Here is a 57671-nt window from a genome sequence, read left to right on the forward strand (position 1 = left end):
CGCCGTCGATCATCACGCGCGCGCCGGCGGCATGGGCCAGCGCGATAGCCGGCGCCAGATCCGGGCAGCCGCCGGTGACGTTGGACATTTGCCCCAGCGCCAACAGGCGGGTTTTGTCATTGAGCAGGGCGGGCAGCTGCGTCAAATCCGGCAACCGATCGGCGCCGATCGGCAGTTTCACCACCCGCGCGCCGGTTTGCTCCGCCACCATCAGCCAGGGGATCAGGTTGGCGTGGTGTTCCGCTTCGCTCACCAGAATTTCATCATCTGGCTGCAGACGCGGGCGCAGGTAGCTCTGCGCCACCAGGTTGATCGCCTCGGTGGTGCCGCGCGTCCAGACGATGTCGTCGGCCGACGGCGCATTGAGCAACCGTGCGACCTGGCCGCGCGCCTGCTCGAAACGGGCGGTCAGATCCTGTGCCGCCCGATGCTGGCTGCGGTGCACGGTGGCGGCGTCGTCGCGATAAAACTGCTGCGTGGCGTCGATCACCGCCTGCGGTTTCAACGCGGTGGCAGCGCTGTCCAGATAGATGCCGTCCTGCGCGAGCGCGGGAAATTGTTGGCGAAAAAGGCTGGGGTTAAAAGGCGTCATACCCTGATTGTCACTGGCTTGAGTCGATGGGTGATCCTGTCCTATTTTGCCGCCGGAGACAAGCGATCCTGCCTATTAGGACTTATCGCCTGGCAAAACTGAGAAAGTTTGTTATGCTATTAAACGTGCGCTTATTAATCGCATATATACACATAAAAGGTATTTATCAGCATTTAAAACTACAAAGGAGTCCTCAATGAAGAAAACAGCCGCAGTTCTCTCTGCCCTGATGCTTACGTTCACCCTGGCCGCCTGTTCCAGCAACTACGTGATGCATACCAATGACGGACGCACCATTGTCGCTGACGGCAAGCCTAAAGTGGACAACGACACCGGCATGATCAGCTATAAAGACGCCAACGGCGTCGAGCAACAGATCAACCGCGCCGATGTGAAAGAGATGGTTGAAAGCGACCAATAAGCGTCAGGCAAAAAAAAAGCACCGCAAGTTTTGCGGTGCTGCATAAAATCACTATGGACAGACAGGGTAAATGTACAGGAAGTGAAAAAACAGTAGCCTAGCTACCATGTCCGGAATCGCCGGACAATTTGCAAACACAACATCACAACCACAAGCCAAAAGTTCATCGGCGTCCTCGACACCCACTCCCTTTTCGTTCCGGCCCGGGAAGTGCCGCCACTATAGGTATTTGCTGGCGCATCCTCAACGGACAAATTATAATGGCTCGGATAAAAAAAACTAATGGCAATACGCCGTTAGCGTTTACCGATGGCTTGCCACGCAAAGCCGCCCGATTTTCGGCGCCGAATCATTCGGATTAATGTTACACAAAAGTAGCTAATTTAATGTCTAAACGCTTACCTCCCCTCAATGCGCTGCGCGTGTTCGATGCGGCCGCTCGCCACCTGAGTTTCACCAAGGCGGCGGAAGAGCTGTTCGTGACCCAGGCCGCGGTGAGCCACCAGATCAAGTCGCTGGAGGACTTCCTCGGGCTGAAGCTGTTTCGTCGGCGCAACCGCTCGCTGCTGCTGACCGAAGAGGGGCAAAGTTACTACCTCGATATCAAGGAGATCTTCTCTTCGATCAACGAGGCGACGCGCAAGCTGCAGGCGCGCAGCGCCAAGGGGGCATTGACCGTCAGTCTGCCGCCGAGCTTCGCCATTCAGTGGCTGGTGCCGCGCCTTTCCGGCTTTAACTCAGCTTATCCGGGGATCGATGTGCGCATCCAGGCGGTGGACCGCGAAGAAGACAAGCTGGCGGACGACGTCGATGTGGCGATTTTCTACGGCCGCGGCAATTGGCCGGGGCTGCGCGCCGAGCGCCTGTATGCGGAATATCTGCTGCCGGTTTGTTCGCCGAGCCTGCTGACCGGCGATCATCCGCTGAAAACCGCAGACGATCTGGCTTATCATACGTTGCTGCATGACGTTTCACGCCGTGACTGGCTGGCCTATACGCGCCAGCTGGGGTTGCAACACATCAATGTGCAGCAGGGGCCGATCTTCAGCCACAGCGCCATGGTTGTGCAGGCGGCGGTGCACGGCCAGGGCGTGGCGCTGGTGAATAACGTGATGGCGCAAACCGAGATCGAAGCCGGTCGCCTGGTGTGCCCGTTCAACGATGTGTTGGTCAGTAAAAACGCTTTTTATCTGGTATGTCATGACAGCCAGGCAGAACTGGGTAAAATAGCCGCCTTCCGGCAGTGGATCCTGGCGCGCGCCGCCAGCGAACAAGAGAAGTTCCGCTTCCGCTACGAACAATAAGGCCGGCCGCCGCCTTGCCGCGGCCGGTGATTTTTAATGGGATAGATCACGATGAGCAGCCGTTCCATGCTGGTTTTCGCCGCTATCAGCGGCTTTGTGTTTGTCGCGTTGGGCGCATTCGGCGCGCATGTGTTAAGCGGCACGCTGGGCGCCAACGAAATGGCCTGGATCCGCACCGGGCTGGAATATCAGGGGTTCCATACCCTGGCCATCCTGGCGTTGGCGGTCGCGATGCAGCGCCGCGTGAGCCTGTGGTTTTACTGGAGCGGAGCGCTGTTGGCGTTCGGCACCGTGTTGTTCAGCGGCAGCCTCTATTGCCTGGCGCTGTCGCACCTGAAGGTCTGGGTATATATCACGCCGGTTGGCGGCGTGTGCTTCTTGATCGGCTGGATATTGATGTTGATTGGCGCTTTGCGTCTGAGGAAAAAGGCCGAGCGCCATGAATAAGATTGCGTTGTACTGCCGCCCCGGCTTCGAAAAAGAGTGTGCGGCGGAGATCACCGATAAAGCCGCCCAGCTGGAGATTTACGGCTTTGCGCGGGTAAAAGAGCACAGCGGTTACGTGTTGTTCGAATGCTATCAGCCGGACGATGCCGACCGTCTGGCGCGGGAAATTCCGTTCCGCGAACTGATTTTCGCCCGCCAGATGATCGTGGTGGGGGAGCTGCTGCGCGATCTGCCGCCGGAAGATCGGGTATCGCCGATCGTCGGCATGCTGATCGGCGTGGTCGATCGCGGCGGCGAGCTGCGGGTGGAAGTGCCGGACACCAACGAAAGCAAAGAGCTGATGAAGTTCTGCCGCAAGCTGACGGTGCCGCTGCGCGCCGCGATGCGCGAGCAGAAGGTGCTGATGGCGCGCGAGAACCCGACTCGCCCGGTGGTGCATGTATTTTTCATCGCGCCGGGCTGCTGTTACGTCGGTTACTCCTACAGCAACAACAACTCACCGTTCTATATGGGCATTCCGCGTCTGCGTTTCCCGGCTGATGCGCCGAGCCGTTCGACGCTGAAGCTGGAAGAAGCGTTCCATGTGTTCATCCCCGCCGACGAGTGGGACGAGCGCCTGGCCAGCGGCATGCACGCGGTCGATCTGGGGGCTTGCCCGGGCGGCTGGACCTATCAGCTGGTGAAACGCAGCATGATGGTGCATTCGGTGGATAACGGCCCGATGGCACCGAGCCTGATGGAAACCGGCCAGGTGACGCACCACCGCGCCGACGGCTTCAAGTTCGAGCCGAACAGCAGCAAGATCTACTGGCTGGTGTGCGATATGGTGGAGAAACCGGCGAAGGTGACCAGCCTGATGATTCAGTGGCTGGTGAAAGGCTGGTGCCGTGAAGCGATCTTTAACCTCAAGCTGCCGATGAAAAAGCGCTACGAGGAAGTGTCGCAAAACCTGATGAGCATCCGCGAAGCGCTGGGCGCCGCCGGCATCAGCGCTGAAGTGCACGCCAAGCAGCTGTATCACGATCGCGAAGAGATCACCGTACACGTGCGCCGCATGTGGTCGGCGGTGCCGGGCCGCCGCGACGAGCGCGATTAACCGCGTGAAGCGTTGATGAAGGGCGCTGCTTGCAGCGCCCTTATTGTATCGGCAGGCGCAGCTGCTGCAGGTTGCCGTCCAGCGACAGATCGGTGCGCAGCGTGGCGACCCGTTTGCTGACGTAGGCCAGCTCGCGGTGCTGCTCCAGCTTACCGCGCCATTTTTCCGGCACCTGCTCCAGGTGCTGATAAAGCCCGTCCAGACTGCCCGACTGCTGCAGCAGCAGCACGGCGGTTTTCGGTCCGATGCCGGCCACGCCGGGGATCTTGCTGCTGCCGATCCCCGCCAACCCCCAGTAGTCCGGCAGCAGCTGCGGCTGCACGCCAAACTCCTGTTGCACGAAAGGCATATCCAGCCAGCGTTTCTGGAAGTAATCGCGAATTTGTACGTTCGGCGCCAGCAGTTGGCAATAGCCTTTGTCGGTGGAGACGATGGTCACCTGGTGGCCGCCGCCGGCGACCTTCGCCGCCAGCGTGGCCGCCAGATCGTCCGCCTCATTGCCGGGCGAATGCCAGCTGGCGACGCCCAGTTCGGCAAAGGCTTCGCGCAGCTGCGGCATCTCCTGCTGCAGGTTTTCCGGCATCGGCGAGCGCCCGGCCTTGTAGTCCGGCAGAATTTGGTGGCGCCAGCTGTCGCTGCGGTCGTCCTCGTCGAATACCGCCACCGCGTGGGTCGGGCGGCTGTGCTGGAGCAACTGCTGCAGCGCGTGGCGGCAGGCGTTGACGCAAGGGGAGCCCTGCACGGCGTGAATGCGGCGGATGAGGTTCAGGGCGTCGACAATCAGTAGGTGTATCATCATGGGCGGTAAGGTCAGAAAAAACAGGGCGGCCGTAACGCCGCCCGGGATTGAGGGTCAGGCGACGATTTCGTAGCAGGGCACATAGGCGCTGCCCGGCAGCTTCATACGGTGCTGGGCAACAAAGCCCTGCAGCAGGCTGTCCATCTGCTTCATCATTTGCGGTTCGCCGTGCAGCTTGTACGGGCCGAACTGCTCAATGGCGTGGATGCCGTTTTCCTTCACGTTGCCGGCCACGATGCCGGAGAAGGCGCGGCGCAGCGCGGCGGCCAATTGCTCCGGCGGCTGGTTCGGATACAGGTTGAGGTTCGCCATGTTCTCGTGGGTCGGCTCGAACGGCAGCTGCAGATCCGGCGCGATGCGGATCGACCAGTTGAAGCTGTAGGCGTCGCCGGTGTTGCGGCGGTTTTCCTTCACCAGCGGCATGGCTTTTTTCATCTGCCGTGCTACTTCCGCCGGATCGTCGATGATGATGGTGTAGTGACGGCGCGCGGCGTCGCCCAGCGTGTTCATGATGAACTCGTCCAGCACGCGGAAGTAGTCGGCGCTCTCTTTTGGCCCGGTCAGGATCAGCGGCAGCACCTGTTCGCTGTTCTCCGGGTTCATCAGGATACCCAGCAGGTACAGCAGCTCTTCGGCGGTGCCGACGCCGCCCGGGAAGATGATGATGCCGTGCGCGATGCGCACGAAGGCTTCCAGGCGTTTTTCGATGTCCGGCATGATCACCAGCTCGTTCACCAGCGGGTTAGGCGGCTCGGCGGCGATGATTGACGGCTCGGTCATGCCGATGAAGCGGCTGTTGCGGTAACGCTGCTGCGCGTGACCGACCGCCGCGCCTTTCATCGGCGCTTCCATGGCGCCCGGCCCGCAGCCGGTGCAGATGTTGAGCTCGCGCAGGCCCAGCTGGCTGCCGACCTTGCGCGCGTACAGATATTCGTTCTCGTTGATCGAGTGCCCGCCCCAGCACACCACCATGTTGGGATCTTCATCCAGATGCAGCGTGCGCGCATTGCGCAGGATCGAGAACACCAGGTTGGTGATGTGGGCCGAGTTTTCCAGGTTCAGGTGTTGGAAACGGCCGGCGCTGGCGATTTGGCCGTGCACGAACAGGATGTCGCGCAGCACGGCGAACAGGTTGGCCTGCAGCGAACGGATGATGCGGCCGTCGACGAACGCCTCTTCCGGCGGGTTGACCAGCTCCAGCTTCACCCCGCGCTCGCGGCGCAGCACGTTGATGTCGAAGGTTTCATAGCGCGACAGCAGCTGTTTGCTGTTGTCGGTTTGGCTGCCGGAGTTCAACACGGCCAGCGAACAGTTGCGGAACAGGCGGTACAGGTCGCTGCTGGCGGTGCGCTTCAGCATGTCTACTTCCAGCTGCGACAATAAATCCATAGAGCCAAGCGGGCTGATGTGTGTAATCAAGGTAACTCCTTTGCACCCGGTGCGGGGCGGTAGTAATCCATACGCAGCAAAACAGCATCTCGTTATGGTTGGCGTGCTGCGGCGCAGCGGGCGCTCTGCCCGGCCGCAGCCTCGTTTTAACCTTACCGCCGTCCCTGGGCTTTTACCAACATAAACCGCTCGTTAGCTCATTTGTTGAGCAATGTTTCGCACTTATTGGCGCGCCAGGCGGCCGTGTGCGGGAGCGAATACGACGTTGCTGCGCCACGGGTTGATGTCCAGCCCGCCGCGGCGGGTGTAGCGGGCGTAAACCGTCAGGCTTTGCGGCCGGCAGTAGCGCATCAGATCGTTGAAGATGCGCTCGACGCACTGCTCGTGGAATTCGTTGTGGTGGCGGAAGGAGACCAGGTAGCGCAGCAGCGCTTCGCGATCGATCTTGCCGCCGCGGTAGCTTATCTGCACCGAGCCCCAGTCCGGTTGATGGGTGATCAGGCAGTTGGACTTCAGCAGGTGGCTGACCAATTGCTCGTCCACCACCTCTTCACCGGCGGCGTTCAGCAGGTAGTCGGCGTTGAACTCATAATTGTCGATGCGGATATCCTGCTGGTCGATGCAGTCGCCGGCCAGACGGGCGATCGGCGTGCCTTCCAGCTGCTCGACGCTGAACAGGGTGACGCTTACCTCGCCCTGGGCACTGGCAGACAGATCGCGCTGCAGGGTGCTGCGCACCGTTTCCCAATCGGCGAACGGGGTTTGGTTGAAGCTGTTGAGATACAGTTTGAAGCTTTTCGATTCGATCAGGTTCAGGCTGTCGGCGTTGAGGCTGATCTCGCCGACCGCCACCTGCGGCAGCCCGTTGGCGTTCAGCCAGGAGAGTTCGTACAGCGTCCAGATGTCCGCGCCGTGGAAGGGCAGGTTGTCGGGATACAGCCCCAGCGGCTCGCGGTTCATGCTGCGCGGCACCGCCTGCAGCAACGTGGCGTCGTAGCGATCGCGGTAGGCGGTGGGTTTGCCCAGCGTCAGCCCTGACAGGGCCTGGTGGTCTTGATAGGAGGACATCTGCTGTCACCTCGCTCAGAGATAGGTACAATGGCCGTCAGTTTAACGTATGCGAGAAAGAATATGGACCATGATGTATCGCACGCTCTGCGTGAATTCACTCAACGCTATGTCGAGTTGTGGCAGCAAGCGCGCGGCCACGCGCCGGCCAGCCAGGCATTGTACGGCGTGCCGTCGCCCTGCATCGTGGAGAATCGCGAGGACGAGGTGCTGTGGTTGCCGCAGCCTTTCGAGCCGGAGGCGACGCTGGAGAAGGTAGAAGCCGCGCTGGAGCTGCGTTTGCAGCCGGATGCGCACCGTTTTTACACGCAGCAATACGCGGGCGACATGAGCGCGCAATTTGGGGAGCATCGCCTGAGCCTGCTGCAGGTCTGGAGCGAGGAGGATTTTATCCGCCTGCAGGAGAACCTGATCGGTCATCTGGTGACGCAAAAACGTCTCAAGCTGTCGCCAACGCTGTTCCTGGCGACCACCGAATCCGAGATGACGATGGTGTCGCTGTGCAACGTTAGCGGCAACGTGGTGCTGGAACAATTCGGCAGCGATAAGCGCACCTTGTTGGCGGCGACGCTGGGGAATTTCCTCGATGCGCTGCGCCCGGTGCTGGACTGAAGTGCGGCGGATTCGCCGTCGCCCGTGTGAGAGATCTCTCACACGGGCTGTGAGAGATCGCTCTTAATTTTTCCCACCTTTTTCCAGACTATGAGATTATTGTTATCCAGATCAATTGGTTAGAATTTCTTTAGGATAACTCTTAGGCTTAATTTAGTGTGAGACGCCTCCCAAACCCTTGTGATTCCGGGGAATTTAAGCGATCTTATCGTTACCGGAACGGAACCGGCGGAGCAGGAAAGCATCAGGATGATGCAGCTTCAGGACGAAGAAAGGGATGCGCTCAGGCAAGAGCGAAGGATGGCGTCAGGAGATGCCCAGGATGTTTCAGGATAGAAACCAGGGACACCTCCAGGACGGAGATTGAGAGCCGGCACAGGACTGTCGGCGGGTCAGGAAGGCTGAGGAACCGCGTCAGGACGATGCTGCAGGATGATGCAAGGACCACTTGGTCAGGATGGCCGCAGGAAAAGTTTTCAAGGATTGAGCAGGGAGCACACTGTGTAGCGGGATGGCTATAAAACGAACCGGGGGCACTGTTAGCGCAGTGCCCCCAACTTTTTGTTCTATCCCGCCGTGTGTGCTTCTCTGCTTAATCCATCGCCAGCGTTAACCAATCGCGCCCAGCGTATCGCCTGCGCCCTGTTTTTTCGGCAGCAGGAACAGCGTGGCGTAGATATCCAGCAGGTAAATCGCCGCCAGCAGGCTGATAGCGGCGGTGAACGACACCTGCGTCACCAGCGCGCCGATCACCAATGGCCCCAGGCCGCCGACGCCGCGCCCGAGATTGAACAGGATGTTTTGCGCGGTGGCGCGCGCCTGTACCGGGTAAGTATCGGAAATCAACGCGCCGTAGCCGCCTATCATGCCGTTAACGAACATGCCCATCACGGCGCCGGCGAACAACATCAGCATCGGGTCGCTCAACTGGGCGTAGCCGATCACCATCACCACCGCGCCGACCTGATACAGCACGAAAATCTTCCAGCGGGCGAAGCGGTCGGCCAGCACGCCAAACAGCCAGATGCCGAACGTCATGCCCACGACCGTCACCGCTGTCCACAGGCCGGACTTGGTGAGCGAGAAACCAAAGTTTTTCGCCAGGTAAGTCGGCATCCAGATCATCAGCCCGTAGTAACCGAAGTTCTGCACCGAACAGAGAATGAAGATGCCGATGCTGGCCTTGCCGGTGGCGCGATCCTTAAACAGCAGGCGCAAACGCTGCAGGAAGGAAAGCGGCTGCCCGGCGTCTTTCTGCCGCACGAATTCCTCCGGTTCGCCCAGCGTGCGGCGGATCAGGAATGACGCCAGCGCCGGCAGCAGGCCGACCAGGAACATGCCGCGCCAGCCGATGTGTTCCAGCAGCAGCGGCGTCAGGAAAGCGGCCGCCAGCACCCCCAACTGCCAGCCCATGCCGACGTAAGCCGAAGCGCGGTTGCGCTTCTCCGCCGGCCAGGCTTCGGCGATCAGCGCCATGCCGATGCCGAACTCGCCGCCCAGCCCGATGCCCGCCAGGGTGCGATAGGCCAGCAGATCCCAATAGCCTTGCGCCACGGCGCACAGGCCGGTAAACAGGGAAAACATCAGGATGGTGATCGTGAGTACCCGGATACGGCCGAAACGATCGCTGAGGTGGCCAAAGATCACGCCGCCCAGCACCGCGCCGATCAGCGTCCAGGTGACCAGCGAACCGGCGGCCGATGAGGATAATCCCAATTCGATGCTGATGGCCGGCAGCATAAAGCCTAGGATCAGCAGGTCAAACCCGTCCATGGCATAACCGGTGACCGAGGCCAACATGGCCTTACCGGGCGTCGCGTGGTTTTTTTTCTCTGTTATTAAGGACATGAATCTTTATCTGTGTGGTGAATTCGGTGGGCCTATTGTGCCGCGCGACGGCGAACGTCACCAGATAAAAACGGCGAGCTGTCTCAGGCGCGCCGAATTTGGGCTATAAAAATGCTATGCTTTGCCGCCTTTCAGCCAGAGCGCTGAATACCATGATGAAAAGAGATCGGGAATGCAGATGAGTATACATAACCAGGTGCGCCGCAGTTTGCAGGCGATTGAACAATCCATGCGCGATCTGGCGCTGTGGCAGGCCGCGCCCCCTGAGCATGAGGCTTTCTCCAGCACCGAGCCGTTCTGCATCGACAGCATGTCGGCCGAAGCCTGGCTGCAGTGGGTGTTCTTGCCGCGCATGTATGCATTGTTGGACGCCGAGGCGCCGTTGCCGACGCGCTTCGCCATCACGCCTTATTTCGAAGAGGCGTTGAAAGATCGTGAACCGAGCAGTCTGCCGCTGTTGGTGCTGCTGCAGCAGCTGGATTTGATGTTGAATAAAGAGCCGTAATGCGCCGGCGGCGCGCAGATTTTTGCCGCCCGGCAGTGTAGAGTACTCGCGCGGATGCCGGGCAGGAGAGCCGACGGCGTCTTTCGGCTCGGTTTAACCGCGGCGGTTGACCGGGAGCTGCATTAGGATGATGAGGTGCTGCAATAATGGATTTATTAAGGTTTATCCTGCGTTTGCCTTTTACCCTGGTTAAGGGCGTTTGTCTCCTGCTGGGCGGGGCGTTGTCGCTGTTGGGGCGGTTGCTGAGACCGCTGGTCGGCAACCTCAGCTGGCGTGCGCCGGCCTGGTGGGCTGCACTGCCGCGCGGTTTTTTGCGGCTGGAAAGCGGCGTGGATAAACACCCGAAAGCGGTCGGTCTGAGCCTGCTGCTGCTGGCAGGCGTTGCGGGCGGCGCATTTTACGGTTGGCACTGGTGGCAAAACCGGCCCCAACCGATTGAACCGGCGCCGATGGTGGTTCAGGAGATCAACGCCGAGTTGTCCAACCCTGAGCCGATAGACTACGCCGCCGCCCGGCAGGCGCCGCAAACGGTGAGCCTGACCTTCAGCGGCTCGGCTGCGCCGATAACCGCGGCGGGCAAAACCGTGAGCACCGGCATCACTCTGAAACCGTCGGCGGAAGGGCAGTGGGCATGGAGCAATGAGTCGACACTGGTGTTCACGGCGAAAAAGCCGCTGCCGATGGGCGCGAAATATGAGGTGACCCTTGAGCCCGCCACGTTGCTGGCGCCGCAGGTCAAGCTCGCCAAAACCCGTTATGCCTTCACCGTGCCCGCGTTCGATTATCGCCTGGGGCAGGCCGAGTATTACCGCGATCCGCAAAATGCGCAAAAACGCAGCGCGATCTTCAATTTGCAGTTCAACGCGCCGGTTGACGTCGGCAGCTTTGAAAAACAGATTTCACTGGGATTGAAAGAAGGCAGCGCCACCTCCGAGAAGAAGCTGAATTTCTCTCTGGTCTATGACGAGAAAAAACTGAACGCCTGGGTGCATTCCGAGCCGCTGCAGGCGCTGGATCAGGGCGGCGCGGTGCATCTAACCGTCGGCAAGGGCGTTAAATCGACGGCGGCCGGCAATGCGGTCGAAGAGGCGAAAAGCAACTGGGTCAAAGTACCGACGCTGTACAGCCTGGCGCTGAGCGACGCCAGCGTCCAGGTAGTGGACACCGACGGCGGCCAAGGGCAGCGTGCCCTGGTGGTCGGTTTCAGCGATGCGGTGAAGGATAAAGCGCTGGCGCGGGCCGCGAGAGCCTGGCTGCTGCCGCAGCACGATCCGAGCGATGCCGAGGCCGCCAACGATGCCGACGATTTCTATCAATGGACGGTCGACAGCGTTGGTAAAAACGTGCTGGCGCAGGCGACGTCGCTGCCGTTGACGCTTAACGAGGCGGAAGAGGCCTACCAACCGCAGTTCAGCTTCCGTTTCGACGCCCCGGCGCACCGCTTTGTGCTGCTCGAGATCGATAACCAGCTGGTTTCCGCCGGCGGTTACAAAATGCCGAAGAAGGTTTACCGCGTGGTCGAAGTGCCGGAGTTCCCGAAATCGCTGCAGTTCATGTCGCAGGGCTCGCTGCTGTCGGTCAACGGCGACAAGCAGATCAGCGTGGCGGCGCGCAACGTGGCGGGCCTGCGGCTGGACATCAAGCGGGTGATCCCGAGCCAGCTGCAGCACATCGTCTCCTTCAAAAGCCGGGAATACTCCTCCACGGAATTCAACCGGCTCAACGACGAATATTTCACCGAGCATTTCAAATACCAGACGGCGCTCAACAACGAGCGGCCGGGGGAAGTGAACTATCAGGGCATCGATCTTTCCCGCTATCTCTCCACCAACGCCAGTTCCCATCGCGGGGTGTTCCTGCTGACGCTGTCTGAATGGCAGCCGAACCGAAAGCCGGCGGCCGAAGAGGCGGGCGCCGAGCAGGATCAGGAACAGGATGAGAGCGAAGGGGAAGAGCAGCCCGACGTCGGCGATTCGCGCTTTGTGGTGGTGACCGATCTGGGCATCGTCGCCAAGAGCTCGCAGGACAAGACGCGCGACGTCTTTGTGCAGTCGATCCAAAGCGGCGCGCCGGTCAGCGGCGCCACCGTGTCGGTGGTGGCCAAAAACGGCGTGACGTTGCTCAGCCAAACCACCGGCGCCGATGGCCACGTGCGTTTCCCGGCGCTGGATGTCTACACCAACGAGCGCCAGCCGGTGATGTTCCTGGTGGAGAAAGAAGGGGATGTCTCCTTCCTGCCAACCGGCAGCTATAACGATCGCGGGCTGGATTTCTCGCGCTTCGACGTTGCCGGTGAACAAACGCCGACCGATCCGCGCACGCTCAGCAGCTACCTGTTCTCCGATCGCGGCGTTTATCGGCCGGGGGATACCTTTAACATCGGCCTGATCACCCGCGCCGCCGACTGGGGCGTTGGCCTGGCCGGCGTGCCGGTGCGCGCCGAAATCCGCGATCCGCGCGACAAGCTGATGTCCACCGTGCCGCTGACGCTGGGCGCCAGCGGTTTCAACGAGCTGAGCTATACCACCGATGAAAATTCGCCTACCGGCGAGTGGAACGTCTATCTGTATCTGATCGGCAAAAATAACGACACCTCCACGCTGCTCGGCCATACCGCAGTCAATGTGAAGGAGTTCGAACCGGATCAGCTGAAAGTGAAGCTGGCGTTGACGCCTGACCGCCAGCAAGGCTGGGTAAAACCGTCCGAGCTGAAGGCCAGCATCGATGTGCAGAACCTGTTCGGCACCCCGGCGCAGGATCGCCGCGTGACCACCAGGCTGACGCTGCGGCCGATGTATCCGAGCTTCGATCGCTTCCCGGATTATGCGTTCTATGAAAACCGACAAAACAGCGACGGGTTCGAGACCGAGCTGGAAGATCGCACCACCGATGAGCACGGCGCGGCCGATATTCCGCTCGATCTGAAATCCTACGCCGACGCCACCTATCAGCTGCAATTGCTGTCGGAGGCGTTCGTCGCCGGCGGCGGGCGCTCGGTGGCGGCTACCGCCCGCACGCTGGTTTCCCCTTACGATTACCTGATCGGCGTGAAGGCGGACGGCGATCTGGGCTACATCAACCGCGACGCGGAGCGGCATCTGAACGTGATCGCCATCGATCCGGCTCTGAAACAGATCGCCATGCCGAACCTGAAGCAGGTGTTAATCGAGCAGAAATACATTTCGGTGCTGACCAAACAGGATTCGGGCGTTTACAAATACCAGTCGAAGATGAAGGAAGTGCAGCTGTCGGAACAGCCGCTGGCGCTGAGCGAGCAGGGCGCGGATCTGAGGCTGGCGACCGATAAGCCGGGCGACTTCGTGCTGGTGATTGAAGATGCGCAGGGCAAGACGCTCAATCGCGTCGCCTACAGCGTGGCCGGCAACGCCAACCTGAGCCGTTCGCTGGATCGCAATGCCGAACTGAAGCTGAAACTCAACCAGGCGGAATACCAGCCGGGCGAGGAGATCGAGGTGGCGATCAACGCGCCTTATACCGGCAGCGGTTTGATCACCATTGAAAAGGACAAGGTTTACGCCTGGCAGTGGTTCCACACTGACACCACCAGCTCGGTGCAGACGATCCGAGTGCCGGCCGGCATGGAGGGCAACGGCTACATCAACGTGCAGTTCGTGCGCGACATCAACTCCAGCGAGATCTTCATGAGCCCGCTGAGCTACGGCGTGATGCCGTTCAAGATCAGCACCAAGGCGCGCCAAAACAGCCTCGAGGTGACGGCGCCGGAGGTCATCAAGCCGGGTGAAAACCTGACGATGACGGTCAAGACCGATGCGCCGCAGCAGGTGGCGCTGTTCGCCGTCGATGAGGGCATTCTGCAGGTGGCGCGTTACCGCCTGAAGGATCCGCTGGAGTTCTTCTTCAGCAAGCGCGAACTCAACGTGAGCAGCTCGCAGATCCTCGATCTGATCCTGCCGGAATTCAGCAAGCTGATGGCGCTGACCGCGGCGCCGGGCGGCGATGCGGGCGAAGGGCTGGATCTCAACCTCAACCCGTTCAAACGCAAGCGCGACAAGCCGGTGGCCTATTGGTCCGGCATTACCGAAGTCAGCGGCGAGAAGCAGTTCGTCTACCCGGTGCCGGATTATTTCAACGGCAAGATCCGCGTTATGGCGATTTCGGTGACGCCGGAGAAAATCGGCAAGGCGCAAACCGCCGCCACGGTGCGCGACAGCTTTATCATGACGCCGAACGTGCCGGCGATGGTGGCGCCGGGCGACGAGTTCGACGTCAGCCTGGGCGTCAGCAACAACCTCGAAGGGCTGAACGGCCGGTCGGTGGCCATCAACGTCCTGCTGACGCCGCCGCCGCAGTTGGAGGTGGTGGGCAACGCGACGCAAAGCCTGACGCTGGCGGAAAAACGCGAAGGCGTTATCACCTTCCGCCTGCGCGCCAAAGCCGTGCTGGGCGATGCGCCGCTGGTGTTCGACGCCCGTTACGGCGACCAGGCCAGCCGCCGCACCGTCAGCACCTCGGTGCGGCCGGCGGCGCCGTACCGCACCCAGTCGGTGATGGGGCGCATGAGCGGCGGCAGCCAGAACGTCGACGGCCTGCGCCAGATGTTCGACGCTTTCGCGCAGCGCCGGGCGGCGGTGTCGAATTCGCCGCTGGTGCTGACCAGCGGGCTGGCGCAATACCTGGCGGATTACCCGTATTACTGTTCCGAGCAGATCGTCAGCCGCTCCATTCCGCTGATGCTGCAGAGCCGTCATCCGGAGATGAAAAGCAGCCTGAGCCAGGCGGAAGTCAGCAAGCAGCTGCGCAATCTGCTGGGCGTGCTGCGCGCCCGTCAGAACGACAGCGGGGCGATCGGCGCCTGGCGTTCGTCGCCGGATGCCGATCCTTTCGTCACGCCTTATGTGGTGCAGTATCTGCTCGAAGCCAAAGCGGCGGGCTACGCCCTGCCGGAAGGCATGCTGGACGAGGCCAACGGCGCGTTGCGCGAGCTGGCGGCCAGCGGATTCGACGATCTGTATCTGCTGCGCCTGCGCAGCTGGGCGGTTTACCTGCTGACGCTGCAGGGCGAAGTGACCACCAACTCGCTGGCGGCGGTGCAGGATACGCTGCAAAAACGCTATGGCGAAGGGTGGAAAACCGATCTGAGCGCGCTGTATCTGGCTTCTTCCTACCGTCTGTTGAAGATGGACGATGAAGCCGCCGCGCTGTTGCAACCGAGCTGGCAGCAACTGAGCAAGGCGTATGACAGCGCCTGGTGGACGCAGAACTATTTCGATCCGCTGGTGCAGGATGCGACGCGGCTGTATTTGATTACCCGTCACTTCCCTGAGAAGGTGGCGTCGATTCCGCCGCAGGTGCTGGAGAATATGGTCAAAGCACTGAAAGAAGAGCGTTACACCACCTACTCCTCTGCAATGAGCATCCTGGCGCTGGAAAGCTATTCGGCCCAGGTGGCGGCGCAATCCGCCAATGCGGACGCGTTAGGCATCGTGCAGGTGGGCAAAAGCGGCGGCGACCCGCAGCGCATCAGTGAGCTGCAGGGGCTGTTCGTTCAGGGGCAATTTAACGCCGACGCTACCGCCGTGCGTTTCACCAACGGCGGCAGCGCGCCGGCCTGGTATGTGGTGACGCAGGCCGGTTACGATCTGAATGCGCCGCAAAAAGCGCTGTCGCGCGGGATTGAGATCGTCCGCGATTACACCGATGAACAGGGCAAGCCGGTGACGCAGGTGACGCTGGGGCAGAAGATCAACGTCCATCTGAAGGTGCGCGCCAACTCGAAAGAGGGGCAGAGCAACCTGGCGATCGTCGATCTGCTGCCGGGCGGGTTCGAAGTGGTGCAGCAGACGCCGCCGGAGCCGGCCGACGCCGGTGAAGAGAGCGACGATCGCGGCGGCTGGCAGTCGCCGCTGGCCGCATCTGGCTCCACCTGGGCGCCGGACTACAGCGATATCCGCGAAGATCGGGTGATTATCTACGGCAGCGCCGGCACTGAGGTGCAGGAGTTCGTTTATCAAATCAAAGCCACCAATACCGGCAGCTTTATTGTTCCACCGGCCTACGGCGAAGCCATGTACGACCGTGAAGTGCAGGCCATGTCGGCCGGCGGCGGCAAGCTGGTGGTGGTGCCGGCGGGCAACGACTAGGCCATATCCGGCGCCAGGCCAGCGTCTGGCGCCGGAATGCTGAGAACGTATGAAGATCCTGACCGGGCGCGTGCTGCAAAACGGCTTGATGGCGGTGTTTTTACTGGCGCTGCTGTTGGCCGCAATTCGGCTGTGGCCGCATCCGCCCCTGTGGCAGGGGCTGCCGCAGTCTTCCGTTTATTACGACAGGCACGGCGCGCTGCTGCGCATTACGCTGGCCAACGACGATCGCTACCGGCTGTGGATCCCGCTGGAGCAAGTGTCGCCGCTGGCGGTGCGCGGGCTGCTGCTGCACGAAGATCGCTGGTTCTACTATAACCCCGGCTTTAACCCCGTCAGCCTGATGCGCGGCTTCTGGCGCAGCTATGTCGCCGGCGGAAAAATGCAGGGCGGTTCGACCATTAGCATGCAGCTGGCGCGTATGCGCTGGCATCTCAATACCCGCACGCCGGGCGGTAAGCTGCTGCAGGTGCTGCGTGCGGTGCAGCTGGAACTGAGCTACTCCAAGCGCGATATCCTGGAAGCCTATCTGAATTACGCGCCCTACGGCCGCAACATTGAAAGCATCGGCGCCGCCAGCCTGATCTATTTCGCCAAGTCGCCGAAGGATTTGACCCTGCCGGAGGCGCTGACGCTGGCGGTGTTGCCGCAGTCGCCCAGCTACCGTCTGGAGCCGAAAACCGGCGTGCTCGGCGCCGCATTAACGCAGGCGCGCAACCGTCTGTTCCTGCGCTGGCAACAGGTTTACCCCACCGACGCCAGCCAGCAAACGCTGTTCCGCCTGCCGTTGGCGCTGCGGCAGCCTGAACAAGTGCCTTATATCGCACCGCACTTTATCGAACAGCTGCGCCTGCAGACGCAGCAACTGGTGCAGCGCGATACCCGCGTCGACACCACGCTGGACGCCGGGCTGCAGCGGCTGGTCGAACGACAGGTCAACGCCTTTATCGCCCGCAACCGCAGTCGCGGCATCCAAAACGCCGCGGTGCTGCTGGTGGACAGCCGTGATATGGGGGTGCGCGCGCTGGTGGGCTCGGCGGACTATTACAATCGTCCGATTCAGGGGCAGGTGAACGGCACCAACGCCAAGCGTTCGCCGGGATCGACGCTGAAGCCGTTCATCTACGCGCTGGGCATGGAGCAGGGCGTGCTGCATCCGATGACCATTCTGAAAGACGTGCCTTCGTCGTTCGGTGCCTATGCGCCGGAAAACTTCGATCGGCGCTTTCTCGGCCCGGTGACCGCCACCGACGCGCTAAATTTCAGCCGCAATATTCCGGCGGTCTATGTCGCCTCGCAGCTGCGTCAGCCAACCTTTTATCAGTTCTTGCGCCTGACCGGCGTCGCCAATATGGCCAACGAGAGCCACTACGGGCTGTCGCTGGTGTTGGGCGGCGGCGAGGTAACGGCGCAGGAATTGGCGAAGCTGTATGCGCTGCTGGCGAATCGCGGCGAGCTGCGGCCGCTTCGCATGCAGCTGAACCAGGCCGAATCGACGCCGGTACGGCTGCTGAGCGAGGAGGCCAGTTTCATCACGCTGGATATGCTGCGCCAGCACCGGCGGCCGGGCGATACGCTGGCGCAGCGTTCTTCGTCGCTGCCGGTGTACTGGAAGACCGGCACCTCATGGGGCTTTCGCGACGCCTGGAGCGTCGGGATTTTCGGTCCTTACGTGCTGGTGGTGTGGGAAGGCAACTTCGACGGGCGCGGCAACAATGCGTTGGTCGGCGCCGAGGCGGCCGCGCCGCTGTTCTTCAACATCATCGACAGCGTCAATGCCAGTTACCCCGGCCTGCGGGAACCGAAGCATCCGTTCCCCAAACGTCTGCGGCGGGTGGACATTTGTCTCGCCAGCGGCGATCTGCCGACGCCGTGGTGCCAGCAAAAGGGCAAGACCTGGTTCATTCCCGGCAAGTCGCCGATCAAGGTCGACAGCGTTTACCGGCCGGTGGTGCTGGATATTCACAGCGGTGAGGTCGTTTGCCCGCCGTATGATGCGGCGCAGACCCGCACCGAAATCTTTGAGTTCTGGCCTTCCGATCTGGCCAACGTGTTCGCCCAGGCCGGGCTGCCGAAGCGGGCGCCGCCGATCAACCGCTGCAAGGACAACGGCGTCGCCGTCGGCGGCAACGCGCCGCGCATCACTTCGCCGCTGAAAAACACCACCTATACCCTGCGCCAGTCGCAGCAGGGGCGGAATAAAATCGCCTTCAACGCGGTGACGGACGCCGACAGCAAAACGGTGTACTGGTTCGTCGACGATATCTATCTCGGTAGCAGCGCCAGCAAAAAGCCGATCGACTGGCGGCCGATCGACAACGGGCGCTACCGCATTCGGGCGGTGGACGATCGCGGCCGCGCCGATACGCGCCTGGTGACCATCGAATGGGTGAACTAGCGCTGAGCCGCACGCCTGTTATACTCGCGCCCGAAACGGTTATTGACCTGGGAAAGCGATGTGATTGAGATTTTGTATCAGGATGAACACCTGGTGGCGGTGAACAAGCCGTCGGGCTGGTTGGTGCACCGCAGTTGGCTGGATCGTCATGAAACCCGCTTTATGATGCAGACGGTGCGCGATCAGCTCGGGCAGCACGTTTTTACCGTGCACCGTCTCGATCGCCCGACCTCCGGCGTGCTGCTGATGGCGCTGTCCAGCGAGGTGGCGCGCCTGCTGTCGCAGCAGTTCGAACAACATCAGGTTCAGAAAACCTACCATGCGGTGGTGCGGGGTTACGTGCAGGAGGGGGCGACTCTCGATTATCCGCTGACGGCGGAGCTGGACAAAATCGCCGATAAACATGCCGATGCCGATAAGGGGCCGCAGCCGGCGGTGACGCACTACCGGCCGTTGGCGCAGGTGGAGATGCCGGTGGCCGTCGGCCGCTACGACAGCGCGCGTTACAGTCTGGTGGAACTGCAGCCGGAAACCGGCCGCAAACATCAGCTGCGGCGCCATATGGCGCATCTTCGCCATCCGATCATCGGCGACAGCAAACACGGCGATCTGCGGCAGAACCGCGGGATGGCGCAGCATTTCGGTTGCCCGCGCCTGATGTTGCACGCCAGCCATCTGCAGCTGACGCACCCGGTGACCGGCGAGCCGCTGCAGGTAACGGCGCGCTGGGACGAAGCCTGGCAAGGGGTGATGGCGCAGTTCGGCTGGGCAGGGCTATTCCCTGAACTTGCCGGGGTTGAGTTTAGCGCGGCTAACGGTCAGGATAGCTGACAATTTTTAAAGGTAATGAAGGGAGTAGGAGCCATGGCTCAGGTTGGTATCTTCGTGGGAACGGTCTACGGCAATTCGCTGCTGGTGGCGGAAGAGGCGCAAAACATCCTCAGCGAGCAGGGCCATGAGGTCAAACTGTTCGAAGAGGGCACGCTGGAGGCCTGGCAGTATTATCGTCAGCACTACGCGCTGGTGATCACCTCCACCACCGGGCAGGGCGATCTGCCGGACAGCATCGCGCCACTGTTCCACGCTATCCGCGATCAGGTTGGCTATCAGCCGGAGCTGCGCTATGGGCTGATCGCCCTCGGCGACAGCAGCTATGACAACTTCTGCGGCGCCGGGCGCGCGTTCGACGCGCTGCTGCAGGAGCAGGGCGCCACCCGCGTTGGCGAAGTGCTGGAGATCGATGCGATGGAACAGCCGGAACCGGAAGTGGCCGCCTGCCCGTGGGTCGAGCAGTGGGGCACGCTGCTGCAATCGTAAAGTAAAAAGGCGCCGCAAAAGGGCGCCTTGGCGATGATGCGGGTCAACCGATCCGCATTATTTGCCGCGGGTGAGTTTTTCCAGATCGGCTTCGATCTCGGCAATCTTGTGCGACACCACGCCTTCGAGATGGCGCAGGTCGTCGAGGATTTTACGCTTCAGATCCACTTCCACCTGATCGCGCTGGCACAGCTGATCCAGCTCGTCGATCACGTAACGCAGGTTCGGGTTGATCTCGTGAATTTCCTTGTAGCCCTGGCCGGCGTTGTCCGCCACCACGGTTTTACGCTGGCGCGGATACTTGAACTTCACGCTCTTGGCGAAGAACTCGCCCTTGTCCTTGCGGAAATAGATCTTGAGGATGTCGTTGTTCGCCTCTTGACGCAGGCTATAGCGATCGACGTCTTCCGGTTGATTGATGCCCAAACTCTTCAAGTTATCGTACATACTGCGCCCTCTTTAGATGTGATCGTTATATTCCACGACTGCGATTATGGCGGAAAGCGAGATCTGCGACTGTGACTGCCAGCGAAACGCAGACAAAAAAATAGCGGGTGAATCACCCGCTATTTCAATTTAGTCGATAGTACGCAATAACTCATTAATGCCGACTTTACCGCGCGTTTTGGCGTCGACTTTCTTGACGATGACCGCGCAGTACAGGCTGTAAGAACCGTCTTTCGACGGCAGGTTGCCGGAAACCACCACTGAACCCGCCGGCACGCGGCCGTAATGGATTTCGCCGGTCTCGCGGTCATAGATGCGGGTGCTCTGGCCGAGGTAGACGCCCATTGAAATCACCGAACCTTCTTCCACGATCACGCCTTCCACCACTTCAGAGCGCGCGCCGATAAAGCAGTTGTCTTCGATGATGGTCGGGTTGGCCTGCAGCGGCTCCAGCACGCCGCCGATGCCGACGCCGCCGGACAGGTGAACGTTTTTGCCGATCTGTGCGCAAGAACCGACGGTGGCCCAGGTGTCGACCATGGTGCCTTCGTCGACGTAGGCGCCGATGTTAACGTAAGACGGCATCAGCACGGTGTTGCGCGCGATGAACGCGCCCTGGCGCACGGTGGCCGGCGGCACGACGCGGAAGCCTTCCTTCTGGAAGCGCGCTTCGTCGTAGTCGGCGAATTTCATCGGCACTTTGTCGTAGTAGCGGGTTTCCGCGCCGTCCATCACCTTGTTGTCGTTGATGCGGAAAGAGAGCAGCACGGCTTTCTTCAGCCACTGGTGGGTGACCCATTGACCGTCGATCTTCTCGGCGACGCGCAGGGCGCCGCTGTCCAACAGGCCGATCACCTGGTTTACCGCTTCGCGCGTTACGGTGTCTACGTTCGCCGGGGTGATGTCCGCACGGCGTTCGAAGGCGCTTTCAATAACGTTCTGTAATTGCTGCATGCTGTTCTCTTTCCTGATGTTGTCGGTAAAAAGTTACTTGTATCACATTTTATCGTTTGGGGTGAGGGCCTCTGTCAACCGTTGCTCCAACTTTCTGCGCGTTTCTTGGTCGAGCGCGCGCCGCTCGCCGTCGGCCAGGATAAACAAATCCTCGACCCGCTCGCCGATGGTGGAAATGCGCGCGCCGTGCAGCGACAGCCCCAGATCGGCGAACACTTCGCCCACCCGCGCCAGCAGGCCGGGTTGATCGAGCGCGGTCAGCTCCAGGTAGCTGCGGCGATCGGTGTGGGTCGGCAGGAAGGTGACCTCGGTCGGCACGCTGAAGTGGCGCAGCTTGGATGACGGCCGGCGTACGCGCGGCGGCTGGTATTCCCGCTGGGTGATGGCCTGCAACAGCGCCTGGCGGATCGCCGCGTGGCGATCCTGCGCCAGCGGGCTGCCGTCCGGCTCCAGCACGATAAAGGTGTCCATCGCCATACCGTCGCGGTTGGTGAAGATCTGCGCGTCGTGCACGCTCAGGTTGCGGCGATCCATCTCTCCGGCGACGGCGGCGAACAGGTAAGGGCGATCCGGGCTCCAGATGAAGATCTCGGTGCCGCCGCGCGTCGCCTGGCGGCTGACCAGCACCAGCGGCTGGGTGGAGTCGTGGGCCAGCAGGTGGCGGGCATGCCAGGCCAGCTGATTCGGCGAGTGGCGCAGGAAGTAATCGGCGCGGCAGCGGCTCCAGATGCGGTGCAGCGCCTCTTCGTCGATGTTGTCCATGCGCAGCAGCGCCAGCGCCTGCAGGCGATGGTGGCGCACGCGTTCGCGCAGATCCGGGCTGTTTTGCATGCCGCGGCGCAGCTGTTTTTCGGTGGCGAAATACAGCTCGCGCAACAGGCTCTGCTTCCAGCTGTTCCACAGGGTTTCGTTGGTGGCGCAGATATCCGCCACCGTCAGGCACACCAGATAGCGCAGGCGGGTTTCGCTCTGCACTTCGCTGCTGAACTGCTGGATCACCGTCGGATCCTGAATATCGCGGCGCTGCGCGGTGACCGACATCAGCAGGTGGCAGCGTACCAGCCAGGCCACCAGCTGGGTTTCTCGCGAGTTGAGGCCGTGCAGTTCGGCGAACTCCACCACGTCTTCCGCGCCAAGGATCGAGTGATCGCCGCCTCGCCCTTTGGCGATATCGTGGAACAAGGCCGCCAGCAGCAGCAGTTCCGGATGCGGCAGGCGCGGATACAGCTCCACGCACAGCGGATGGCGCGGCCGGGTTTGCGGATCGGCGAAGCTCTCCAGCTTCTGCAGGACTCGGATAGTGTGCTCGTCGACGGTATAGGCGTGGAACAGATCGAACTGCATCTGCCCGACGATCTTGCCCCACTGCGGCATATAGGCCCACAGCACGCTGTGACGGTGCATCGGCACCAGCGCGCGCGACACCGCGCCGGGGTGGCGCAGGATGGCCATAAACAGATCGCGCGCTTCCGGGATGGTGCACAGCGGCTGTTTCAGGTGGCGGCGTGCGTGGCGCAGTTGGCGCACGGTGGTGGAGTAAATGCCCCTGATCTCGCGGTTGCGCACCATCAGGTAGAACATGCGCATGATGGCTTGCGGCTCGCGGATAAACAGCGTTTCGTCGCGCAGATCGATCAGATCGCCGCGCAGCTGGAAATCGTCGTTCAGCGGACGCGGCTTTTCGGTGGCGTCCAGCGCCAGGATGGCTTCGTCGAACAGCTGCAGCAGCATGTGGTTCAGCTCGCTGACGCGCCGCGTCATGCGGTAGAAGTCTTTCATCATGCGCTCGACCGGCTCGTTGCCTTCGCCTTCATAGCGCAGCAGCTGCGCCACGCTGAGCTGACGATCGAACAGCAGACGGTTGTCGTAACGCGGCAGGACCAGATGCAGCGCAAAGCGGATGCGCCACAGGAAGCTCTGGCATTCGTTCAGCTCGTTGCGCTCGGCCTGGGTGAGGAAACCGAAGCCGACCATTTCGTCCAGCGAGGTGGCGCCGAAGTGGCGACGCGCCACCCACAGCAGCGTGTGGATGTCACGCAGGCCACCGGGGCTGCTTTTGATATCCGGTTCCAGGTTATAGCTGGTGCCGTGGTAGCGCTGATGACGCTCCTGTTGCTCGCTGATCTTGGCGTGGAAGAACTGCGGCGAAGGCCAAAAGCCGTCGCTGAAGATATGCTTTTGCATCTGCAGGAACAGCGCAACGTCGCCGCAGATCATGCGCGATTCGATCAGGTTGGTGGCCACGGTCAGATCCGCCAGCCCTTCCAGCAGACACTCTTCCAGGGTGCGCACGCTGTGGCCCACTTCCAGCTTGAGATCCCACAGCAGGGTGATGAATTCGCCGACCCGCTGCGACTGTTGCTCCGTTAGCCGGCGCTGGCTGAGCACCAACACGTCGATATCCGACAGCGGATGCAGCTCGCCGCGGCCGTAGCCGCCGACCGCCACCAGCGCGGTTTCCGGGATATCTTCAAAGCCGTAGAACGTCCACAGCCGGCGCAGCAGGCGATCGATGAAGTCGCTGCGCGCCGCCACCAGGCTTTCGGCGCTGGATCCGGCGTCGAACGCCGCCGCCAGCCACAGCTGGAACTGCTCCAGCCGCTGTTTCAGCAGCGGGCAGGTGAGCTCGTCGTTGCCGTAGACGCTGGGAGAGGCGGGCGGCATCGGCACGGCCGGTTGAAGGAGATTGTCAGACATAGTGCGCAGCCCATAAAAAAGGCCGGCATAAGCCGGCCTGGTGACATTCTGCACGCGGCGTGCGCCGCAGTGCTTACATCTCGTGCGTAATGATGTTGGGGATGGTGTCATCCTTGCGCAACGTCATTATCTCGCAGCCGTTATCAGTGACCACAATAGTATGCTCATACTGCGCCGACAAGCTGCGATCTTTGGTTTTTACCGTCCAGCCGTCTTTCATGGTGCGGATGCGGTAGTCGCCGGCGTTGACCATCGGTTCGATGGTGAAGGCCATGCCCGCCTGCAGCACCACGCCGCCGTCGTCCGCGTCATAGTGCAGTACCTGCGGCTCTTCATGGAACACTTCGCCGATGCCGTGGCCGCAGTACTCGCGCACCACCGAGAATTTCTCGGCCTCGACGAATTGCTGGATGGCCTTGCCCAGGGTGCGCAGACGGATGCCCGGTTTGACCATCTTCAGCGCCAGATACAGGCTTTCCTGAGTGACGCGGCACAGGCGCTCGCCCAGAATGGTTGGTTTGCCGACGATGAACATCTTCGAGGTGTCGCCGTGGAAACCGTCTTTAATCACGGTCACGTCGATGTTGACGATGTCGCCGTCTTTCAGCGTTTTGTCGTCGCTCGGGATGCCGTGGCACACCACTTCGTTCACCGAGATGCACACGGATTTCGGGAAGCCGTGGTAGCCGAGGCAGGCGGAGATGGCCTGCTGTTCGTTGGTGATGTACTCGTGACAGATACGGTCCAGTTCGCCGGTGGTCACGCCAGGTTTGACGTGCGGCTCGATGATCTCCAGCACTTCGGCGGCCAGGCGGCCGGCCACGCGCATTTTTTGGATGTCATCAGGTGTTTTAATTGAGATTGCCATGAAATTCGTCCGCAGGTGTCGTTATCGTCGACAATAAGAAGCAGTGACTTATGGTATCAGCCCGGCCGGGGGCTGCCAAATTTCATTTCCTGACGCCCGGCGAAACGCAACAAAAGTTGGTGTCGGCGGCGGGTTTATGGTATAAAGCGCGCCGGCGATCCGCGACTTGGTTCTTGTGGCCTGGCGGGAATCGGCCGAAAATACTTTAACTGCACTCATTTTGTGTAAATAACACACACGTATCGGCACATCCGCCGGGGTGCCCTGAGGTGACTTGTCGCCGCCAGGGTCGGCGTTATGGGATACGTGGAGGCATAACCCCAATTAATCTATAGAGGTTTAATCATGGCAACTGTTTCCATGCGCGACATGCTCAAGGCTGGTGTTCACTTTGGTCACCAGACCCGTTACTGGAACCCGAAAATGAAGCCTTTCATCTTCGGCGCTCGTAACAAGGTTCACATCATCAACCTGGAGCAGACCGTACCAATGTTCAACGCCGCTCTGGCTGAACTGACCAAGATCTCTTCCCGTAAAGGCAAGATCCTGTTCGTTGGTACCAAGCGCGCAGCAAGCGAAGCGGTAAAAGACGCTGCGAACAGCTGTGACCAGTTCTTCGTGAACCACCGCTGGTTGGGCGGTATGCTGACTAACTGGAAAACCGTTCGTCAGTCCATCAAGCGTTTGAAAGATCTGGAAATCCAGTCTCAAGACGGCACCCTGGACAAGCTGACCAAGAAAGAAGCGCTGATGCGCACTCGTGAACTGGCCAAGCTGGAAAACTCCCTGGGCGGTATCAAAGATATGGGCGGTCTGCCAGACGCACTGTTCGTTATCGATGCCGATCACGAGCACATCGCGATCAAAGAAGCCAACAACCTGGGTATCCCGGTATTCTCTATCGTTGATACCAACTCCAACCCAGACGGCGTTGACTTCATCATCCCTGGTAACGACGACGCAATCCGTGCAGTAAACCTGTACCTGACTGCTGTTGCTGCCGCTGTGCGTGAAGGTCGTTCTCAAGATCTGGCCGTTCAGGCGGAAGAAGGCTTCGTAGAAGCTGAATAATAAGGCAAGCTCGTCACTGAGCCCTTATTAACCAGGTATTGACATATGTTGGTTAGGGGGGCCTGTTAAGGCCCCCTTTGCTTATCTGAATGAGAACTGTCTCCACGCGAGATAACCGAGGAAAAAGAAATGGCTGATATTACCGCTGCCCTGGTAAAAGAACTGCGCGAGCGTACCGGCGCTGGCATGATGGATTGCAAGAAAGCGCTGGTTGAATCCAACGGCGACATCGAACTGGCAATCGAAAACATGCGTAAGTCCGGTGCGATCAAAGCCGCTAAAAAAGCAGGCAACGTGGCTGCTGACGGCGTGATCAAAACCAAGATCGAAGGCAACTACGGCATCATTCTGGAAGTTAACTGCCAGACTGACTTCGTAGCAAAAGACGCCGGTTTCCAGGCGTTCGCCGACAAAGTGCTGGATGCCGCTGTTGCTGGCAAAATCACTGACGTTGACGTGCTGAAAGCGCAGTTCGAAGAAGAGCGCGTAGCGCTGGTGGCAAAAATCGGCGAAAACATCAACATTCGTCGCGTTGCTTCCCTGGAAGGCGAAGTGCTGGGCAGCTACCTGCACGGCGCGCGTATCGGCGTTCTGGTTGCGGCTAAAGGCGCTGACGAAGAGCTGGTTAAGCAAATCGCAATGCACATTGCGGCGAGCAAGCCAGAGTTCGTGAAGCCAGAAGACGTGTCTGCTGAAGTGGTAGAAAAAGAGTACCAGGTTCAGCTGGACATCGCCATGCAGTCCGGCAAGCCGAAAGAAATCGCAGAGAAAATGGTTGAAGGCCGCATGAAGAAATTCACCGGCGAAGTTTCTCTGACCGGTCAGCCTTTCGTTATGGATCCGAGCAAATCCGTTGCTCAGGTGCTGAAAGAGCACAACGCTGACGTGACCAACTTCATTCGCTTCGAAGTGGGCGAAGGCATCGAGAAAGTCGAAACCGACTTCGCTGCTGAAGTTGCCGCGATGAGCAAACAGTCTTAATGACTGTCGATGGAACCGCCGTCTGGCGGTTCCATACTATCCAGCCAGAATTACACCGGTGGCAAGCCCTGCAGCGTGATACTCACCTCAGGCGCGTTTCATCGGCTGAAATCCCCAATACTAATACTGCTTCTTAGGACAGAACACCATGGCAACCAATGCAAAACCCGTATATCAGCGTATTCTGCTTAAACTGAGTGGCGAAGCCCTGCAAGGTGCAGAAGGTTTTGGTATCGACGCCAGCGTTTTGGATCGCATGGCTCAGGAAGTGAAAGAGCTGGTCGAACTGGGAATTCAGGTCGGTGTAGTTATTGGCGGCGGGAACCTGTTCCGCGGCGCGGGCCTGGCGCAAGCCGGCATGAACCGCGTAGTGGGCGACCACATGGGAATGCTGGCTACCGTGATGAACGGCCTGGCTATGCGTGATGCACTGCACCGTGCCTATGTGAACGCCCGCCTGATGTCGGCGATCCCGCTGAACGGCGTGTGTGACAATTACAGTTGGGCAGAGGCGATCAGCCTGCTGCGCAACAACCGCGTGGTGATCTTCTCCGCCGGTACCGGCAACCCGTTCTTCACCACCGATTCCGCCGCTTGCCTGCGCGGCATCGAGATCGAAGCGGACGTGGTGCTGAAAGCCACCAAAGTGGATGGCGTCTACTCCGCCGATCCGGTGAAAAACCCGGATGCGACGCTGTATGAACAATTAACCTATCAGGACGTGCTGGAGCGCGAGCTGAAAGTGATGGATCTGGCGGCGTTTACGCTGGCTCGCGATCACGGTCTGCCGATCCGCGTGTTCAACATGAACAAGCCTGGCGCGCTGCGCCGCGTGGTGATGGGTGAGAACGAAGGTACGCTGATCAGCAAATAAGGCTGTTCACACCCCTTTTCGGAGCGCGTGACGCCAGGCGCCGCGCGCTCTCCGAGTACGATTACGGGCTATACTTGAGTATCGCCTGCCAAGTAACCAGCTTCCAAGGGTTTGCAACGTGACTAATGAAATCAGAAAAGATGCTGATTCACGCATGGAAAAAAGCGTAGAAGCATTCAAAAACCAAATCAGCAAGATCCGCACCGGCCGCGCTTCGCCAAGCATTCTGGACGGCATCATGGTGGAATACTACGGCGCCGCTACGCCGCTGCGTCAACTGGCCAACGTGACCGTGGAAGACTCCCGCACGCTGAAAATCAACGTGTTCGACCGCAGCCTTAGCCAGGCCGTTGAGAAAGCGATCATGAGCTCCGATCTGGGGCTTAACCCGTCTTCCGCCGGTTCTGACATTCGCGTTCCGCTGCCTCCGCTGACCGAAGAACGCCGTAAGGATCTGATCAAGATCGTACGCGGCGAAGCCGAGCAGGGCCGCGTAGCGGTGCGTAACGTGCGTCGCGACGCCAACGACAAGGTCAAGGCGCTGCTGAAAGACAAAGAGATCAGCGAAGACGAAGAACGTCGTTCACAAGACGAGATTCAGAAAATGACCGACGCTTACATCAAGCTGGTCGACGCCGCGTTGGCGGAGAAAGAAAAAGAGCTGATGGATTTCTAATCAGCATCGCGCAGAAAAAAAAGCGTCGCCTGGGCGGCGCTTTGTTTTTTGTGGCGCAGATCCCGTTTCATCGTACTGAAAGATCATGGACAAGCGCTGTCCAAGGTTCCACACTGGAGCACCTCCGATCTCATCAGACAGTTATTCAGAGTGAACTCATGAAGCAACTGACCATTCTTGGCTCGACCGGCTCGGTAGGGACCAGCACCCTGGCCGTGGTCAGGGCGAATCCCGAGCGTTTTGCGATCAAAGCGCTGGTGGCTGGCCGCAACGTCGCGGTTATGGCGCAGCAATGCATCGAATTCCGGCCCGCCTTCGCCGCGATGGCGGATGAAAGCGCCGCCCGCGAGCTGCGCGCCATTCTGGCGGAAAACGGCGTCGCTACCGAGGTATTGGCCGGGGAGCAAGCGGCCTGCGAACTGGCGGCTTTGGACGACGTCGATCAAGTGACGGCGGCCATCGTTGGCGCTGCGGGGCTGTTGCCGACGCTGGCGGCGATCCGCGCAGGCAAGCAGGTGCTGCTGGCCAACAAAGAGTCGCTGGTCACCTGCGGCCGCCTGTTTATGGACGCGGTGCGGCAAAGCCAGGCGCAACTGCTGCCGCTCGACAGCGAGCACAACGCGATTTTTCAGAGTTTGCCTGAGAGTATTCAGCGCCAGTTGGGATACTCTTCACTGGACAGTCATGGTGTTTCGCGCATCGTACTTACCGGCTCCGGCGGCCCGTTCCGCACCACGCCGCTGGAACAGTTCGCCGCGATGACGCCGGATCAAGCCTGCGCCCACCCGAACTGGTCGATGGGGCGCAAGATCTCGGTGGATTCCGCCACCATGATGAACAAAGGTCTGGAATACATTGAGGCCCGCTGGCTGTTTAACGCCTCGGCCGAGCAAATGGAAGTGATCCTGCACCCGCAGTCGGTGATTCACTCGATGGTGCGCTATGCCGACGGCAGCGTGCTGGCGCAGCTGGGTACGCCGGATATGCGCACGCCGATCGCCCACGCGATGGCGTATCCGCAGCGCGTGAACTCCGGCGTGGAAGCGCTGGACTTCTGCCGCATCGGTTCGCTGACCTTCGCTGAACCGGAACGCGAGCGTTATCCTTGCCTGTATTTGGCGATCGAAGCGTTCGAGGCCGGCCAGGCGGCGACCACCGCGCTGAACGCGGCCAACGAAATCGCCGTGGCGGCATTTTTGCAACAGCAGATTCGCTTTACCGACATTGCGGCGGTCAATCGCCAGGTGGTGGAGCGTCTCGCGCTGCAGGAACCGACCAGCATCGAAGCGGTCTTAGACATTGACCGCCAGGCGCGCGCCGCCGCCGAGGAACGCGTTCGCGCGTTGTGCGGCTGATCACGGCGATTATCCGATTTTGCTCGTAATTCGCGCGTGCCGCCGCGGGGCCGTTTGTTCATGCCCCGCTGAGGTGGTATAGTCTGCGCCACCTGTCAGCGGTTATACCGTTGAATTATGGCTCGATTGGCGCCTTGTGCGCCAATGGCGACCCGGCTGCGTCGGGTATCGCGAGGGCAGGCTGAAAGCCGTGTCGGGCACACGGCTTTTTTTGCGCGTAAGGGTCTGATGTTCCGGAAAGGCAGTTATATTTCTATTGAGGAAATAAGTACGAGTTATGTCGTCCGCAAACCAACAAGAGGCTAATCCATCTTCCCCGGGGCCGCGCCATGTCGCCATTATCATGGACGGTAACGGACGCTGGGCCAAACGTCAGGGCAAGTTACGTGTCTTCGGTCATAAAGCAGGGGTGAAATCGGTTCGCCGCGCGGTCAGTTTTGCCGCCAGCCACCATTTAGATGCACTCACGCTTTATGCCTTCAGCAGCGAAAACTGGAACCGTCCGGTGCAGGAAGTCTCTGCCCTGATGGAGCTTTTTGTCCGCGCTTTGGATAGTGAAGTAAAAAGCCTGCATAAACATAACGTCAGGTTGCGGGTAATCGGCGATATTAGCCGGTTCAGCGCGCGTTTGCAGGAGCGGATCCGCCGCTCTGAAACACTGACGGAAAATAACGATGGCCTGACGCTCAATATCGCTGCCAACTACGGCGGCCGTTGGGATATCATTCAGGGAGTAAGGGAACTGGCCGAGCAGGTACGGGGCGGGGAGTTGCACCCGGATCAGATCAGCGAGGAATTATTGAGCGAACGGGTTTGCATGAGCGACCTGGCGCCGGTGGATCTGGTTATCCGCACCGGTGGCGAGCATCGCATCAGTAACTTCCTGCTGTGGCAAATCGCCTATGCTGAACTTTACTTTACTGATGTGCTCTGGCCTGATTTCGATGAACTTGTCTTTGAAGGTGCGCTGAATGCATTTGCACAACGTGAGCGCCGCTTCGGGGGAACAACACCTATCGGCGCCGATGCGTCCTAGGGAGAACTTTTGCTGAAGTATCGCCTCATAACTGCTCTGATTTTAATCCCGATCGTTATCGCGGCGCTGTTCCTGTTGCCGCCGCTGGCCTTTGCTCTGGTAACGCTCGTCGTGTGCATGTTAGCAGCCTGGGAGTGGGGCCAACTGGCCGGTTTTACCTCCCGTTCGCAGCGCATCTGGCTGGCGATACTGTGCGGTTTTCTGCTGGCGCTGATGATGCTCAGCGTTCCCGCTTACCATCACTCCGCACCGCAGATAAGCGGTTCGCTGTGGCTGTCGCTGGCCTGGTGGCTGGCGGCGCTGCTGTTGGTGCTGTTCTATCCCGGCTCGGCCGCCATCTGGCGTAATTCGCGCCCGCTGCGCCTGCTGTTTGGTCTGCTGACCATCGTACCGTTCTTCTGGGGCATGCTGGCGCTGCGCCAGTTCGGCTACGAGCAAAACCCGTTTACCGGCGCCTGGTGGTTGCTGTACGTGATGCTGCTGGTGTGGGGCGCGGATTCCGGCGCTTACATGTTCGGCAAGCTGTTCGGCAAGCATAAACTGGCACCAAAGGTCTCGCCGGGTAAAACCTGGGAAGGGTTGATCGGCGGGCTGTTGACGTCGGCGGTGATCTCCTGGTTGTTCGGCCGCTACGCGCCGCTGAACGTGGTGCCGACCACGCTGCTGGCCTGTTCGGTGATCGCCGCGCTGGCTTCGGTGCTGGGCGATTTGACCGAAAGCATGTTCAAACGCGAAGCGGGCATCAAGGACAGCGGTCATTTGATTCCCGGCCACGGCGGCATACTGGATCGTATCGACAGCCTGACCGCGGCGGTGCCGGTGTTTGCCTGCCTGATGCTGTTGGTGTTTTAATCCGTCAATGACGGAAAGTGAGGGATGATGGTCAGCGTGCTTTGGAACCTGGTGGCGTTTCTGATTGCGCTCGGTATTTTGATTACCGTGCACGAGTTCGGACACTTTTGGGTTGCCCGTCGTTGCGGCGTGCGCGTTGAACGCTTCTCCATCGGCTTCGGCCGGGCGCTGTGGCGCCGCACCGATCGCCAGGGCACCGAGTACGTCATCGCTTTGATTCCGCTCGGTGGCTACGTGAAGATGCTGGACGAGCGCGTGGAGTCGGTGGCGCCGGAAATGCGCCATCAGGCCTTCAACAACAAAACCGTCTGGCAGCGCGCGGCCATCATCAGCGCCGGCCCCATCGCCAACTTCCTGTTTGCTATCCTTGCCTATTGGCTGGTGTTCATCATCGGCGTGCCGAGTTTCCGCCCGGTGATCGGCGAAATCGCGCCGCAATCCATCGCCGCCAAGGCCGAAATTTCGTCTGGCATGGAACTAAAGTCGGTTGACGGTATCGAAACGCCTGATTGGGAGTCAGTTCGTCTGGCGCTGGTGGCGAAGATTGGCGATGCGCAAACCGAAGTCGGCGTCACGCCGTTCGGTTCTTCGCAGGTGGTGACCAAAACCCTGGATTTGCGCCAGTGGAACTTTGAACCGGACAAGCAGGATCCCGTTGTCGCGCTGGGCATTATGCCGCGCGGCCCGCAGATCGAATCCGTGTTGGCGGAAGTACAGCCTAACTCGGCGGCGCAAAAGGCGGGTTTACAAGCGGGGGACAGGATCGTTAAAGTCGATGGTCAGCCGTTGGGTCGTTGGCAGACGCTGGTGAAGCGTATCCACGATGGCCCGGGGCAACCGCTGGCTTTGGAGATTGAAAGAAACGGCGCCCCCTTGTCTTTGACGCTGATACCGGATACAAAGCCGGTGGGAAAAGACAAATCGGTGGGGTTTGCAGGCATCATTCCAAAAGTGCTGCCGCTGCCGGACGAGTATAAAACGATTCGCCAGTATGGACCGTTCCCGGCGCTGTATCAGGCCGGCGACAAGACCTGGCAGCTGATGCGGCTGACGGTCAACATGCTGGGCAAATTAATAACCGGTGATGTAAAGCTGAACAACCTGAGTGGCCCGATCTCGATTGCACAGGGAGCTGGGGCGTCAGCCGGAGTCGGGTTCGTGTATTATCTGATGTTCCTGGCGTTGATTAGCGTCAACCTGGGTATCATCAACCTGTTCCCATTACCGGTGTTAGATGGTGGGCATCTCCTCTTCCTGGCGATAGAAAAGCTGAAGGGTGGGCCGGTTTCCGAGCGAGTACAGGACTACAGCTACCGCATAGGTTCGATCGTGCTGGTGTTGTTGATGGGTCTTGCACTTTTCAATGATTTTTCCCGCCTCTAGGGGCGGGGATAGGTTAGGAAGAACGCATAACAACGATGGCGATGAAAAAGTTGCTCATAGCGTCGCTGCTGTTTGGCAGCGCCACCGTATACGGTGCAGACGGGTTCGTAGTGAAAGACATTCATTTCGAAGGCCTGCAGCGAGTCGCCGTCGGTGCGGCGTTACTCAACATGCCGGTTCGCGTCGGCGATACCGTCACTGACGATGACATCAGTAATACCATCCGTGCCTTGTTTGCCACCGGCAACTTCGAGGACGTGCGCGTGCTGCGCGATGGTAATACCTTGATCGTGCAGGTGAAGGAACGGCCTACCATCGCCAGCATCACTTTCTCCGGCAACAAGTCGGTGAAGGATGACATGCTCAAGCAGAACCTGGAAGCCTCCGGCGTCCGGGTGGGCGAGGCGCTCGACCGCACCACGATCTCCAGCATTGAAAAAGGGCTGGAAGACTTCTACTACAGCGTCGGTAAATACAGCGCCTCGGTGAAAGCCGTAGTCACGCCGTTGCCGCGCAACCGTGTCGACCTGAAGCTGGTGTTCACGGAAGGGGTCTCCGCCAAGATTCAACAAATCAACATCGTCGGCAACCATGCCTTCACCAACGACGAACTGATCTCACGCTTCCAACTGCGTGACGAAGTGCCATGGTGGAACCTGGTCGGCGATCGCAAATACCAGAAGCAAAAACTGGCGGGCGATCTCGAAACCCTGCGCAGCTTCTATCTGGATCGCGGCTATGCCCGCTTCAACATCGATTCTACCCAGGTGAGCCTGACGCCGGATAAAAAAGGCATCTACATCACCATCAACATCACCGAAGGCGAGCAGTACAAGCTTTCCGATGTTGTCGTGAACGGCAATCTGGCCGGCCACTCGGCGGAAGTCGCTCAGATCACCAAAATCGAGCCAGGCGAGCTGTACAACGGCAGCAAGGTGACCAAAATGGAAGACAACATCAAAACGATGTTGGGCCGTTATGGTTACGCCTACCCGCGCGTCGGCACTCAGCCTGAGATCAACGACGCGGATAAAACCGTCAAACTGCACGTCAACGTTGACGCGGGCAACCGCTTCTACGTGCGTCGCATCAAGTTCGAAGGCAACGACACCAGTAAGGATTCCGTACTGCGTCGCGAAATGCGCCAGATGGAAGGCGCCTGGCTCGGCAACGAGCAGGTCGAGCAGGGCAAAGAGCGTCTGAACCGTCTGGGCTACTTCGAAACGGTTGACGTGGAAACCCAGCGCGTGCCGGGCACCGCCGATCAGGTCGATGTGACCTACAAGGTGAAAGAACGCAACACCGGTACCTTCAACTTCGGCGTCGGTTACGGCACCGAGAGCGGCGTCAGTTTCCAGGCGGGCGTGCAGCAGGATAACTGGTTGGGTACCGGGTACTCGGTCGGCATCAGCGGCACCAAGAACGACTATCAGACCTATACCGAACTGTCGGTCACCAACCCGTACTTCACCGTTGACGGTGTGAGCCTGGGCGGCCGCATCTTCTACAACGACTTTAAGGCGGATGACGCGGATCTGTCGGACTATACCAACAAGAGTTACGGTATCGACGGCACGCTGGGCTTCCCGATCAACGAAAACAACTCGTTGCGTACCGGCCTGGGCTACGTCCACAACGGCCTGTCGAACATGCAGCCGCAGATCGCCATGTGGCGTTACCTCGACTCGATGGGCGTGGATGCGAACAAAACCGACCGCGCCAGCTACTCGACCGACGACTTTACGCTGAACCTGGGCTGGACCTACAACAACCTGGACCGCGGCTACTTCCCGACCTCGGGTAACCGCACCACGTTGAACGGCAAGGTCACCATTCCGGGCTCGGACAACGAATACTACAAGGTGACGCTGGACAGCGTACAGTACGTGCCGATCAACGACGATCGCACCTGGGTGCTGTTGGGCCGTGGCCGTCTGGGTTACGCGGATGGGTTGGGCGGCAAGGAAATGCCGTTCTACGAGAACTTCTACGCCGGTGGTTCGAGCACCGTGCGCGGCTTCCAGTCCAACACCATTGGTCCGAAGGCGGTGTACTACAACTCCAACTCGTACCAGTGTCAGTTCAACGCCGGCAGCACGACCTCGCGTCAGAGCATCTGTAGCTCGGATGACGCGGTGGGCGGTAACGCCATGGCGGTCGCCAGCCTGGAGCTGATCACCCCGACGCCGTTCATCAGCGAGAAATACGCCAACTCGGTGCGGACCTCGCTGTTCATCGATGCCGGTACCGTGTGGGATACCAAGTGGAAGAATACCGACGAAACGCTGATGTACGGCGTGCCGGACTACAGCAAGGCCAGCAATATTCGTTCTTCCGCCGGTATCGCGCTGCAGTGGATGTCACCATTGGGGCCATTGGTGTTCTCTTACGCCAACCCGATCAAGAAATACGAAGGCGACAAGTCCGAACAGTTCCAGTTTAACATTGGTAAGACCTGGTAACGGGTCTCGCCTCTGGGCATAACAGTTATTAAGAATCGCAATGGCCAGGCGCCCGCCGGCAGAGGGAGATGATTCTCATTGTTTGGTGGGACAAGTCTGGCAAATTGTGTACTTCAGTGTCATATGACACAAATGGGTGATGGTAAGGAGTTTATAGTGAAAAAGTGGTTGTGTGCCGCAGGCCTCGGTTTAGCAATGGCTGCTTCAGCTGGCGTTCAGGCAGCAGATAAGATCGCTGTCGTTAACGTCTCCAGCATTTTCCAACAGCTGCCGGCCCGCGAAGCGGTCGCTAAACAGCTGGAAAACGAGTTTAAAGGCCGTGCAAGCGAACTCCAGAACATGGAACGTAGCCTGCAGACCAAAATGCAACGTCTGCAGCGTGACGGCGCTACCATGAAAGCCAGCGACCGCAGCAAGTTGGAAAAAGACGTGATGGCGCAACGCGAGCAGTTCTCTCAGAAAGCCCAGGCTTTCGAGCAGGATAACCGCCGTCGCCAGATGGAAGAACGTAACAAGATCCTGAGCCGTATTCAGGACGCGGTGAAATCTGTCGCCAGCAAAGGCGGTTATGACGTGGTGATCGACGCCAACGCCGTTGCCTATGCAGACTCTTCCAAAGATATCACTGCTGACGTGCTGAAACAGGTTAAATAACACATGCTTTCAATTCGACTGGCTGATTTAGCGCAGCAGTTGGATGCACAATTGCACGGTGATGGCGATCTCGTCATCACCGGCATTGCTTCTATGCATTCGGCACAGCCTGGCCAAATCACGTTTTTGTCAAACAGCCGCTATCAAGAGCAGCTGTCTTCCTGCCAGGCAAGCGCCGTGGTGCTTACCGAAGCGGATTTACCACACTGCCGTGCTGCGGCGCTGGTGGTTAAAAACCCTTATCTGACCTACGCGCGCATGGCGCAACTGATGGACACTACGCCGGCACCAGCACAGGATATCGCGCCAAGCGCGGTGATCTCGCCTGAAGCGCAGCTGGGGCAGAACGTCGCCATTGGGGCGAACGCGGTGATTGAGTCGGGTGCGGTGCTTGGCGATAACGTGGTTATCGGCCCGGGCTGCTTCATCGGCAAACACGCACGCATCGGCGCGGGAACGCGTCTGTGGGCGAATGTCACAATTTATCATGCGGTTGAAATCGGCCAGCGCTGCCTGATCCAGTCCGGCACCGTGATCGGCGCGGACGGTTTCGGCTATGCGAACGAGCGCGGCGAATGGATCAAAATCCCTCAGTTGGGCACGGTGATTATCGGCGATCGCGTCGAAATCGGCGCTTGCACCACCATTGACCGCGGCGCTTTGGATAACACCCAAATCGGGAATGGTGTTATCATCGACAACCAATGCCAGATTGCACATAACGTCGTGATTGGCGACAATACCGCCGTCGCCGGCGGTGTGATCATGGCCGGCAGCCTGAAAATCGGCCGCTACTGCCAGATCGGCGGTGCCAGCGTGATCAACGGTCACATGGAGATTGCCGACAAGGTTGTTGTTACCGGAATGGGAATGGTTATGCGACCAATCACCGAACCTGGGGTATACTCTTCGGGCATTCCGTTGCAGCCTAACAAGGTTTGGCGTAAAACCGCTGCGTTGGTGATGAATATCGATGAGATCAGCAAACGCTTGAAAGCTGTCGAACGTAAAGTCGGAAAAGACTAATCATTGCCGCCCGCCCTGGCGGGTACAAAACGAAACGCGTTGGTCGTGAGACCAAAAGCGCAAAGAGATGTTAATTTGCGGCCTGCATGATGATCTCCTTTTGGGGTCAGCGCAGGCCGTGTTGTTGATGCCATCAGTTTTTAGAGACAGGAAGAGTATTTTGACTACTGACACTCATACTCTGGATATTGCAGAAATTTTGGATCTGCTTCCTCACCGTTACCCGTTCTTGCTGGTCGACCGCGTCCTCGAGTTTGAAGAGCACAAATATCTGCGTGCGGTGAAGAACGTATCGGTGAATGAACCGTTTTTCCAGGGCCATTTCCCTGGCAAACCGATTTTCCCAGGCGTATTGATCCTGGAAGCCATGGCGCAGGCCACCGGTATTCTGGCGTTTAAAAGCGTCGGCAAACTGGAGCCGGGCGAGCTGTATTACTTCGCCGGTATCGACGAAGCACGCTTCAAGCGCCCTGTGGTGCCAGGCGATCAGATGGTCATGGAAGTCACCTTCGAGAAAACTCGCCGCGGTCTGACTCGCTTCAAAGGCGTGGCGACCGTTGACGGTAAAATTGTCTGCGAAGCAACCATGATGTGTGCCCGCAGCCGGGAGGCTTAATCCGTGATTGACCAAACCGCCTTTATCCATCCTAGCGCGATAGTCGAAGAAGGCGCCGTGATCGGCGCCAACGTGCATATCGGCCCTTTCTGCTACGTCGGCTCCCAGGTGGAAATCGGCGCCGGCACGGTGCTGAAATCCCACGTGGTGGTGAACGGCATTACCAAGATTGGCTGCGATAATCAGATTTATCAGTTCGCCTCTATCGGCGAAGTGAATCAGGATCTGAAATACGCGGGCGAACCGACGCGCGTTGAAGTGGGCGATCGCAACCGCATCCGCGAAAGCGTGACCATTCATCGCGGCACCGCGCAGGGTACCGGCCTGACTAAAGTGGGCAACGACAACCTGCTGATGGTCAACGTGCACGTCGCCCACGATTGCGTGGTCGGCAATGCTTGCGTGCTGGCCAACAACGCCACGCTGGCGGGGCATGTGGAAATCGACGATCACGCCATCATCGGCGGCATGACGGCGATCCACCAGTTCTGCATTATCGGCGCGCATGTGATGGTAGGCGGTTGTTCCGGTGTCGCTCAGGACGTGCCTCCTTTCGTCATCGCTCAGGGCAACCACGCTACGCCGTTCGGCGTCAACGCGGTCGGCCTGAAGCGCCGCGGTTTTGACAAGGATGAAATGCAGGCAATCCGCAACGCCTACAAAATCCTGTATCGCAGCGAGAAAACGCTGGATGAAGCGAAAGCGGAAATCGAAGCCCTGGCCAAAGAACAGCCGGTGGTGCAGCAATACCTCGATTTCTTCACCCGTTCCACCCGTGGCATCATTCGCTGAGTTATGTCGAATCGTCCATTGACTATCGGACTGGTCGCCGGAGAAACCTCCGGTGACATTCTCGGCGCCGGCTTGATCCGTGCGCTCAAGGCGCAGATCCCCGACGCGCGTTTCGTAGGCGTCGCCGGCCCGCTGATGCAGGCCGAAGGCTGCGAAGCCTGGTACGAAATGGAAGAGCTGGCGGTCATGGGCGTGGTGGAAGTGCTCGAGCGTTTGCCACGCCTGTTGAAGATCCGCAAGGATCTTACCCGCCGCTTCGGTGAGCTGCGGCCGGACGTGTTTGTCGGCATCGACGCGCCGGACTTCAACATCACGCTGGAAGGCCGCCTCAAGCAGCGCGGTATCCGCACCATCCACTATGTCAGCCCTTCCGTGTGGGCCTGGCGACAAAAGCGCGTTTTCAAAATAGGCAAAGCCACCGATCTGGTGCTGGCCTTTCTCCCTTTCGAAAAAGCGTTTTACGATCGTTTCAACGTGCCTTGCCGGTTTATTGGCCACACCATGGCGGACGCCATGCCGTTGCAACCCGACCGGCTGGCGGCGCGCGCTCAGCTTGGCATCGCTCCGCAGGCGCGCTGTCTGGCCTTGCTGCCGGGCAGCCGCGGCGCCGAAGTCGAGATGCTGAGCGCCGATTTCCTCAAAACCGCGCAGCTGCTGCGCACCCGTTATCCCGAGCTGGAAGTGGTGGTGCCGCTGGTCAACGCCAAACGGCGCGAGCAGTTTGAGCGCATCAAGGCCGAGGTTGCACCGGATTTGACCGTACACCTGCTGAATGGGCAGGGGCGCGAAGCGATGATCGCCAGCGACGCGGCGCTGCTGGCATCCGGTACGGCGGCGCTGGAGTGCATGCTGGCCAAGTGCCCGATGGTGGTGGGCTATCGCATGAAACCGTTCACTTTCTGGCTGGCGCAGAAGCTGGTAAAAACGCCTTACGTTTCGCTGCCGAATCTGCTGGCGGGGCGCGAGATCGTCACCGAGCTGTTGCAGCATGACTGCGTGCCGGACAAACTGGCCGCCGCCGTGATGCCGCTGCTGGAAGAGAGCCCGGAAACCGAAGCGTTGAAACACACTTTCCTTACCTTGCACCAAAGCATCCGTTGCGGTGCGGACGAACAGGCCGCTCAGGCTGTGTTGGAGCTGGCGAAAGCATGATTGAACCCTTTATCTATCCCGCTGCCACGCTGATTGCCGGTGTGGATGAAGTGGGCCGTGGCCCGTTGGTCGGCGCGGTGGTCACCGCCGCCGTGATCCTCGATCCGGCGCAGCCGATCGTCGGGCTGGCGGACTCTAAAAAGCTCAGTGAAAAACGCCGCCTGGCGCTGTATGACGAAATCGTCGCCAAGGCGCTCTCCTGGAGCCTGGGGCGCGCCGAACCGGCGGAAATCGACCAACTGAACATTTTGCACGCCACCATGTTGGCGATGCAGCGCGCGGTGGCCGGGTTGCATATCGCGCCGGACATGGTTTTAATCGACGGTAACCGTTGCCCGAGCTTGCCGATGCGTTCGCAGGCGGTGGTGAAGGGCGACAGCCGCGTGGCGGAGATCAGCGCGGCGTCCATTCTGGCGAAGGTCACGCGCGATCGCGAAATGGCCGAGCTGGACAGCGAGTACCCGGACTACGGTTTTGCGCAGCATAAAGGCTACCCGACCGCCTTCCACCTGGAGCGGCTGGCCGCGCTGGGCGCCACCGAGCATCATCGCCGCAGTTTCGCGCCGGTGAAAAGAGCGCTGGCGCTGTAGTCTGCGAGCCTGACCGGCTCGACGATAGCATTAACCCGGGCTCAGCACGCTGAGCCCCTTCAATCAGGTATCTGGAGATGGCCGAACCTCGTTTTATTCACCTGCGCGTCCACAGTGACTACTCCATGATTGATGGATTGGCCAAGACGGCGCCGCTGGTGAAAAGAGCCGCCGCGTTAGCCATGCCTGCACTGGCAATCACCGATTTCACCAACCTGTGCGGGCTGGTGAAATTCTACGGCAGCGCGCACGGCGCCGGGATCAAACCGATCATCGGCGCGGATTTCCATGTGCAAAGCGAAGAGCTGGGCGATGAACTGGCTCAGTTGACGGTGCTGGCCAGCAACAACGAAGGCTACCAGAACCTGACGCTGCTGATTTCCCGCGCCTATCAGCGCGGCTACGGCGCCGCCGGCCCGACTATCGATCGCGACTGGCTGATTGAACATCGCGAAGGGCTGATCCTGCTCTCCGGTGCGCGTCAGGGCGACGTCGGCAAGTTTCTGCTGCGCGGCAACCAGGCGCAGGTGGATCAGTGTCTTGATTTCTACCAGCAGCATTTCCCTGACTGTTACTATCTGGAACTGATCCGCACCGGCCGCCCGAACGAAGAGAACTACCTGCATGCGGCGGTGGCGCTGGCCACCGAGCGCGGTTTGCCGGTGGTGGCCACCAACGACGTGCGTTTCCTGGTGGAAGATGACTTCGACGCTCATGAGATCCGCGTCGCCATCCACGACGGTTTTACGCTGGACGACCCTAAGCGGCCGCGTAACTACAGCCCGCAACAGTACATGCGCAGCGAAGACGAGATGTGCGAGCTGTTCGCCGACATCCCGGAAGCGCTGCTGAACAGCGTCGAAATCGCCAAGCGCTGCAACGTCACCATTCGCCTCGGCGAATACTTCCTGCCGCAGTTCCCGACCGGCGATATGAGCACCGAGGACTTCCTGGTGCTCAAATCGAAAGAGGGGTTGGAAGAGCGTCTGGAGTTCCTGTTCCCCGATCCTGAAGTGCGCGCGCAGCGCCGCCCGGAATATGACGAGCGTCTGGACGTAGAGCTGAAGGTGATCAACCAGATGGGCTTCCCTGGCTACTTCCTGATCGTGATGGAGTTTATCCAGTGGTCGAAGGACAACAACGTGCCGGTGGGCCCGGGGCGCGGCTCCGGCGCCGGTTCGCTGGTGGCCTATGCGTTGAAAATCACCGACCTCGATCCGCTGGAGTTCGATCTGCTGTTCGAACGCTTCCTGAACCCGGAACGTGTCTCAATGCCCGACTTTGACGTCGATTTCTGCATGGAGAAGCGTGACCAGGTGATCGAGCACGTGGCGGAGATGTACGGGCGCGAAGCGGTATCGCAGATCATCACCTTCGGCACCATGGCGGCGAAAGCGGTTATCCGCGACGTGGGCCGCGTGCTGGGGCACCCGTACGGCTTCGTCGATCGCATTTCCAAGCTGGTGCCGCCGGATCCTGGCATGACGCTGGAGAAAGCCTTCGCCGCCGAACCGCAGCTGCCGGAAATTTACGAGGCCGACGAAGAGGTCAAGGCGCTGATCGACATGGCGCGCAAGCTGGAAGGGGTGACGCGCAACGCCGGTAAACACGCCGGGGGCGTGGTGATCGCGCCGACCAAGATCACCGACTTCGCGCCGCTGTACTGCGATGCCGAAGGGAACCACCCGGTGACCCAGTTCGACAAGAACGACGTGGAATACGCCGGGCTGGTGAAGTTCGACTTCCTCGGTCTGCGCACCCTGACCATCATCGACTGGGCGCTGGAGATGATCAACGCCCGGCGCGCCAAGACCGGGCTGGAACCGATCGACATCGCTGCCATTCCGCTCGACGACAAGAAAAGCTTCGACATGCTGCAGCGCTCGGAAACCACGGCGGTGTTCCAGCTTGAATCGCGCGGCATGAAAGATTTGATCAAACGTCTGAAGCCCGACTGCTTCGAAGACATGATCGCACTGGTGGCGCTGTTCCGTCCGGGGCCGCTGCAGTCGGGCATGGTGGATAACTTCATCGACCGCAAACACGGCCGTGAAGAGATCTCCTACCCGGACATTCAGTGGCAGCACGAGTCGCTCAAGCCGGTGCTGGAGCCGACCTACGGCATCATCCTGTATCAGGAACAGGTGATGCAGATTGCCCAGGTGCTGGCCGGCTACACGCTGGGCGGTGCGGACATGCTGCGCCGTGCGATGGGTAAAAAGAACCCGGTCGAAATGGCCAAGCAGCGCGGCGGCTTTGAAGACGGCGCCAAAGCGCGCGGCATCGACGGCGAACTGTCGGTGAAAATCTTCGACCTGGTGGAGAAATTCGCCGGTTATGGCTTCAACAAATCGCACTCCGCCGCCTATGCGCTGGTGTCGTACCAGACTCTGTGGCTGAAGGCCCACTACCCGGCCGAGTTTATGGCGGCGGTGATGACCGCCGATATGGACAACACCGACAAAGTGGTGGGGTTGGTGGACGAATGCTGGCGCATGGGGCTGAAGATCCTGCCGCCGGACATCAACAGCGGCCTGTATCACTTCCACGTCAACGACGACGGCGAGATCGTGTACGGCATCGGCGCCATCAAGGGCGTAGGGGAAGGGCCAATCGAGGCGATTATCGAGGCGCGCAACAGCGGCGAACAAGGTTACTTCAAAGACCTGTTCGATCTCTGCGCGCGCTCCGACATCAAGAAACTGAACCGCCGCATTCTGGAAAAACTGATCATGTCCGGGGCGTTCGATCGCCTTGGGCCGCATCGCGCCGCGTTGATGAATTCGCTCGGCGACGCGTTGAAAGCGGCGGATCAGCATGCGAAAGCCGAAGCTATTGGCCAGGTGGATATGTTTGGCGTGCTGGCGGAAGCGCCGGAGCAGGTGGAGCAATCCTACGCCAATATCGCGCCCTGGCCGGAGCAGGTGGTGCTGGACGGTGAACGGGAAACGCTGGGGCTGTACCTGACCGGCCACCCGATCACCCAGTACCTGAAGGAGATCGAACGTTACGCCGGTGGCCAGCGTTTGAAAGACATGCACCCGACGGATCGGGGCAAAATGACTACCGCCGTCGGGTTGGTGGTTGCCGCGCGGGTGATGGTGACCAAGCGCGGCAACCGCATCGGCATCTGCACGCTGGATGACCGTTCGGGCCGTCTGGAAGTGATGTTATTCACCGAAGCGTTAGAAAAATACCAGCATTTGTTGGAAAAAGACCGTATCCTTATCGCCAGTGGACAGGTCAGCTTTGATGACTTTAGCGGCGGGCTTAAAATGATGGCCCGCGAGGTAATGGACATCAGTGAAGCCCGGGAAAAATACGCTCGCGGGCTTGCTATCTCGCTGACTGACAGGCAAATTGATGACCAGCTTTTGAACCGTCTCCGTCAGTCGTTGGAACCCCATCGATCGGGGACGATTCCAGTGCATCTCTACTATCAACGGGAAGATGCGCGAGCCAAGCTGCGTTTTGGCGCAACCTGGCGCGTGACGCCCACCGACCGCTTGTTGATCGACTTGCGGACGTTGGTAGGCAATGAGCAGGTGGACTTGGAATTTGACTAAAATAGGAATGCTATGAGTCTGAATTTTCTTGATTTTGAACAGCCGATTGCAGAGCTGGAAGCGAAAATTGACTCGCTGACTGCAGTCAGCCGTCAAGACGAAAAATTAGATATTAATCTGGACGAAGAGGTTCAGCGCCTGCGTGAAAAGAGCGTTGAGCTGACGCGCAAGATTTTTGCCGATCTTGGGGCTTGGCAAATTGCCCAATTGGCACGCCACCCGCGCCGTCCTTATACCCTGGATTATATCAAACACATCTTTACCGACTTCGAAGAGTTGGCGGGCGATCGCGCTTACGCTGACGACAAAGCGATCGTCGGTGGCATTGCGCGCCTGGATGGCCGCCCGGTGATGATCATCGGGCACCAGAAAGGCCGTGAAACCAAAGAGAAGATCCGCCGCAACTTCGGCATGCCGGCGCCGGAAGGCTACCGCAAGGCGCTGCGCCTGATGGAAATGGCCGCGCGCTTCAAGATGCCGATCATCACCTTTATTGATACCCCGGGCGCTTATCCGGGCGTGGGCGCGGAAGAACGCGGCCAGTCGGAAGCTATCGCGCGCAACCTGCGTGAGATGTCGCGTCTGAACGTGCCGGTCATCTGCACCGTCATCGGCGAAGGCGGCTCCGGCGGCGCGCTGGCGATCGGCGTGGGCGATAAGGTGAACATGCTGCAGTACAGCACCTACTCGGTGATTTCGCCGGAAGGCTGTGCTTCCATCCTGTGGAAGAGCGCCGATAAGGCCCCGCTGGCCGCAGAAGCGATGGGCATCACCGCACCGCGTCTGAAAGAGCTGAAGCTGATCGACTCGGTGATCCCGGAGCCGCTGGGTTCCGCGCACCGCGACGTGCCGGCGATGGCCGCCGCGCTGAAAGCGCAGCTGCTGGCCGATCTGAAAGATCTGGATGGTCTGAACGACGAAGAGTTGCTCAACCGCCGTTACCAGCGCCTGATGAACTACGGCTACTGCTGAGTTCTGTGCTTCGCTGCAAGAAACCGCCTCCGGGCGGTTTTTTTTTGGCTACACACGGCCGGATTTTCGTGGTGTTATAGAGACTTGGCCGTTAACTGACAGGAGCAGCCGATGAATATCATCGCCATCATGGGCCCGACGGGCGTCTACTACAAAGATGAGCCGATTCGCGAGCTCCACGCTGCGCTGGCCGCCATGGGATTCCAGCTGGTGTACCCCAAAAACAGCGGTGACCTGCTGAAGCTGATCGAAGCCAATGCCCGCATCTGCGGGGTGATCTTCGACTGGGACGACTACAGCCTGGAGCTGTGCAGCGAGATCAACGAGCTGAACGAATACCTGCCGCTGTATGCCTTTATCAATACCCACTCCACCTTCGACGTCAGCCTGCATGAAATGCGCATGGTGCTCTATTTCTTCGAGTACGGCCTGAATGCGGCGGACGACATCGCGCAGCGCATCCAGCAGTACACCGCGGAATACATCGACACCATTACGCCGCCGCTGACCAAGGCGCTGTTCAACTATGTGCGCGAAGGCAAGTACACTTTCTGCACGCCGGGCCACATGGCCGGCACCGCGTTTCAAAAAAGCCCGGTGGGCTGCCTGTTCTATGACTTCTTCGGCGCCAATACCCTGAAGGCCGACATCTCGATTTCGGTTACCGAGCTCGGTTCGCTGCTGGATCACACCGGCCCGCATCTGGAGGCCGAAGAGTATATCGCGCGCACCTTCAACGCCGAGCAGAGCTATCTGGTCACCAACGGCACCTCCACCGCCAACAAGATCGTCGGCATGTATTCGGCGCCGGCGGGCAGCACGGTACTGATCGACCGCAACTGCCACAAATCGCTGTGCCACCTGCTGATGATGAGCGATATCGTGCCGATCTATCTGCGCCCGCTGCGCAACGCCTACGGCATCCTCGGCGGGATCCCGCAGCGCGAGTTCACGCGCGAGAGCATCGCCGCCCGGGTGCAGGCGACGCCGAACGCCACCTGGCCGGTGCACGCGGTGATCACCAACTCCACCTATGACGGCCTGCTGTACAACACCGATTACATCAAGCAGACGCTGGAGGTGCCGTCGATTCACTTCGATTCCGCCTGGGTGCCTTACACCAACTTCCATCCGATTTACGACGGCAAGAGCGGCATGAGCGGCGAGCGGGTGCCCGGCAAGGTTTTCTACGAAACCCAATCCACCCACAAGCTGCTGGCGGCTTTCTCGCAGGCCTCGATGATTCATATCAAGGGCGACTACGACGAGAGCACCTTCAACGAAGCCTACATGATGCACACTACCACTTCGCCGCACTACGGCATCGTGGCGTCGATGGAGACCGCCGCCGCCATGCTGCGCGGCAACCCGGGGCGCCGTTTGATCAACCGTTCGGTGGAGCGCGCGCTGCATTTTCGCCGAGAGGTGCAGCGGCTGCGCGAGGAGAGCGACAGCTGGTTCTTCGATATCTGGCAGCCGGAAGAGATCGATGAGGCGCAGTGCTGGCCGCTGGATCCCGACGACAACTGGCACGGTTTCGGCCAGACCGATCGCGATCATATGTACCTCGATCCGATCAAGGTGACGATCCTGACGCCGGGCATGAATGAGCTGGGCGCGCTGGAGGAAGAGGGGATCCCGGCGGCGCTGGTGGCGAAGTACCTCGACGAACGCGGCATCGTGGTGGAGAAGACCGGGCCGTACAACCTGCTGTTCCTGTTCAGCATCGGCATCGATAAAACCAAGGCGATGAGCCTGCTGCGCGGCCTGACCGACTTCAAGCGCGCCTACGATCTCAACCTGCGGGTGAAGAACATGCTGCCGGATCTGTACGCCGAAGATCCGGATTTCTATCGCCATATGCGCATCCAGGATCTGGCCGCCGGCATTCATCGCCTGATCCGCCAACACGATCTGCCAGGCCTGATGCAGCGGGCGTTCGACGTGCTGCCGGAAATGAAGCTGACGCCGCACCAGATGTTCCAGGAGCAGGTGCGCGGCAATGTCGAAACCTGCGAACTGGATCAGTTGGTGGGCAAGGTGGCGGCCAATATGATCCTGCCTTATCCGCCGGGCGTGCCGTTGGTGATGCCGGGGGAAATGATCACCGAAGAGAGCCGTGCGGTGCTCGATTTCCTGCTGATGCTATGCTCGATCGGTGAGCGCTATCCCGGTTTTGAAACCGATATCCACGGCGCAAAACTGACGGAAGACGGGTGCTATCTGGTGAAGGTGCTGAAAGCCCCGCAGCCATAAGGCCATAACGCGCCCGGCGGTTTGGCAAGATAAGCCGGGCTTTTTCATTGACGGCATCGCCGCCGCTGGATACCGTGCCCCATCAGAATGAACAGGGGAGGGTTCCTATGCTGGCATTACGTCAGGTGCACCACATCGCGATCATTGGCGCGGACTACGCCGCCAGCAAGCGTTTTTACTGCGACATTCTCGGGTTTACCCTGCTGAGCGAAGTCTACCGTGAGGAGCGCGGCTCCTGGAAAGCGGATCTGGCGCTCAACGGGCAATACACCATCGAGCTGTTTTCTTTCCCCTCGCCGCCGGCTCGCGTCAGCCGCCCGGAGGCTTGCGGCCTACGCCATCTGGCGTTCAGCGTCGACGACATCGATCAGGCTATCGCTCATCTGCAGGCGGCCGGCGTTGCCTGCGAACCGGTGCGTGTCGATCCCTACACCCAATCCCGCTTTACCTTTTTCAGCGATCCCGATGGTTTACCGTTAGAATTATACGAGAGTTAACGGCTTAATCGCCTCCCGGCGGCCACAGCCGGGGGCGGTTATGCTATGATCGCGCCCTTGCCCTACATGCCTACAGAGTTATTTCCGCCATGCAAGAGCCTGCTTTTCGCGTCGGGGAGTGGCTGGTTACTCCTGCCGACAACACCATCAGCCGCGATGGTCGCCAGAAAACGCTGGAACCGCGCCTGATCGACATGCTGTGCTATTTCGCCCGGCATCCCGACGTGGTGCTGAGCCGCGACGAGCTGATCGACAACGTCTGGAAGCGCAATATTGTCACCAACCACGTGGTGACCCAATGTATTTCAGAGCTGCGCAAGTACCTGAAAGACGGCGACAGCGACAGTCCGGAATACATTATCACCGTGCCCAAGCGCGGGTATAAGCTGGCGACGTCGGTGATCTGGTGTGAAGAGGGGGAGACACAACCCGCGATTGCACCGGTGCCGCAGATCGCGGTGATTATGCATGAGCCGGAAGACGGCAGCGATGATGAAGAGGATACGCCCTATGTACCGCCGCGCCGGGCAAGCGGCGCGCCTGGCGAAAAGAAGCCGCATTTTTATCGCCGCTCGACGTTCTGGGTGTGGCTGGCGTTTCTGAGTGCGCTGAGCGTCTGCGTGGCGTTTGTCGGCATCGCCACGCTGTCGCAGCGCGTGCCGGTATCGACCATGCCGGTACTGCTCAACCCGCGCGATATCGATATCCGCATTCAGGGCGGCGAGAGCTGCAGCAACTGGATGCCGCAGCTCTCTTATGTGGTGGGCGTCAGCGAGCTGATTACCGATTCGTTGAACACTTACTCGACCTTCCTGGTGCACGACCAGACCAACTACAACTATTCCGGCCCCAGCAACTCGGGCAAGTCGCTGTATATCGAGTTCGTCAATCAGCGCCACTACCGTGCCCAGCAGTGTTTCCTCTCCGTGCGGCTGGTGGATAACGCCGACAGTTCGATCATGTTGGACAAGCGTTACTTCATCACCGCCGATAACCAGCTGAAGATCCAGACCGACTTCCTCGCCAGCCTGTCCGCGGCGCTGAAGCAGCCTTGGCCGCCACAGCTGGAGCAGCGTCTGGCGCAGTTGCTGCCCGACAACGGGCCGTTGCTGCAGCGTTTCTACCAGGCGCATCAGTTGCTGATCCGCGGTGACGCCGATTCGTTGACCCGCGCCAGCGCCCAGCTGAGCGAGCTGATTAACAGCGCGCCGAACTTCCGCTATCTGCTGGCTGAAAAAGCGTTGGTGGATCTGCTGCGCAATTCTTATCAACCGTTCGACAGCCCGGCCTTGGGGCAACTGCGCGCCGATATCAGCCATCTGGCGGCGATCCCCGAATTGAAAAACACGCCGATCATGCAGCAAGTTCTGGCGGTAGATGCCTTGACGCAGGGGCGCATTGACGAAGCGCACCGGGCGATCGATCTGGGGATTGAATTGCAAATGTCGTGGCTGAATTATGTGCTGCTGGGCAAGGTGTATGAAATGCAGGGGCAGAATCATTTGGCGGCGGACTCTTATATTACCGCGTTCAACCTGCGCCCCGGTGAAGATACCTTGCATTGGATCACTAATGGCGTATTCCAGACGTCATTGACCAACGTAGTGCCTTATTTAAATAACTATCAGCGCCAATAATTAACCCAATATCACGCCGCCCTTATTCTTCGGGGATCATGGCGGCGTTATTTATTGGTGAAGTCATGTTGCATGAATGTATTATTTTGCTGCGCGATATTATCTCTTTTTTGCCATTTGTTATGCGTTATTAACCTTGTCATCTTTTTGTTTTTAAATGATGTTTATCTTTTCTTTAGCCTGTCTTTTTATCTTGATGTGTTAATGAAAAACCTCAGGTTATCATTTGTATGATCATGAGCGTAATCTCACTTTATCTTTAGGACTTTATTCCCCCCGATGGTTAGCATCCTGACTATCAAGCCGGCTCATTAAAATCTTTTATTTATGTGCGTGGCTTATAAGAAACGTAAATCAGGAGAAACTGACCATGGCTTCACCCAAGAAAATAGGGCTTATTGCCTGCACCGGCGTGGTCGCCGGTAATATGATGGGGAGCGGGATTGCCTTATTGCCCGCCAACCTGGCGAGTCTCGGATCCATCGCCATTTGGGGATGGGTGATCTCGATTATCGGGGCGATGTCGCTGGCTTATGTGTATGCCCGCCTCGCCACCAAAAACCCACAGCAGGGCGGCCCTATCGCCTACGCCGGTGAAATTTCCCCGGCCTTCGGTTTCCAGACCGGTGTGCTTTATTATCATGCCAACTGGATCGGTAACCTGGCCATCGGCATTACCGCCGTTTCTTATCTCTCCACCTTCTTCCCGGCGCTGAACAACCCGGTGCCCGCCGGCATCGCCTGTATCGCCATCGTGTGGGTCTTCACCTTCGTGAACATGCTGGGCGGAACCTGGGTCAGCCGTTTGACCACCCTGGGCCTGGTGCTGGTGCTGATCCCGGTGATCGTGACCGCCACCCTCGGCTGGCACTGGTTTGACGCCGCCACCTACCAGGCTAACTGGAACACCTCCGGCACCACCGACAGCCATGCGGTCATCAAAAGTATCCTGCTGTGCCTGTGGGCGTTCATCGGCGTGGAATCCGCGGCGGTCAGCACCGGCATGGTGAAAAACCCGAAACGCACCGTACCGCTGGCGACCATGCTCGGCACCGGTCTGGCGGGCATCATCTACATCGCCGCCACCCAGGTGATCAGCGGCATGTTCCCGGCGTCTGAAATGGCCGCCAGCGGCGCGCCGTTCGCCATCAGCGCCTCGGCGATTATGGGCAACTGGGCCGCACCGATGGTTTCCGCCTTCACCGCCTTCGCCTGCCTGACCTCGCTCGGTTCGTGGATGATGCTGGTCGGCCAGGCCGGGGTGCGCGCCGCCAACGACGGCAACTTCCCGAAAGTGTACGGCGAGCTGGATAAAAACGGCATTCCGAAGAAAGGCCTGCTGCTGGCTGGCTGCAAAATGACCGCGCTGATGGTGCTGATCACCCTGATGAGCTCCGCCGGCGGCAAAGCCTCCGACCTGTTCGGCGAGCTGACCGGCATCGCGGTGCTGCTGACCATGCTGCCTTACTTCTACTCCTGCGTAGACCTGATCCGCTTTGAAGGGGTCAACGTGCGCAACCTGCTGAGCCTGATCGCTTCAGTGTGCGGCTGCGGCTTCTGCTTCATCGCGCTGATGGGCGCCAACTCTTTCGAACTGTCCGGCACCTTTATCATCAGCCTGATTATCCTGATGTTCTACGCCCGGAAAATGAATACCCGCCAGGCTGCCAACGCCGCGGCGGTTGATGAAAACACCACGGCCAAAGCGCACTGATTCGCGTCCGCTGACCGACTGAATTTACCCAGCCCCTTTCTTTCCGACCTGTCAGCCGCGACGGGAAGGGGCTTGCTTTGCCAGGAGAAATGCATATGAACGTTATCGCCATCATGAATCACATGGGTGTCTACTTTAAAGAAGAGCCTATCCGTGAACTGCATCAGGCGCTGGAAAGTCTGGATTTCCGCATCGTTTACCCTAACGATCGCGAAGACCTGCTGAAACTGATCGAGAACAACGCCCGCTTGTGTGGGGTGATCTTCGACTGGGACAAATACAACCTGGAGCTGTGCGAAGAGATCAGCCAACTGAACGAGTACATGCCGCTGTACGCATTCGCCAACACCTATTCGACGCTGGACGTCAGCCTGAACGATCTGCGCATGCAGGTGCGCTTCTTCGAATATGCGCTCGGCGCGGCAACCGACATCGCCGCCAAGATCAAACAGAATACCGACGAATATATCGACACCATCCTGCCACCGCTGACCAAGGCGCTGTTCAAATACGTGCGCGAAGGCAAATACACCTTCTGTACGCCGGGCCACATGGGCGGCACCGCGTTCCAGAAAAGCCCGGTCGGCAGCCTGTTCTACGATTTCTTCGGCCCGAATACCATGAAGTCGGATATCTCGATTTCGGTGTCTGAACTGGGATCGCTGCTGGATCACTCCGGCCCGCACAAAGAGGCGGAAGAGTATATTTCTCGCGTGTTCAACGCCGAACGCAGCTACATGGTCACCAACGGCACTTCCACTGCCAACAAGATCGTCGGCATGTATTCGGCGCCGGCGGGCAGCACGGTGCTGATTGACCGTAACTGCCACAAGTCGCTGACTCACCTGATGATGATGAGCGACATCACGCCGATCTATTTCCGCCCGACCCGCAACGCTTACGGCATCCTCGGCGGTATTCCGCAGAGCGAGTTCCAGCGCGCCACCATCGCCAAACGCGTGAAGGACACCCCGAACGCCACCTGGCCGGTGCACGCGGTGATCACCAACTCCACCTATGACGGCCTGCTGTACAACACCGACTTTATCAAGAACACCCTGGACGTGAAGTCTATCCACTTCGACTCCGCCTGGGTGCCTTACACCAATTTCCATCCGATTTATAAAGGCAAGTGTGGCATGAGCGGCGGCCGCGTGGAGGGCAAGGTGATCTATGAAACCCAGTCCACCCACAAACTGCTGGCGGCCTTCTCGCAGGCGTCGATGATCCACGTGAAGGGCGACATTAACGAAGAAACTTTCAATGAAGCCTACATGATGCACACCACCACTTCGCCGCACTACGGCATTGTGGCCTCGACCGAAACCGCCGCGGCGATGATGAAAGGCAACGCCGGCAAGCGCCTGATCCACGGTTCTATCGAACGCGCGATCAAGTTCCGTAAAGAGATCAAACGCCTGAAAGTCGAGTCCGACGGCTGGTTCTTCGACGTCTGGCAGCCGGAGCATATCGATGAGCCGGAATGCTGGCCGCTGCGCTCCGACAGCGCCTGGCACGGTTTCAAGAACATCGACAATGAACACATGTATCTGGACCCAATCAAGGTCACCATTCTGACGCCGGGGATGAGCAAGGAAGGCGAGATGCAGCCGTTCGGCATCCCGGCCAGCATCGTGGCGAAATACCTCGACGAGCGCGGCATCATCGTCGAGAAAACCGGGCCGTACAACCTGCTGTTCCTGTTCAGCATCGGTATCGATAAAACCAAGGCGCTCAGCCTGCTGCGCGCGATGACCGACTTCAAACGCTCGTTCGACCTGAACCTGCGGGTGAAAAACATGCTGCCTTCTCTGTATCAGGAAGCGCCTGATTTCTATGAAAACATGCGCATTCAGGATCTGGCGCAGAACATTCACCGCCTGGTGGAGCAACACAACCTGCCGGACCTGATGTACCGCGCGTTCGAAGTGCTGCCAACCATGGTGATGAACCCGTACCAGGCGTTCCAGAAAGAGCTGCATGGCGAAGTGGAAGAGGTCTATCTGGAAGAGATGGTCGGTAAGGTCAACGCCAACATGATCCTGCCATACCCACCGGGCGTGCCGCTGGTGATGCCGGGTGAGATGCTGACCGAAGAGAGCCGGCCGGTGCTGGAGTTCCTGCAGATGCTGTGCGAAATCGGCGCGCATTATCCGGGCTTTGAAACCGACATTCACGGCGCCTACCGTCAGGCGGACGGACGTTATCGGGTGAAAGTGCTGAAGGCGAAATAACCGCAGCCAAAAACAGGGGAGGCGCTCGCGCTTCCCCTTTGTCGTTCACCGACTGATGGGAGACCACCATGAAAACACCCTCACAGCCGCGCGCAATCTACTATGTCGTAGCGATACAAATTTGGGAATATTTCAGCTTTTACGGCATGCGTGCGTTACTGATCCTCTATCTGACCCACCAACTCGGCTATACCGACAGCCACGCCATCGATCTCTACAGCGCTTACGCTTCGTTAGTTTACGTCACTCCTATTTTGGGCGGCTGGCTCGCCGACCGCCTGCTGGGCAACCGCGTCGCGGTGATCGCCGGCGCGGCGCTGATGACCCTGGGGCATATCGTGCTTGGCCTGAGCGCGGTCTCCGCCCAGTCGCTCTATCTGGCGCTGGCGATCATCATCTGCGGTTACGGCCTGTTCAAATCCAATATCAGCTGCCTGCTGGGCGAGCTGTACCCGGCGCAGGACTCGCGCCGCGAAGGGGGCTTCTCGCTGCTGTACGCCGCCGGCAACGTCGGTTCCATTTTGGCGCCGATCGCCTGTGGGTTGGCGGCCGAGCGCTATGGCTGGCACGTCGGCTTTGCGTTGGCCGGGATCGGCATGTTCGCCGGTCTGGTGATTTTTCTGCTTGGCGGACGCCATTTCCGCCAGACCCGCGGCGTCAATGTGCCGCTGATGCGCGCCAGAAGCCTGGGCCTGCCGCACTGGGGCTGGCTGCTGGCGGCGCTGCTGGCGTCGCCGCTGTTCTTCACGCTGCTGTTTGAACGCGACTGGGCCGGCTATTTGCTCGGGCTGGTGTGCGTGGCGGCGGTGGCGTTGGTGGCGCGCATTATGCTGCGTGCGGACGCCGGCCAGCGGCGGGGGCTGTGGCAGATCATCGTACTGATGCTGCTGGGCACGCTGTTCTGGGCTTTTGCCCAGCAGGGCGGCAGCTCCATCAGCCTGTTTATCGATCACTTCGTCGACCGGCGCTGGTTCGGCTGGACGGTGCCGACCGCGCTGTTCCAGTCGGTTAACGCCTGCGCGGTGATGCTGGGCGGCGTGGCGCTGGCCTGGCTGGCGAGCGGCGGTGGCGCGGGCGACCGGACGCTGCGCATCTGGTGCAAGTTCGCCTTCGGTCTGCTGTTGATCGGCGTCGGCTTTACGCTGATGGCGCTCAATACGCGGCTGCACGGTCCGGGATCGATGGGGCTGATGATCGCCGGTTTGGCGGTGATGGGCTTTGCCGAACTGTTTATCGATCCGGTGGCGATGGCGCAGATCACCCGGCTGAATATCCCCGGCGCCACCGGCGTGTTGACCGGCATCTATATGTTGGCGACCGGCTCGATCGCCAACTATCTGGCGGGCATCATCGCCAATCAGACCGCCGAGGATCACATCGAAGGGGCGGCGATGCAGGCGTATGGCCGCATTTTCGCCCAGATCGGCTGGGGAGCGGCCGGATGCGCGCTGGCGGTGATCGCGGTGCTGGGCGGCTGGTGGCTGCTGACGCGGCGCCAGGCCCGGACGGTTAATGCTTGATTGATGGCGGTAGGCGGGGTTAACGTGCAGCTATGTAGAAGTGACAAAGCCTACCGATGGATACTGATCAATTAACGACGCAGGTGGCGGACCAGCTGGGCGCGCAGCAGCGGCTGCTGGTGGCGTTCAGCGGCGGCCTGGATTCCAGCGTGCTGCTGCATCTGCTGGCGGCGTTGCGCCGCCAACGTCCGGCGCTGCAGCTGCGTGCGCTGCACGTGCATCATGGCCTGAGCGCCTTTGCCGACCGTTGGGTGGAGCATTGCCGCCGCCGCTGCGCCGACTGGCAGGTGCCGCTGACGGTGACGCACGTGCAGGTGGACGCCCGCCAGGGCGGCATCGAAGCGGCGGCGCGTGCGGCGCGCTATGCCGCCTTCAGCGCCGCCCTGGCGGAGGGAGAAGCGCTGCTCACCGCCCAACACCTTGACGATCAAAGCGAAACCTTCCTGTTGGCGCTCAAGCGCGGCAGCGGGCCGGCGGGGTTGTCGGCGATGGCGGCGCGCGCCACGCTGGGCGAGCACTTGCTGTTGCGGCCGTTGCTGGGCTGCTCGCGTCAAACGCTGGAAAGCTACGCGCAGCGCCACGCCTTAAGCTGGATAGATGACGACAGCAATCAGGACACGCGCTTCGATCGCAATTTCCTGCGTTTGCAGGTGTTGCCGCAGCTCAACCAGCGCTGGCCGCACTTCGCTTCGGCGGTGGCGCGCAGCGCCAGCCTGTGCGCCGAGCAGGAGCAGCTGCTGGACGAACTGCTGGCGGAACCGCTGCAAAGCCTGTTGGCGGCGGATCGCTCATTGGCGATCGACGGCCTGACCGACTGTTCGCCGGTACGGCGTTTCGCCTTGTTGCGGCGCTGGATCGCGTTGTTTAACGTCACTATGCCGGCGCGCGAGCAGCTACAGCGCCTGTGGGAGGAGGTGGCACTCAGCCGGGAAGACGCCGAACCGCAGCTGCAGCTCGGCGCCTATCAGATCCGCCGTTTCCGAGGCCGATTGCACCTGTTGCCGCCGCTGGCGGCGCTGCGCGATGTGCATCTGCCCTGGCAGCCTGACCAGCCGCTGACGTTGCCGGACGGGCTGGGGCAGTTGGTTGCCGGTGAGGGCGATCTGGTGCTGCGTGCGCCGCTGTCATCGCAGCGGATCAGCATTCGTTTCGGCGGTGTACAGGGCGCGGTGCGCATCGTGGGGCGCGCCCATTCGCGGCCGATAAAAAAACTGTGGCAGGAGCTGGGGATCCCTCCCTGGCAGCGTGAACGCATCCCGTTGATTTATTATGATGAGCAGCTGATCGCCGCGCTGGGCGTATTCGTCTGTGAGGCGGGGCAGGTGCCGGAAGGCGAACGCCCGTGGCGGCTGCGCTGGAAAAAAAATCATAATCGTGAGGAGCAATGATGAAGTTTGTGGAAATCGCGCTGTTGGCCGCCGGCCTGTTCAGCCTGCCGGCGTTGGCGGCGGGGGATGCGGCCGCCGGTCAGGGGAAAGCCGCCGCCTGTGCGGCCTGCCACGGCGCGCTGGGCAAGGTGACGGTGCCGATGTACCCGAATCTGGCCGGGCAGAACGCCATGTACCTGCAGCACGCGTTGCAGGCGTATAAGAAAGGGGAGCGCAACGGCGGCCAGGCCGAGGTGATGAAAGCCTATGTGTCGGGATTGTCGGATGACGATATCGCCGATCTGGCGGCTTATTACGCCAGCCTGAAGCCCTAAATGACGAGGGCAGCCGTTGGGCTGCCCTGTTGGGATGGGGTTACCGCTGCTCAGTCCGACAGACTGACGACCACGGTACCGATTTCCGGATGACTGAAACTGCTGATATGGTCCAGACGCAGGTCGCGCTGCTGGCCGTTCTGTTCGATGGTCAGATACTCAACGCGTTTCTTTTGCAGCAGGTCGATCGCCTTGGCCTCGATCACTTCTCCGTCGCGTAACTCCAGCTTCAGAATAAGTTTATGCTGACAGGCGAGTTCCAGGTTGTCGTAGTCATCGCAATTGATGGGTTGGTACTCATCATTCATCAACATAGTCGCTCACCAATAAGTTAGCGGCGGCAAAGGCCGCCTGTTCCCTAACGGAGGACGGTAGCGCGTCGTTCGCTGCGACATCGTCCAATGCCTTTAACGCACAAGCCAGCGCATCAGGCACGTAGCCAAGATCTCCACTGCCAATCTCGGCGTAAGTACGGCGTACTAACTCACAGTATTGTTGCACAGTTTCCTCCCTTAAGAACCTCTGCATCATCAAGACCGCTCTCGCGATGAGGCGCAGGCTCTCGGAGTTTTATCCTATCCTAGACGACTATAGCACAGCTGTTATGGAGTTATCAGCACCCCGACACGCCTTTCGTTCTGCGCCGAGCCGGGCTGCGCTGGCGGCGTTCGCCCCTGATCAAGTACACTGTCGCCGAATAATAACGAGGTCACCCATGGCGCTGAAAGCAACCATTTATAAAGCCGCGGTCAATATCGCTGATATGGATCGTCACTTCTATCACGACGCCACGCTGACGCTGGCGCAACACCCGTCCGAAAATGAACAGCGCATGATGCTGCGCCTGTTGGCCTGGATCTGCCATGCCGACGAGCGGCTGGTGTTCACCAAAGGGCTGAGCGCCGACGATGAGCCGGAGATCTGGCAGCGCAACGACCATAACGGGCTGGAAATGTGGATCGAGATGGGGTTGCCCGACGAGAAGCGCATTCGCAAGGCCTGCAACCAGTCGCCGCGCGTGGTGCTGTACGCCTACGGCGAGCGCGCCGCGCACGTGTGGTGGCAGGGAATGCAGGGCAAGGTGGCCGGTTACAAGAACCTGAGCGTGCGTTTCCTCGACGACGAGCAGCTGGCGCGGCTGACGGCGCTGGCCAGCCGCACCATGACGC

At 59.8% G+C, this 57671-nt stretch carries 47 protein-coding genes (2 of these 47 only partly in view); 36 read left to right on the forward strand and 11 right to left on the reverse strand.

Going from position 1 to position 57671, the window contains the following annotated elements:
• A protein-coding gene (gene csdA, locus ACJ8PN_RS21675; RefSeq protein WP_004931890.1) for a cysteine desulfurase CsdA crosses the window boundary here: on the reverse strand, positions 1 to 592 show its 5' end (the start). It extends 614 nt beyond the left edge of the window; 592 of the gene's 1206 nt are visible here — the first part of the coding sequence; its start codon is at positions 590 to 592; its stop codon lies beyond the left edge, outside the window.
• Positions 593 to 788: 196 nt separating this feature from the next.
• Here csdA and ACJ8PN_RS21680 point away from each other — a divergent pair, with 196 nt between their 5' ends.
• The 4 genes from ACJ8PN_RS21680 to rlmM all read left to right on the forward strand — a co-directional run bounded on the left by ACJ8PN_RS21680 (position 789) and on the right by rlmM (position 3860).
• Complete coding sequence (locus tag ACJ8PN_RS21680) at positions 789 to 1013, forward strand: YgdI/YgdR family lipoprotein (protein ID WP_028127531.1); 225 nt, start codon at positions 789 to 791, stop codon at positions 1011 to 1013.
• A gap of 386 nt (positions 1014 to 1399) precedes the next feature.
• Positions 1400 to 2317 (forward strand): transcriptional regulator GcvA, encoded by a 918-nt coding sequence (locus ACJ8PN_RS21685; protein ID WP_004931894.1) that lies wholly within the window; start codon positions 1400 to 1402, stop codon positions 2315 to 2317.
• A 51-nt stretch (positions 2318 to 2368) separates the two neighbouring features.
• Positions 2369 to 2764, forward strand: a complete 396-nt coding sequence (locus tag ACJ8PN_RS21690) for a DUF423 domain-containing protein (RefSeq protein WP_004931896.1) — start codon at positions 2369 to 2371, stop codon at positions 2762 to 2764.
• Positions 2757 to 3860 carry a 23S rRNA (cytidine(2498)-2'-O)-methyltransferase RlmM gene (gene rlmM, locus ACJ8PN_RS21695; protein WP_004931897.1) on the forward strand — a complete coding sequence of 368 codons (1104 nt, stop codon included), beginning with the start codon at positions 2757 to 2759 and terminating at the stop codon, positions 3858 to 3860. Before ACJ8PN_RS21690 ends, rlmM begins: the two co-directional genes overlap by 8 nt.
• A 40-nt stretch (positions 3861 to 3900) precedes the next feature.
• On the opposite strand, the gene xni is transcribed toward rlmM, so the two are convergent.
• From xni to queF, 3 genes are all read right to left on the reverse strand, one after another.
• Positions 3901 to 4659, reverse strand: a complete 759-nt coding sequence (gene xni / locus ACJ8PN_RS21700; RefSeq protein ID WP_411261647.1) for a flap endonuclease Xni — start codon at positions 4657 to 4659, stop codon at positions 3901 to 3903.
• Between the two features lie 54 nt (positions 4660 to 4713).
• A complete protein-coding gene (ppnN, locus tag ACJ8PN_RS21705) occupies positions 4714 to 6078 on the reverse strand; it encodes a nucleotide 5'-monophosphate nucleosidase PpnN (protein WP_019455737.1) in 1365 nt (454 codons plus the stop codon).
• A gap of 192 nt (positions 6079 to 6270) precedes the next feature.
• The gene (queF, locus tag ACJ8PN_RS21710) at positions 6271 to 7116 is read right to left on the reverse strand and encodes an NADPH-dependent 7-cyano-7-deazaguanine reductase QueF (RefSeq protein WP_442535214.1); all 846 of its coding nucleotides are present in this window, start codon (positions 7114 to 7116) and stop codon (positions 6271 to 6273) included.
• A 63-nt stretch (positions 7117 to 7179) separates the two neighbouring features.
• Between queF and syd the strand changes: the two genes are divergently transcribed.
• Positions 7180 to 7728, forward strand: a complete 549-nt coding sequence (syd, locus tag ACJ8PN_RS21715) for a SecY-interacting protein (RefSeq protein ID WP_351109280.1) — start codon at positions 7180 to 7182, stop codon at positions 7726 to 7728.
• Positions 7729 to 8337: 609 nt separating this feature from the next.
• Here syd and ACJ8PN_RS21720 read toward each other — a convergent pair.
• The gene (locus ACJ8PN_RS21720) at positions 8338 to 9576 is read right to left on the reverse strand and encodes an MFS transporter (protein WP_442535215.1); all 1239 of its coding nucleotides are present in this window, start codon (positions 9574 to 9576) and stop codon (positions 8338 to 8340) included.
• A gap of 178 nt (positions 9577 to 9754) precedes the next feature.
• On the opposite strand from ACJ8PN_RS21720, the gene ACJ8PN_RS21725 reads away from it, so the two are divergent.
• The 5 genes from ACJ8PN_RS21725 to ACJ8PN_RS21745 all read left to right on the forward strand — a co-directional run bounded on the left by ACJ8PN_RS21725 (position 9755) and on the right by ACJ8PN_RS21745 (position 19918).
• Positions 9755 to 10081, forward strand: a complete 327-nt coding sequence (locus tag ACJ8PN_RS21725) for a YqcC family protein (RefSeq protein WP_028127529.1) — start codon at positions 9755 to 9757, stop codon at positions 10079 to 10081.
• Positions 10082 to 10227: 146 nt separating this feature from the next.
• Positions 10228 to 16203, forward strand: coding sequence for an alpha-2-macroglobulin family protein (locus ACJ8PN_RS21730; protein WP_442535216.1), 5976 nt, complete (start codon positions 10228 to 10230; stop codon positions 16201 to 16203).
• A 49-nt stretch (positions 16204 to 16252) separates the two neighbouring features.
• Positions 16253 to 18601, forward strand: a complete 2349-nt coding sequence (gene pbpC, locus ACJ8PN_RS21735; RefSeq protein WP_442535217.1) for a penicillin-binding protein 1C — start codon at positions 16253 to 16255, stop codon at positions 18599 to 18601.
• Positions 18602 to 18661: 60 nt separating this feature from the next.
• A complete protein-coding gene (gene truC, locus ACJ8PN_RS21740) occupies positions 18662 to 19432 on the forward strand; it encodes a tRNA pseudouridine(65) synthase TruC (protein WP_131165575.1) in 771 nt (256 codons plus the stop codon).
• Between the two features lie 33 nt (positions 19433 to 19465).
• A complete protein-coding gene (locus ACJ8PN_RS21745; RefSeq protein WP_016929894.1) occupies positions 19466 to 19918 on the forward strand; it encodes a flavodoxin in 453 nt (150 codons plus the stop codon).
• 57 nt (positions 19919 to 19975) lie between these two features.
• On the opposite strand, the gene ACJ8PN_RS21750 is transcribed toward ACJ8PN_RS21745, so the two are convergent.
• The 4 genes from ACJ8PN_RS21750 to map all read right to left on the reverse strand — a co-directional run bounded on the left by ACJ8PN_RS21750 (position 19976) and on the right by map (position 24884).
• Complete coding sequence (locus ACJ8PN_RS21750) at positions 19976 to 20365, reverse strand: DUF3461 family protein (RefSeq protein ID WP_004931929.1); 390 nt, start codon at positions 20363 to 20365, stop codon at positions 19976 to 19978.
• 129 nt (positions 20366 to 20494) lie between these two features.
• Positions 20495 to 21319 carry a 2,3,4,5-tetrahydropyridine-2,6-dicarboxylate N-succinyltransferase gene (gene dapD / locus ACJ8PN_RS21755; protein WP_004931932.1) on the reverse strand — a complete coding sequence of 275 codons (825 nt, stop codon included), beginning with the start codon at positions 21317 to 21319 and terminating at the stop codon, positions 20495 to 20497.
• 42 nt (positions 21320 to 21361) lie between these two features.
• On the reverse strand, positions 21362 to 24016 hold the full coding sequence (gene glnD / locus ACJ8PN_RS21760; protein WP_171454639.1) for a bifunctional uridylyltransferase/uridylyl-removing protein GlnD: 2655 nt from the start codon (positions 24014 to 24016) through the stop codon (positions 21362 to 21364).
• 73 nt (positions 24017 to 24089) lie between these two features.
• Positions 24090 to 24884 carry a type I methionyl aminopeptidase gene (map, locus tag ACJ8PN_RS21765; protein ID WP_004931936.1) on the reverse strand — a complete coding sequence of 265 codons (795 nt, stop codon included), beginning with the start codon at positions 24882 to 24884 and terminating at the stop codon, positions 24090 to 24092.
• A gap of 345 nt (positions 24885 to 25229) precedes the next feature.
• Here map and rpsB point away from each other — a divergent pair, with 345 nt between their 5' ends.
• The 25 genes from rpsB (at position 25230) to ACJ8PN_RS21890 (ending at position 56502) form a co-directional block, all read left to right on the forward strand.
• Positions 25230 to 25955, forward strand: coding sequence for a 30S ribosomal protein S2 (gene rpsB / locus ACJ8PN_RS21770; RefSeq protein WP_004931937.1), 726 nt, complete (start codon positions 25230 to 25232; stop codon positions 25953 to 25955).
• A 129-nt stretch (positions 25956 to 26084) separates the two neighbouring features.
• Positions 26085 to 26936 (forward strand): translation elongation factor Ts, encoded by an 852-nt coding sequence (gene tsf, locus ACJ8PN_RS21775; RefSeq protein ID WP_033632247.1) that lies wholly within the window; start codon positions 26085 to 26087, stop codon positions 26934 to 26936.
• Positions 26937 to 27084: 148 nt separating this feature from the next.
• Positions 27085 to 27810 (forward strand): UMP kinase, encoded by a 726-nt coding sequence (pyrH, locus tag ACJ8PN_RS21780; RefSeq protein ID WP_004931940.1) that lies wholly within the window; start codon positions 27085 to 27087, stop codon positions 27808 to 27810.
• A 118-nt stretch (positions 27811 to 27928) separates the two neighbouring features.
• Positions 27929 to 28486 (forward strand): ribosome recycling factor, encoded by a 558-nt coding sequence (gene frr / locus ACJ8PN_RS21785; RefSeq protein WP_004931943.1) that lies wholly within the window; start codon positions 27929 to 27931, stop codon positions 28484 to 28486.
• 158 nt (positions 28487 to 28644) lie between these two features.
• The gene (gene ispC, locus ACJ8PN_RS21790; protein ID WP_049187687.1) at positions 28645 to 29841 is read left to right on the forward strand and encodes a 1-deoxy-D-xylulose-5-phosphate reductoisomerase; all 1197 of its coding nucleotides are present in this window, start codon (positions 28645 to 28647) and stop codon (positions 29839 to 29841) included.
• Positions 29842 to 30118: 277 nt separating this feature from the next.
• Positions 30119 to 30877, forward strand: coding sequence for a (2E,6E)-farnesyl-diphosphate-specific ditrans,polycis-undecaprenyl-diphosphate synthase (gene ispU, locus ACJ8PN_RS21795; protein ID WP_033632249.1), 759 nt, complete (start codon positions 30119 to 30121; stop codon positions 30875 to 30877).
• Between the two features lie 9 nt (positions 30878 to 30886).
• Positions 30887 to 31729 (forward strand): phosphatidate cytidylyltransferase, encoded by an 843-nt coding sequence (gene cdsA / locus ACJ8PN_RS21800; protein WP_171454638.1) that lies wholly within the window; start codon positions 30887 to 30889, stop codon positions 31727 to 31729.
• A gap of 27 nt (positions 31730 to 31756) precedes the next feature.
• On the forward strand, positions 31757 to 33112 hold the full coding sequence (gene rseP / locus ACJ8PN_RS21805; protein WP_442535222.1) for a sigma E protease regulator RseP: 1356 nt from the start codon (positions 31757 to 31759) through the stop codon (positions 33110 to 33112).
• 35 nt (positions 33113 to 33147) lie between these two features.
• Positions 33148 to 35574 carry an outer membrane protein assembly factor BamA gene (gene bamA, locus ACJ8PN_RS21810; protein ID WP_004931955.1) on the forward strand — a complete coding sequence of 809 codons (2427 nt, stop codon included), beginning with the start codon at positions 33148 to 33150 and terminating at the stop codon, positions 35572 to 35574.
• Between the two features lie 156 nt (positions 35575 to 35730).
• Positions 35731 to 36228 carry a molecular chaperone Skp gene (skp, locus tag ACJ8PN_RS21815; RefSeq protein WP_004931958.1) on the forward strand — a complete coding sequence of 166 codons (498 nt, stop codon included), beginning with the start codon at positions 35731 to 35733 and terminating at the stop codon, positions 36226 to 36228.
• A 3-nt stretch (positions 36229 to 36231) separates the two neighbouring features.
• Positions 36232 to 37254, forward strand: coding sequence for a UDP-3-O-(3-hydroxymyristoyl)glucosamine N-acyltransferase (lpxD, locus tag ACJ8PN_RS21820; RefSeq protein ID WP_004931959.1), 1023 nt, complete (start codon positions 36232 to 36234; stop codon positions 37252 to 37254).
• A 160-nt stretch (positions 37255 to 37414) separates the two neighbouring features.
• Entirely contained in the window at positions 37415 to 37870 is a 456-nt protein-coding gene (gene fabZ, locus ACJ8PN_RS21825; RefSeq protein ID WP_004931962.1) for a 3-hydroxyacyl-ACP dehydratase FabZ, read from the forward strand.
• Positions 37871 to 37873: 3 nt separating this feature from the next.
• Positions 37874 to 38662 (forward strand): acyl-ACP--UDP-N-acetylglucosamine O-acyltransferase, encoded by a 789-nt coding sequence (gene lpxA / locus ACJ8PN_RS21830; protein ID WP_004931964.1) that lies wholly within the window; start codon positions 37874 to 37876, stop codon positions 38660 to 38662.
• Positions 38663 to 38665: 3 nt separating this feature from the next.
• A complete protein-coding gene (lpxB, locus tag ACJ8PN_RS21835; RefSeq protein ID WP_033632250.1) occupies positions 38666 to 39814 on the forward strand; it encodes a lipid-A-disaccharide synthase in 1149 nt (382 codons plus the stop codon).
• Complete coding sequence (rnhB, locus tag ACJ8PN_RS21840; protein WP_015378890.1) at positions 39811 to 40404, forward strand: ribonuclease HII; 594 nt, start codon at positions 39811 to 39813, stop codon at positions 40402 to 40404. Before lpxB ends, rnhB begins: the two co-directional genes overlap by 4 nt.
• Before the next feature lie 77 nt (positions 40405 to 40481).
• Complete coding sequence (gene dnaE, locus ACJ8PN_RS21845) at positions 40482 to 43970, forward strand: DNA polymerase III subunit alpha (RefSeq protein ID WP_442535218.1); 3489 nt, start codon at positions 40482 to 40484, stop codon at positions 43968 to 43970.
• Between the two features lie 12 nt (positions 43971 to 43982).
• On the forward strand, positions 43983 to 44942 hold the full coding sequence (gene accA / locus ACJ8PN_RS21850) for an acetyl-CoA carboxylase carboxyl transferase subunit alpha (RefSeq protein WP_004931972.1): 960 nt from the start codon (positions 43983 to 43985) through the stop codon (positions 44940 to 44942).
• A 111-nt stretch (positions 44943 to 45053) separates the two neighbouring features.
• The gene (locus tag ACJ8PN_RS21855; protein WP_004931974.1) at positions 45054 to 47198 is read left to right on the forward strand and encodes a lysine decarboxylase LdcC; all 2145 of its coding nucleotides are present in this window, start codon (positions 45054 to 45056) and stop codon (positions 47196 to 47198) included.
• A 107-nt stretch (positions 47199 to 47305) separates the two neighbouring features.
• Complete coding sequence (locus ACJ8PN_RS21860; RefSeq protein ID WP_015378887.1) at positions 47306 to 47695, forward strand: VOC family protein; 390 nt, start codon at positions 47306 to 47308, stop codon at positions 47693 to 47695.
• Positions 47696 to 47784: 89 nt separating this feature from the next.
• On the forward strand, positions 47785 to 49332 hold the full coding sequence (gene cadC / locus ACJ8PN_RS21865) for a lysine decarboxylation/transport transcriptional activator CadC (RefSeq protein ID WP_442535219.1): 1548 nt from the start codon (positions 47785 to 47787) through the stop codon (positions 49330 to 49332).
• A 370-nt stretch (positions 49333 to 49702) separates the two neighbouring features.
• A complete protein-coding gene (cadB, locus tag ACJ8PN_RS21870; RefSeq protein ID WP_033639529.1) occupies positions 49703 to 51046 on the forward strand; it encodes a cadaverine/lysine antiporter in 1344 nt (447 codons plus the stop codon).
• A gap of 95 nt (positions 51047 to 51141) precedes the next feature.
• On the forward strand, positions 51142 to 53280 hold the full coding sequence (gene cadA, locus ACJ8PN_RS21875; RefSeq protein WP_004931982.1) for a lysine decarboxylase CadA: 2139 nt from the start codon (positions 51142 to 51144) through the stop codon (positions 53278 to 53280).
• Between the two features lie 68 nt (positions 53281 to 53348).
• Complete coding sequence (gene dtpD, locus ACJ8PN_RS21880) at positions 53349 to 54800, forward strand: dipeptide permease DtpD (RefSeq protein WP_411261641.1); 1452 nt, start codon at positions 53349 to 53351, stop codon at positions 54798 to 54800.
• Positions 54801 to 54856: 56 nt separating this feature from the next.
• On the forward strand, positions 54857 to 56188 hold the full coding sequence (gene tilS, locus ACJ8PN_RS21885) for a tRNA lysidine(34) synthetase TilS (RefSeq protein ID WP_442535220.1): 1332 nt from the start codon (positions 54857 to 54859) through the stop codon (positions 56186 to 56188).
• A complete protein-coding gene (locus ACJ8PN_RS21890; protein WP_171455100.1) occupies positions 56188 to 56502 on the forward strand; it encodes a c-type cytochrome in 315 nt (104 codons plus the stop codon). The genes tilS and ACJ8PN_RS21890 overlap by 1 nt, the downstream gene beginning before the upstream one ends.
• A gap of 50 nt (positions 56503 to 56552) precedes the next feature.
• Here the strand turns inward: ACJ8PN_RS21890 and rof are convergent, their stop codons facing one another.
• Together rof and ACJ8PN_RS21900 are read right to left on the reverse strand one after the other, a co-directional pair.
• Positions 56553 to 56816 (reverse strand): Rho-binding antiterminator, encoded by a 264-nt coding sequence (gene rof, locus ACJ8PN_RS21895; RefSeq protein ID WP_004931991.1) that lies wholly within the window; start codon positions 56814 to 56816, stop codon positions 56553 to 56555.
• Complete coding sequence (locus ACJ8PN_RS21900; RefSeq protein ID WP_004931993.1) at positions 56803 to 57003, reverse strand: YaeP family protein; 201 nt, start codon at positions 57001 to 57003, stop codon at positions 56803 to 56805. The genes rof and ACJ8PN_RS21900 overlap by 14 nt, the downstream gene beginning before the upstream one ends.
• Positions 57004 to 57217: 214 nt before the next feature.
• Between ACJ8PN_RS21900 and ACJ8PN_RS21905 the strand changes: the two genes are divergently transcribed.
• Positions 57218 to 57671, forward strand: partial view of a YaeQ family protein gene (locus tag ACJ8PN_RS21905; protein ID WP_004931995.1) — the 5' portion only. Its footprint extends 95 nt past the window's final position; 454 of the gene's 549 nt are visible here — the first part of the coding sequence; its start codon is at positions 57218 to 57220; its stop codon lies beyond the right edge, outside the window.

The organism is Serratia sp. CY76391, from assembly GCF_052166695.1.
GTDB classification, from domain to species: domain Bacteria; phylum Pseudomonadota; class Gammaproteobacteria; order Enterobacterales; family Enterobacteriaceae; genus Serratia; species Serratia nematodiphila.

Coding starts and splice junctions, on each gene's coding strand:
- ACJ8PN_RS21680 (WP_028127531.1), top strand. CDS start 789: ATGAAGAAAACAGCCGCAGTTCTCTCTGCCCTGATGCTTACGTTCACC.
- ACJ8PN_RS21685 (WP_004931894.1), top strand. CDS start 1,400: ATGTCTAAACGCTTACCTCCCCTCAATGCGCTGCGCGTGTTCGATGCG.
- ACJ8PN_RS21690 (WP_004931896.1), top strand. CDS start 2,369: ATGAGCAGCCGTTCCATGCTGGTTTTCGCCGCTATCAGCGGCTTTGTG.
- rlmM (WP_004931897.1), top strand. CDS start 2,757: ATGAATAAGATTGCGTTGTACTGCCGCCCCGGCTTCGAAAAAGAGTGT.
- xni (WP_411261647.1), bottom strand. CDS start 4,659: ATGATGATACACCTACTGATTGTCGACGCCCTGAACCTCATCCGCCGC.
- queF (WP_442535214.1), bottom strand. CDS start 7,116: ATGTCCTCCTATCAAGACCACCAGGCCCTGTCAGGGCTGACGCTGGGC.
- syd (WP_351109280.1), top strand. CDS start 7,180: ATGGACCATGATGTATCGCACGCTCTGCGTGAATTCACTCAACGCTAT.
- ACJ8PN_RS21720 (WP_442535215.1), bottom strand. CDS start 9,576: ATGTCCTTAATAACAGAGAAAAAAAACCACGCGACGCCCGGTAAGGCC.
- ACJ8PN_RS21725 (WP_028127529.1), top strand. CDS start 9,755: ATGAGTATACATAACCAGGTGCGCCGCAGTTTGCAGGCGATTGAACAA.
- ACJ8PN_RS21730 (WP_442535216.1), top strand. CDS start 10,228: ATGGATTTATTAAGGTTTATCCTGCGTTTGCCTTTTACCCTGGTTAAG.
- pbpC (WP_442535217.1), top strand. CDS start 16,253: ATGAAGATCCTGACCGGGCGCGTGCTGCAAAACGGCTTGATGGCGGTG.
- ACJ8PN_RS21745 (WP_016929894.1), top strand. CDS start 19,466: ATGGCTCAGGTTGGTATCTTCGTGGGAACGGTCTACGGCAATTCGCTG.
- ACJ8PN_RS21750 (WP_004931929.1), bottom strand. CDS start 20,365: ATGTACGATAACTTGAAGAGTTTGGGCATCAATCAACCGGAAGACGTC.
- dapD (WP_004931932.1), bottom strand. CDS start 21,319: ATGCAGCAATTACAGAACGTTATTGAAAGCGCCTTCGAACGCCGTGCG.
- glnD (WP_171454639.1), bottom strand. CDS start 24,016: ATGTCTGACAATCTCCTTCAACCGGCCGTGCCGATGCCGCCCGCCTCT.
- map (WP_004931936.1), bottom strand. CDS start 24,884: ATGGCAATCTCAATTAAAACACCTGATGACATCCAAAAAATGCGCGTG.
- rpsB (WP_004931937.1), top strand. CDS start 25,230: ATGGCAACTGTTTCCATGCGCGACATGCTCAAGGCTGGTGTTCACTTT.
- tsf (WP_033632247.1), top strand. CDS start 26,085: ATGGCTGATATTACCGCTGCCCTGGTAAAAGAACTGCGCGAGCGTACC.
- pyrH (WP_004931940.1), top strand. CDS start 27,085: ATGGCAACCAATGCAAAACCCGTATATCAGCGTATTCTGCTTAAACTG.
- ispC (WP_049187687.1), top strand. CDS start 28,645: ATGAAGCAACTGACCATTCTTGGCTCGACCGGCTCGGTAGGGACCAGC.
- ispU (WP_033632249.1), top strand. CDS start 30,119: ATGTCGTCCGCAAACCAACAAGAGGCTAATCCATCTTCCCCGGGGCCG.
- rseP (WP_442535222.1), top strand. CDS start 31,757: ATGGTCAGCGTGCTTTGGAACCTGGTGGCGTTTCTGATTGCGCTCGGT.
- bamA (WP_004931955.1), top strand. CDS start 33,148: ATGGCGATGAAAAAGTTGCTCATAGCGTCGCTGCTGTTTGGCAGCGCC.
- lpxD (WP_004931959.1), top strand. CDS start 36,232: ATGCTTTCAATTCGACTGGCTGATTTAGCGCAGCAGTTGGATGCACAA.
- lpxB (WP_033632250.1), top strand. CDS start 38,666: ATGTCGAATCGTCCATTGACTATCGGACTGGTCGCCGGAGAAACCTCC.
- rnhB (WP_015378890.1), top strand. CDS start 39,811: ATGATTGAACCCTTTATCTATCCCGCTGCCACGCTGATTGCCGGTGTG.
- dnaE (WP_442535218.1), top strand. CDS start 40,482: ATGGCCGAACCTCGTTTTATTCACCTGCGCGTCCACAGTGACTACTCC.
- accA (WP_004931972.1), top strand. CDS start 43,983: ATGAGTCTGAATTTTCTTGATTTTGAACAGCCGATTGCAGAGCTGGAA.
- ACJ8PN_RS21855 (WP_004931974.1), top strand. CDS start 45,054: ATGAATATCATCGCCATCATGGGCCCGACGGGCGTCTACTACAAAGAT.
- ACJ8PN_RS21860 (WP_015378887.1), top strand. CDS start 47,306: ATGCTGGCATTACGTCAGGTGCACCACATCGCGATCATTGGCGCGGAC.
- cadC (WP_442535219.1), top strand. CDS start 47,785: ATGCAAGAGCCTGCTTTTCGCGTCGGGGAGTGGCTGGTTACTCCTGCC.
- cadB (WP_033639529.1), top strand. CDS start 49,703: ATGGCTTCACCCAAGAAAATAGGGCTTATTGCCTGCACCGGCGTGGTC.
- cadA (WP_004931982.1), top strand. CDS start 51,142: ATGAACGTTATCGCCATCATGAATCACATGGGTGTCTACTTTAAAGAA.
- dtpD (WP_411261641.1), top strand. CDS start 53,349: ATGAAAACACCCTCACAGCCGCGCGCAATCTACTATGTCGTAGCGATA.
- tilS (WP_442535220.1), top strand. CDS start 54,857: ATGGATACTGATCAATTAACGACGCAGGTGGCGGACCAGCTGGGCGCG.
- ACJ8PN_RS21890 (WP_171455100.1), top strand. CDS start 56,188: ATGAAGTTTGTGGAAATCGCGCTGTTGGCCGCCGGCCTGTTCAGCCTG.
- rof (WP_004931991.1), bottom strand. CDS start 56,816: ATGTTGATGAATGATGAGTACCAACCCATCAATTGCGATGACTACGAC.